Origin of the sequence: Bradyrhizobium sp. SPXBL-04 (assembly GCF_051853035.1) — a bacterium.
Taxonomy (GTDB): domain Bacteria; phylum Pseudomonadota; class Alphaproteobacteria; order Rhizobiales; family Xanthobacteraceae; genus Bradyrhizobium; species Bradyrhizobium zhanjiangense.
Genome location: NZ_CP182472.1, coordinates 7,218,524 through 7,271,135, shown reverse-complemented (window position 1 = coordinate 7,271,135; position 52,612 = coordinate 7,218,524). Strand labels below are relative to the sequence as shown.

The following is a 52,612-nucleotide window of genomic DNA, read 5'->3' as shown; positions in this document are numbered from 1 at the left end:
CATAGTTAGTCCGGCTCGATCGGCGACGGGACTGCGCTCCCTCCCCCGCTTGCGGGGGAGGGCTGGGGAGAGGGTCTCTCCACGAGCGAGGCTTCCCCAAGAGGAGAGAGCCCTCACCCGCCGCGCTCGGGGACGATGCTTCGCATCGCCCGGGGCGCGTCGACCTCTCCCGCAAGCGGGAGAGGTGACCTCCACCTCCGGCAGATCGCTTGGGGTGACGACGTAACAAGAGGGAGAACCATATGCCCCAGACCATCACCCGCGGCATCAAGGCGCTGATCGACGAGGCCAATGCCGAGATCGAGACGCTCAGCGCCAAGGACGCCATCGAGATCTCCAAGAACGGCGACGTCGTCATCGTCGACATCCGCGACCCCCGCGAGATCGAGCGCGAGGGCCGCATCCCGGGCGCGTTCGCCTGCACCCGCGGCATGCTCGAATTCTGGATCGATCCGCAGAGCCCCTACGCGAAACCGATCTTCCAGGAGGACAAGAAGTTCGTCTTCCACTGCGCCGGCGGCCTGCGCTCCGCGCTCGCCGCCAAGACCGCGCAGGACATGGGCCTCAAGCCCGTCGCCCACATCGCCGGCGGCTACGCCGCCTGGCGCGATGCCGGCGGGCCGACCGAGCAGTGGGAGCCGAAGAAGAAGGGGTGAGGGCGCACATCACTCTCTCATCCGTCATTTCCGGGGCGCGACGAAGTCGCGAGCCCGGAATCCATTCATCCACCAACGCTGTCGCACGATGGATTCTCTGATGCGCAATTGCACATCAAAGCTCGTGCTGCGCACGCCCCGGAATGACAAGGAAGACATCGCATGACCACCCCCACCGACCCCCTCGTCTCTACCGAATGGCTCGCAGCGCATATTGGCGAGGCCAACGTCAAGGTGCTCGACGCCAGCTTCAAGCTCCCCGGCGTGCTGCCGCTGCCGAAGGACGACTATCTCGCCGCGCATCTGCCCGGCGCCGTGTTCTTCGACGTCGATGCGGTGTCGGATCATTCCAATCCGTTGCCGCACATGTTTCCGAGCGCCGAGCAGTTCGGCCGCGACATTGGCAATCTCGGCATTTCCAATGCCGACACGGTCGTGATCTACGATGCCGGCGGCTGGGTCGCGGCGCCGCGTGCATGGTGGATGTTCCTGTCCTATGGTCACGGCAACGTGCGCATCCTCAATGGCGGCCTGAAGAAGTGGCGCGCTGAGGGCCGCCCCGTCGAGAGCGGCGAGGTGAAGCCGAAGCCCGCGACGTTCAAGGCGAGCTACGATTCAAAACGCGTGCGCAGCATGCAGCAGCTGATCGCCAACGTCGCAAGCCACGCCGAGCAGGTAATCGACGCACGCGCCGCCGATCGTTTCGAGGGCCGCGCGCCGGAGCCGCGGCCGGGCATCCGCTCCGGCCACATCCCCGGCGCCCGCAACGTGCCCTACAATCTCCTGTTCGATGCCGCGACCGGCACGATGAAGCCGCTCGACGATCTCCGCGCCGCCTTCACCGGCGCCGGCGTCAAGTTAGACGTGCCGATCGTGACGAGTTGCGGCTCGGGCGTCTCGGCCGGCGTGCTGACGCTCGCGCTCTATCGCCTCGGCATCACCGACACCGCGCTCTATGACGGCTCGTGGTCGGAATGGGGCCAGGCCGGCGGCCCGCCGATCGCAACCGGGCCGGCGTAACCTCGTCGCCGCAGCGACGGTTCACTCCCTCGCCCCGCTTGCGGGGAGAGGCGAAGAAGGAGCGTCAGCGCGTGCGTGCGGTCGTTGTGGCGAAGGCCGGCTGCTGCTGTCCGAACGGATTGAGCTGTTGCTGCAATTGCTGAGGCGGCGGACGCTGCACCACGCGGTGCCGTTTCTTGGCCTTCGCCTTGCGCTTGGTCGCCTTGCTGTCCGCCTTGATGTCCGCCTTGGCTTTCGTCGGTGTGTCCTTCGTCGCCGCCGGATCGTTCAGCGCGGCCAGCTTCGCCGAAGCGGCATCGAGCGCCGAGGAGGCCAGGGCAACACTGGAATCAGGGGCAACACTGGAATCAGCCGGCGCCGGTTCGCTGGCGGTCGCGGCAGCAGTAGGCTGCGTCTCGGGAATCGATGCCGTGGTGTCGGCCGGGGTGAGCGTGTCGGTGGCCGTTGGCGCTGCGGCTTCCGTCGTCGGCTCGGGTGTGGCCGGTTCGGTGGTCGGAGCCTGGGCTTCAGGCACGGCTTCAGTGACCTGAGGCTGAACGTCGGTCTCGGTCGTCGGCGTGGCGGCTTGCTCGGGCCCGTTCGCCGGCAAGCCGATGGTCGGTATCTGGTCACGCAGCGACGGCGTGGGCTCGGCGGTCACTTCCGGCTCCGGCTGTAATACCGCGAGCACCGGCTGAGCCGGCTCGGGAGCCTGCGCAAACACCTGCTCCTGCGGGCCGTTCCGCCAGGCGGGGTTGCTGACATACTGCTCGTGGCTCGCCCGGAGCAGCGCGGCGGCGCCTAGGCCGAACACCAGGATGGAGGTTGACAGCAGGATCGCGGCAAACAGGAAGCGAAAGCCGGGAAGCATCGGTCGGGTTACGAATTTCCGCCCCGGGTTGGGGCCAGGGCCCATGAGCCATCTGAACGCGGTGACGGTACTGATTGCCGCGTTCGCCACGCCGGGATCGGAGCTCAAAGCGGTGACGAATCAGGCTGATTCGACCATATCGCAACGCCTCTCCGCCGTTCCCTAAAATTCGGGCCCGAGGACTCCGGCAATTGACGGCGCGATGCGATTTCTGCCCCGTGATGCAATGGGGCAACGGTAGTCTTGCGGATCACAAATCGGCAAATCCGGCGCAAATAGGCCTGATATGTCTTGAATGTGCCGCTATCTTCGGTCATCTGGCCGTTAACGGTCCGGTCGGGCTTGGGGACTATACAAGAGCGATGATGATCAAACATTTTCTGACGATATGCGCTGCCGCGACAGTCGCTGCGGCGGGAACCTCGCTCGCGCAGGCTCAGAGCTATCCGGTCCAGCAGGCGCCGAGCTATGGCGCCCCGGCTGAATATCGCCCAGGCGACCGCACGCCGAATTTCGATGCGCTGGACGAAGACGACGACGCGATGCCCCAGACCTCGCTGCCGGCGCCCGGCCCGGCGGATGATCCGCGCTACGGCCGCCCGGCCGGCGCGCCTCCGGTCTATTCGGCGGCCCCGCCGCAGGGGCCGGTGATGTCACCGGATGATCCGCGTTATGGCCGTCCGGCTGGCGCTCCGGCCTATTCGGCCGCGGCGCCGCAAGGCCCCGTGATGTCGCCCGACGATCCCCGCTACGGCCGGCCCGCCGGTCCGCCCCCGGTGATCTATGCCGATCGTCCGGCTCAGGGCCAGGCACCGGCCAATGACGGCCTGCGTCCGCCGGAGGCCGTCGGTGGTCCCGCCGCGACCGGTACGGTCCAGGCCGGGCAGCCGCCCGTCGGCGCAGACGGCCGGCCGATGACGGTCGCGTCGCTGCCGCCAGAGGAGCAGCCTGATGCTGCGCCGGCGCAGTTGCCGCCGAACCTGCGCCGCCAGGAAGTCGCGTTCCAGACCAAGGAGCCGGCCGGCACGCTCGTGGTCGATACGCCCAATACCTACCTCTATTACGTGCTCGGCAACGGCCGTGCGATCCGCTACGGCGTCCGCGTCGGCCGCGACGGCTTCACCTGGACCGGCGTACAGAAGATCACCCGCAAGGCCGAGTGGCCGGACTGGCATCCGCCGACCGAGATGATCGAGCGTCAGCCCTATCTGCCGCGCTTCATGGCCGGCGGCCCCGGCAATCCGCTCGGCGCTCGCGCGATGTATCTCGGCTCGACCGTCTACCGCATCCACGGCACCAACCAGCCCTCGACGATCGGCAAGTTCGTCTCCTCCGGCTGTATCGGCATGTTGAACGAGGACGTCTCCGACCTGTTCGACCGCGTCAAGGTCGGCACCCGCGTGGTAGTGCTGCCGGGCGGCCCGCAGCCGGGAACGGCGACCGCCTCCGCCGCGCCGACACCGGGAGCTGCTGCGCCCGGTGCTGCTGGTCCAGCCCCGATGGCCGCCCAGGCTGGCCCGGTCCCGGGCACGCAGCCGACGGTGGTGCCGCCGTTGCCCGCGCCGGTCACCGTGCGCTAAGCGCTTCGCGAGCATTCGAATTGCAATGGGCGTGCCTTGGCACGCCCATTGTCGTTTCAGGCCATTGTCGTTTCAGGCCAGTGTCGTTTCAGGCCAGCTTCCGCGGCAGCTCGCTGCCTTTGGTAAAGGCGTCAATTGCCTCGACCATCTGGCCGTAATGGATGCGCAAGCCGTCCGCGGTGGCGTAGCCGAGATGCGGCGTCAGCACGAGATTGTCGAGCTTGCGGAAAGGATGATCGACCGGCAGCGGCTCGATCGAGAACACATCCAGGCCTGCACCTGCGATCCTCCTCTGCTGCAACGTTTCGAGCAGCGCCTGCTCGTCCACGATCGGTCCGCGCGCGGTGTTGACGAGGAAGGCGGTCGGCTTCATCCGCGCGAGATCGGCGCGGCCGACCAGCCCGCGCGAGCGCTCGCTCAGCACCACATGGATGGTGACGATGTCGGCCTTGGCGAACAGCTCCTCCTTGCTGGCGTAGCCGACGCCGACCTCCTTGCACTTCTCCGGCGTGAGGTTCGGGCTCCAGGCGATCACGTTCATGCCGAATGCCTTGGCAATCCCCGCCATCTTGCTGCCGAGCTTGCCGAGCCCGATGATGCCGAGCGTCAGTCCCTCGATCTCGACGCCGGCAAAGGTCTGCCAGGGCTCGCCGGCATGCATGCGCGCATTCTCGCGGCCGATGCCGCGGGTCAGCTCCAGGATCAGGCCCATGGTGAGCGACGCGGTGGGATCGCGCGAATATTGCGTGCCGCCGATGGCGACGCCACGCGCCTTCGCAGCGTCCATGTCGATGGAGGCGTTGCGCATGCCAGACGTAAGCAGCAGCTTCAGCTTCGGCAGCTTGTCGAACAGGCCCTTGGGGAATGCCGTGCGCTCGCGCATCGCGCAGATGATCTCGAAATCGGCCAGCGCGCTCGCCGCGGCCTGCTCGGAAGCAAATGGGTGGCTGAACACGGTGACGTCGATGCGGTCGGAGAGCTTTGGCCAGTCGGCGACGTCGAGGGCGAGGTTGAAATAGTCGTCGAGAATTGCACAGCGCAGGCGCGTCATCAGCGTTCATCCATGGCGAGAGGTGATGGCGCGAGCGGGGGCGCCCTCGTCGGAACCGGGCCATGGTTGCGCGCAATCAGCCTCGCGCGCAAGCAGCCTGCGTCTTCAAAAATCCGATAGGGGCGGGCTCAGAGGTCGCGGGGCTTCAGGCGGAACGGTGCATCCATGCCGTGCTTGGCGCGCCAGGCCGGGCCGGGGCCGCGCATGTAGTGCAATTCGGGCCGGTACGGGTTGAAGGCGGTGGCGAAGAAGCGTTTCCAGAAGCTCTGGATCTCGGAGACGAATCCGGAGACGCGGCCGGCTTCTGCCGGAACATGAAAAGAGTTGGTCTCGATCAGAGCCATGATGTGGCCTCGCTGTGCTCCCGTTCGTTCTGAGCGGGTGGCGCTGTTTCCGCGCGAAACCGAGCTTTGGCCTGATTTATTAAAAGATGGTTTCAATTGTCGGGATCTGAGTCCGGATGGTGTCCGAACCGTATTCATCCGTGGTGAACGGACGGAAAACATTGCCCTTTGGGGGCGGGATCGCTACATCGGCGGCAAGCAAATTTCCTCAAATCGAAGGTTTCACGGGACCGATGGCGCGCCAGTTCATCTATTTCATGCAGGGCCTGACCAAGAGCTACCCGACCCGGAAGGTGCTCGATAACATCCATTTGAGCTTCTATCCGGACGCCAAGATCGGCGTGCTCGGCGTCAACGGCTCGGGCAAGTCGACCCTGCTCAAGATCATGGCCGGCCTCGACAAGGAATACACCGGAGAGGCCTGGGTCGCCGAAGGCGCCCGCGTCGGTTATCTCGAGCAGGAGCCGCATCTCGATCCCAAGCTTTCCGTGCGCGAGAACGTCATGCAGGGCGTCGCCAAGCAGAAGGCGATCCTCGACCGCTACAACGAGCTCGCCGTCAACTACTCGGACGAGACTGCCGACGAGATGACCAAGCTGCAGGACGAGATCGAGGCGCAGGGCCTCTGGGATCTCGACAGCAAGGTCGACCAGGCCATGGACGCACTGCGCTGCCCGCCCGACGATGCCGACGTGACGAAACTCTCGGGCGGTGAGCGCCGCCGCGTCGCGCTGTGCCGCCTGCTGCTTGACCAGCCCGAGCTCTTGCTGCTGGACGAGCCGACCAACCATCTCGACGCAGAATCGGTATCCTGGCTCGAAGGCCATTTGCGCAACTATCCCGGTGCGATCCTGATCGTCACCCACGACCGCTACTTCCTCGACAATGTCACGGGCTGGATCCTCGAGCTCGATCGCGGCCGCGGCATTCCCTACGAGGGCAACTATTCGTCCTGGCTGGTGCAGAAGCAGAAGCGCCTGGAGCAGGAAGGCCGCGAAGAAGCCGCGCACCAGAAAACGCTGGCCCGCGAGCAGGAATGGGTGGCGTCCTCGCCAAAGGCACGCCAGGCCAAATCAAAGGCGCGCTACCAGCGCTATGAGGAGCTGCTCAAGCAGGCGAACGAGAAGCAGACCCAGACCGCGCAGATCATCATCCCGGTCGCCGAGCGCCTCGGCGCCAACGTGGTCGATTTCGAAGGCCTCAGCAAAGGCTATGGCGATCGCCTCTTGATCGACGATCTCACCTTCAAGCTGCCGCCCGGCGGCATCGTCGGCGTGATCGGTGCCAACGGCGCCGGCAAGACCACGCTGTTCAAGATGATCACCGAGCAGGAAACGCCGGACAAGGGCACGATCACGGTCGGTGAGACCGTGCATCTCGGCTATGTCGACCAATCGCGCGACGCGCTCGACGGCAAGAAGACCGTCTGGGAGGAGATCTCCGGCGGCAACGAGCTGATCCTGCTCGGCAAGAAGGAAGTCAATTCGCGCGGCTATTGCTCCTCGTTCAACTTCAAGGGCGCCGACCAGCAGAAGAAGGTCGGTGCGCTCTCCGGTGGTGAACGCAACCGCGTCCATCTCGCCAAGATGCTGAAGTCCGGCGCCAATGTGCTGCTGCTCGACGAACCGACCAACGACCTCGACGTCGACACGCTGCGTGCTCTGGAAGAGGCGCTGGAGGATTTTGCCGGCTGCGCCGTCATCATCAGCCACGATCGCTGGTTCCTCGACCGCATCGCGACCCACATTCTGGCCTTCGAAGGCGACAGCCACGTCGAATGGTTCGAGGGCAACTTCCAGGATTACGAGAAGGACAAGATGCGCCGTCTCGGCCAGGACAGCATCATTCCGCACCGCGTGAAGTACAAGAAGCTGACGCGGTGATTTCGGCATGATGTGGCGGGCGCTCATCGCCGCGGTGATCGCGATCACCTGTGCCCTATCGCCCGCCCGCGCCGCTGACGCCGCGTTCACGCAGTTCATCGCCTCGCTCTGGCCGGAGGCGCAGGCCGAAGGCGTGTCGCGCGCGACGTTCGACGAACAGACGCGCGGGCTCGAGCCGGACTACAAGCTGCCCGATCTGATCCTGCCGGGGCGGCCCGCGACCGGCGCACCGTCGCAGGCCGAGTTCGTGCAGGTGCCCGCCGACTACGTCAAGGAAGGCTCGATCGCGCGGCTTGCAGGCGAGGGGCAGCGACTGCTGCAAAAATATCGCATCGCGCTGACCGAGATCGAGAGGCGCTCAGGTGTACCTGCGACCGTCATGCTCGCGATCTGGGGCCGCGAGACAGACTATGGCCGCTACACGCTGCCTTACGATCTCGTCCGCGTGTTGGCGACGCAGGCCTATGTCGGACGCCGCAAGGATCAGTACCGCAACGAGTTCATCCTCGCGCTCAAGATCCTCGGCGAGGGTGTGGTCACGCGCAAGGACATGCGCTCGTCCTGGGCCGGCGCGACTGGTCTCACGCAATTCCTGCCTTCCGAATATTACAAGCACGGCGTCGACTTCGACGGCGACGGTCGCATTGACATCTGGCATTCGGTGCCGGATGCGCTGGCGTCCGCTGCGCAGCAGCTCGTCAACAAGGGCTGGCAAAGCGGCGTGCGCTGGGCCTACGAGGTGCAGGCACCGGCCAGGGTCGATTGCACCGCCGGTGTGCCCGAGGTGACGAAGCCAATCGGCCAGTGGCTGCGCGAGGGTTTTGTGCCGGTGCGTGGGCAGAAGCTCAGCGCCGCCGAACAGGCGCAGCCCGCTTCGCTGCTGCAGCCGGAGGGCATCTACGGGCCGTCGTTCCTGACCACGAAGAACTACTTCGTCATCAAGGAGTACAATTTCTCCGATCTTTACGTGCTGTTCGTCGGCCATCTCAGCGACCGCATGATGAGTCCGCTGCCGTTCGCAACGCCCTGGTCGGCTTCGAAGCAGTTGCGCACGAAAGACGTCGAGACCATGCAGCGTGGGCTCACGCGCGTCGGACTTTACAAGGACAAGATCGACGGCAAGGCGGGCATGCAGACCCGCGCCGCGCTCGGTGCCTATCAGAAGTCGGCGGGCCTCAAGGTTGATTGCTGGCCGAGTGAAGAGGTGCTGCGCTCGATCCAGGCTGCGCGATAACTGTTCTCGACTTCGGCCAAAAGAAAAAGCCCGGCCGAGATGCTCGGCCGGGCTTCGATCGCGGCGCGCATGCGCGCGTAACGATCAGATCAGTAGCAGACGCGAACCGGCCGGCTGACCCAGCCGTAGCCGTCCCAATACCGCTCACGACGCCAGTAGCAGGGCGCCGGCGGCGGGGGCTCGGCCACGTAAACGGGGCCGCCATAGGCGGGGCGGCTCGACGCGATGGCGCCGCCGACGATCGCGCCGCCGATCAGGCCGGCTGCGATGCCGGCGCCGACGCCGTCACCGGCTTTGGCGGGCGGAGTGGCGGTCACCAGCGAACCGGCGACCGTCGCAACCGTGAGGGCGGCAACTAAAGTCTTTTTCATGCTCAGGGCTCTCCTGGGAGATGGGCTCCCCTTGTTAGAGGTGCCCGGGTTTCAAAGGTTCACGCACACTCTGATGGAATTGGCCGTTGGGCTAGCAAGCGCGCAAATGGTCAATCCACGGTAAACGCACACGGAGCTGTGACGAGAAAAAGCGGTCTTTTTCAGGCCCAGAGATGAACGGCGCATCCGTAGTGAACCGGTTTCAGGGGCGACTCAGCCGCAGACTCTGACGCGGCGGACGCGCCAGGCGTAGCCGTCCCAGAAGCGCTGCTTCTGCCAGACGCAGCCGCCGCCGTAATAGTCGTCGACAACATAGCCCGGGCCAGGGGCGTAATAGCGGGGCGGATAGTAGCCGGGTTCGTAATAGCCGGGGCCGGGTCCGTAATAATACGGAGAAGCCAGCGCGCCACCGACAATGGCGCCGCCGATGATCCCGGCCGCCACGCCTGCAGCGACGCCGCGCTGCGCATGGGCCGGTGTTCCGGCCGTCAGGGCCAGAGTGACGATGGCAGCAATTGCCAGGAGCGACTTCTTCATTGTTGACCTTTCACGCAATCACGCGGGAACTCTTTGGCAGCAGAGTTCCATACTTCGCTTGAATGATCAATGAACGGCACCCTTGCCGAGTACGACAGATTGGTACGGACCGCAGCTGCACTCGGGAGACGATGATGGGCAACGCGATGGTCAATGCATTGATTGCTGCCGGGATCGTTTTCGCGATTGGCTACGGCTGGATCACACACCTCCAGAACCGCGGTCGGCGCTCCCGCGCCGCGGCCGGCAACGACGGAGGGAGTAGCGGCGGCGACAGCTATTCGGGGACGAGCGATGGCTTCTCGCTGGGAAGCTGGTTTTCCAGTGACAGTTCGGGGAGTTCGACTGATGGCGGCAGCTGTTCCAGCAGCGATAGCGGCAGCAGCGGCGGGGATTGCGGTGGCGGCGGTGATGGCGGGGGAGGCGGTGGTGGCGACTAGGTCCGCCGCAATCTTGATCCAGCGCAACGCTCTATTTTAGAGTCGTTCTAGGTTGTTTGCGGGCCAGTTTGGAATAGCTTCAAATACCGGTTTTTCCTTTTGCATCCGGCCGGCCCCTTAAATATCGATGATGGTGCATCACCGAAGGGCCTGCCGCTTCCATGATCGTTTGTTCCTGTAACGTGCTGAGCGATGACGACATCCGCGCCGCCGTCGCCGAGTCCGACGACGCCGTGCGCCATGCCAAGCAGGTTTATGGATGTCTCGGTTGTAGCGCCGAATGCGGCCGCTGTGCCCGGACCATCAAGACCATCATCGACGAAGCGCTTGGCCCCTGCGCCCAATCCTGCTGTGCCGGCTGTCCGCACAGCCACGCCGTGGCCGCCAACGACGAGACGGCCGAACCGGCCCAGTTCGCGCTCGCGGCCTGCTGAAAACTTCCTCAACGCTGGCTGAGCTTTCCCCCGGCTGCGTCCCCCCAGCCGGTTGCCGTCGTCCGCAAATTCATTTAGAAGCATTCTAAATTCGGTTTGGGGCCGATTTTGATTGCAAGAGCTGGAGTGAACCATGCAGGCCGACCCAAAAGTCATCGACTATCTCAACAAGGCGCTGCGTCACGAGCTGACTGCGATCAACCAGTACTGGCTGCACTACCGTTTCCTCGATAACTGGGGCCTCCTGGACATGGCCAAGGTCTGGCGCAAGGAGTCCATTGAGGAGATGGAGCACGCCGACAAGCTCACCGCGCGCATCCTGTTCCTCGATGGCTTCCCGAACATGCAGGTGCTCGATCCCCTGCGCATCGGCCAGAACGTCAAAGAGATCATCGAATGCGACCTCGCCGCCGAGATGAGCGCGCGGGCGCTCTACCAGGAAGCGGCGACCTACTGCCATGGCGCCAAGGACTACGTCACGCGTGACCTGTTCGAGAAGCTGATGAGCGACGAGGAGCACCACATCGACTTCCTCGAAACCCAGCTTGACCTGATCGGCCGTATCGGCCTCGAGCTCTACACCCAGAAGCACGTCGGCGGTCTCGAAGGCGAGGGACACTGAGCCCTGGCACTGGCCGCATACTCCCTTGTCGTCCCGGCGAACGCCGGGACCCATAACCACAAGAAGTGGTCGTAGGCGCAACTGGTAACTCCGAGTCTTCGCCAAACCACTCCCTGTGGCTATGGATTCCGGATCTGCGCTGCGCTTGTCCGGGACGACACTGTGGTTGTCGCACCGCCTACAACTGCGTCTTGTAGAGTTCTTCCACGCTCTCCTGGCTCTGCGGTTCACCCAAGCCCGTCTGGTCGTGAATAACCTCGATGATGCTCGGCATCACCGAGCGCTGCACCTTCTCCGACGACCATAGCCTTGAGCGCATCAGCGCCTTGCCGCAATGGAAATAGACCTCGCTGACGGCGACATTCAGCATCGCGCGCGGCGGCTTGCTGAATTCCACCATCGCGGCGAGCAGATCCGGATCGGCCGACAGCGTGCCGCGTCCGCCGACGCGCAGTGTCTCGTCGATCCCTGGCACGAAGAACAGCAGATGCACGAAGCCCGAGCCTTCGACGACGTTGCGAAAACTGTCGATCCGGTTGTTGCCGGAGCGGTCAGGCATCAATAGCTGGTTGGGACCGGCCACGTGGACGAAGCCGATGCCGCCGCCGCGCGGCGATGCGTCGACGCTGCCGTCCACTCCCGATGTCGCGAGCACGCAGAACGGCGACATCTCGATGAATTTCTTCGCATGGGCATCGATCGCCGGGCGCGCTTTCGCAATGACGCGCGGCGACGGTTTGGCATAGATGGTGGCGAGGTCTTCGGCGCTAAGATCGGTCAACGGCGTGCCTCCGCTTTCGGCTTGGCCTCAAGCTAACCGATCGGGCGCCTGCAGCCAACGAAATCCAGCGCGCTACACCGCATCGGCCGGCACGAAGCAGCTGATGATGATGGCGCCGCGGTGGTGGACGTACCACACCACGGCCTGACCGACCGGATTGCCGCGGTCGCGGATGATGGCGCGCTCGGGCACCTCCATCCATTGTCCTTCGATCGGCACCCAATAGGCGCCGCCGCGTACGTCGTATTCGGTGCGATGGCCATCGGAAATGTCGCAGCAGGGCACGCCGTTCGGCGCGATCACGCTCTTGAACCAGGCGCGGATGTCGGGCGAGACGTGGTCATATTGCCCGTTATCGAACGCGAGCGCGGCGCTCGTCAGCGCGGCCAGCCAAACGCACAGTGCGAGCCTGTGCATGCGATCCTCCTCATCGCGTGTGTACCAATGGCGCGCGATTGTCCCGCGCATCGATTCGTTTCGTTGGCGCGATTAAGCCCGAGCCGTCAGCGCAATGCATGCTCAAATAATATGCGGCGTCGAGCGCTGCATATGATGCGTTGCGAGATGGCGCGCGTGGTGCTCCTACATGGTCCGCTGCGGCGCGGTCTTCAGCAATTGCCGAATCTGCTCGCTGTAGAATTTCGCATTGCCGGTGGTGCCGTGGCCGCGCGTCTCGGCGCTTGCGGGGATCAGGAAGAGGCGGCCGTTCTTGACCCGCTTCATTGCAGCGTCCGTGATGCCGGTCTCGGGCGGATTGCGCTCGTCATCGGCGGAATTGATCAGCAACAGCGACGCTTCGATCTGCTCCAGCTTCTCGCCGGCATTGTAGTCGTGCGAGGATTCCCACTGATAGACGAAGTCGTTGGCATCGGCCGTGATCGGCGTCGCGAGCCGATCGTCGACGATCTTGTCGGCCTTCGCTGCCGTCGGCGCCTGCGATTGATAGGCCAGCGTGCCGCCGATGCTGGCGATGCCATAGGCCGTGATGGCGTATTTCATCATGCGCGGCTGGCTGGTGTAATTGCCGCCATTGTAGTCGGGATCGTTGCGGATGGTGTCGAGCATGATCCGCCGCAGCATCCAGTTGCGCGAGGCCATCTCGGTTGGCTGCGAGGCCATCGGGATCAGCGCGTCCATTGCTTTCGGATATTTCTCGCCCCACAGCCAAGTGTGCATGCCGCCCATCGAATTGCCGATGACGAGCCGCAGATGCTTGACGCCGAGGCCTTCCGTCACCAGGCGATATTGCGCCTCGACCATGTCGTCGTAGTCGTATTTCGGGAAGCTCGTCTTCATGCCGTCGGACGGTTTTGACGATTTGCCATGGCCGATACTGTCGGGAATGATGATGTAATATTTGGAGGCGTCGAGTGGTTGCCCGGCGCCGAACAGCTCGCCGGCAAAAGCAGGCGACAGCATGCTCGCGCCCGAGCCGCCTGTTCCGTGCAGCACCAGCACAGCCTGGCCGCTCGGCTCGCCGACGGTGGTGTAGTGCAGCCGCAGTTCGGGCATGGTCTCGCCGGTGTGGAACTTGAAATCCTTAGCGATCCAGTCGCCCTGCTTTGGCGCCGGATAGTCGGCTGCCCATATCGACGTCGAGATGGATAGCAGAACGGCCGATAAGGCCGCGCAAGAAGTTCTCATGTTCCTCTCCCCGTGCGGCTCGTATTCGGCGGCCGCGTTGCCGCGGAACTTAACAGAAGTGCGGGGAAGGATGTAGGATTTCGTCGCCGCCGATCGTCCTTGGACATATCCGGAGAGACTGCATGTGCCGTAACATCAAGACGCTGTTCAACTTCGAACCACCGGCGACGGAGGACGAGATCCACGCCAGCGCGCTCCAGTTCGTGCGAAAGCTGTCCGGCTTCAACAAGCCGTCACAGGCCAATGAGGAGGTGTTCGAGCGCGCAGTGGCGGAGGTGTCGGAGGCCGCACGCCGGCTGTTGAGCTCGCTGCACACCCATGCGCCGGCGCGCGACCGCGAGGTTGAGGCGGAAAAGGCCAAGGAGCGCTCGCGGCTGCGGTTCGGTTAGCGATCCCAGAGAGCCCACTCCGTGATCTGGCTCACGGAAGAGGGCCCACTTACTGCGCGATGATGTCCGCCGGGGTTTTGATAACCCGGAGCATGATCATGAGCCGCCCCCTTCTTCCCTTGAAAGCAGGTGCCGTCACCCTCACGGTACTGTGGACCGCTTGGATGATGTGGTGGAGCGGCTCCTTCTCGAGCGTGAACACGATCATCCTCGCCCTGTGCGGCGCCGCGGTCGGCTATCTCTGGTATCGGGCCATGCGTTGGCAGTTCGAGCGCATGGGCATGCTCCCGCGACGCGAAAACGAGGAATAGGCTCGTCTGCTAGCTAGCCCTTGTTGCCGCGCTTCTTCTTTTTCTTCTTCTTCCTGAGATCGTCGCCTTCGTCGCTCCCATCATCGGCGATCGGTTGGTCAGTCTCCTGCACGGCGGCCTCCAGCGCCTCGCGCTCGGCGGCTTCACGCTCGCGCTGGCGGCGCCGTTCATCCCAGGCGTCGAACAGCTGCTCGAGCCATGGCAGCACCTGTTCGATCGACGGCAATTGACCGGGCGGCCCGGCCTCGCCACGCGGGCCTTGCGGCCCTGCGGGCCCCTGCGGTCCGACAGGCCCCTGCGCGCCGGCCGGTCCGCGCGGACCGGCTTCGCCTTGCTTACCTTGCGGACCGGGCTTGCCTGGCGGTCCGGCCTTTCCGATCGGTCCCGGCTTGCCTTGTGGACCCGGCTTGCCGCGCGCGCCATCGGGGCCGCGCCGGCCCGGATGACCCTGCGGTCCCGGCCGTCCCGGTTCGCCCTGCCGCCCGCGCGGTCCCTGAGGTCCCTGCCGTCGTCCCTGATCGTCCGCCACGCCACTGCTCCCCTTTCACGGAAGCAAGCTACTTAGCGGCGTTTGACGACAGCAGCAATTCCGCCCGCCCATCGCACGGGATCGCTCAACATCGATCGGCACCGCGCGCTAATCCTGATAGGCGGGCACTTCGATTCCGGAGGCGGCATAGAGCCGGATCTTGTTGCGCAGCGTGCGCACCGACAGGCCGAGCACGCGCGAGGCGCGCGTGCGGTTACCGTCGCAGCGCGCCAGCGTCTGAAGCACGAGCTCGCGCTCGACCTCGTCGACGGTGGCGCCGATCAGCAGCGGAACGATCTGGTTCGGTGCAAGGAATTGTGCGCCCGGCTCGGACGTAGCGACGTGAACAGTGGTCATCAATACACTCCCCGATCAACGCCCGCTTCCACCGTTGGAAGCGGATCGAGAACAAACGACCCCCAAGCCGTGAATCTACGGTGGTCCGGTTTGGTTAATGAAAAGTTAACCGCGGGCGATCGCACCAATTGACCTCAGGAATGCCGCGAAGCCGCCGCGATTGGCGCGCCCCTGGGATACTGGATCGTCCGCCTGCGCGGACGATGACACTGAGCCAGTGGTAAGAGCTTCCGCGCCCGCTCACACCGTCCGATATCCGCCGTCCACCATCACGATTGTTCCGGTGACATAGGCCGACAGATCCGAGGCCAGGAAGATCGCGGGGCCGACGATGTCCTCGGGCTTGCCGGTGCGCGCCAGCGGAGTGTGATCGACGAAGGCCTGCACCAGCGCCGGATTGGTCGCGCGCACATTGGCGTTGATGTTGGTCTCGATGAAGCCGGGCCCGATCGCATTGACGCGTACGCCTTCCTTGCCGAGCTCGACCGCGAGCGCCTTGGTGAAGCCGAGCACGCCGTGCTTCGAGGTCGTATAGGCCGCCGAGCTCGGCGTGCGCAGATGCACGAAGGACTGGATCGAGCCGATATTGACGATGCGCCCCTTGCTTGCGCGCAGGGGCGTGAGGAACGCCTGCGTCATGTTGAAGACGCCGTTGAGGTTGAGCGAGATGATGTCGTTCCAGTCCTTCGCCACCGTCTCGGTCTCGGCGGTGAAGGCGTTGCGGCGGGTGATGCCGGCATTGTTGACGAGGATCGAGACCTGCCCGACCTTGTCCGCGACTTGCTTTGCCAGTGCGAAGCAATCGTCACGCCTGGTCACGTCCAGCGCAAAGCTCTCGGCCTTGCCGCCAGCCTTGCGGATCTCCTGGGCGGCCTCCGCCACCGTGTCGGCATTGACGTCGAGCAGCACCACTCGCGCGCCTTCCCGCGCATAGCCGGCTGCGATCGCCCGGCCGATGCCGGAACCGGCGCCGGTGACGACGGCGATGTGGTTTGCGAGCAATGCCATGACAGTTTCCTCCCGTTTTCGTTTCGAAGTTTCACGAAAAGCTAACTCGAAATTAAGGGGTCGGAAACGGCGGCCTTGGCATACTGATCTTCATTGCTAAACGTTGCGCGCATGATGGAACGGCTTGAATCCTGGAAACTCGCACTCGAACGCCTGCGGTCGGCGCAATCTGCCGATTGGGCCGAGGCCGGCCGGCTCGTGGCCGAGATCGCGCGGATGAGCACTGACGTCACGCTGCGCCAGGCGGCGGAGCAGGCGCTACCGGTGCTGCGCCAGGCCGTCGACAATGACGATCACAGCGTCGCGCTGGCAGCCCAGCGCCGCATCAGCGTGGTGCTCGAGGTCATTCATGATCTGACCGCGCCGCGCTTCGGTCGCCGCAATGCCATGCCGAAGAAGCTGTCGAGCGAGGATCGCGCCCGCAAGGTGCTCGGCCTGCCGCTCGCTGTGCAGCTCACGTGCGAGGATATCAATCAGGCCTATCGCCGCGCCGCCAAGGGCATGCATCCCGACCATGGCGGCAGCGCGCAAGCCTTCATCGACCTCGCCGCCGCGCGCGACATCCTGATCCATCCCGGCGCGCACAAGGACGCGTGAGAGCGCCTGGCGATATCTCGTAGGGGTGGGCAAAAGGCGCAAAGCGCCGTGCCCACCATTTTCTTCACGGATGGAATCGGTGGGCACGCTTCCGCTTTGCCCGCCCTACGATCTCTGTTCACGCAGCTCGAAAAAAAGCGCGGGCAAGGACGCGAGGTCCTTGCCCGGCTCTTCGTCCGCCGATCGAATTGTTACCAGGTGCAGTGGCCGTTCATGAGCGCCTGATCCTTCAACATCAGCGCATCGCCGAAGGTCGGCACGGTCGCACTGACGCGGGAGTAGTCGGATGGCCACGGCGTGGTCGGGATGCTCTCGTCCCAGATCTGGCAGAAGCCGGTGTCCTGCCAGCGGATCAGGTGATAGCTGGCTTCGGCAGGGCTCGCAGCGACGAACGCGGTGACGGCAAGACCGACGGCAGCGCAGAGCACGGAAATACGACGCATGATCAGCTCCTCAAAATGAAAGGTGGGATGCGCCTCCCGACAATGATGGGAAGGCCGGCGCGGGACGCTTTTGGGCCTGCGCCCCGGACAAGATGTGAGTAGTTCCGCCGGCCGGTCAGGTTCAAAGCGGGCGCGCGGGAAAATGCGCGTGCAAAACGAAAAGGGCGGATCGCTCGCGCGACCCGCCCTTCAAATTCGATCCGTTGCGTCAGCTCAGAGCGTGCAGCGGCGCTCCGACCGCATCTTGATCTGGAGGTCCGACGCCTCCTGGAAAGTCGGGAGCGGCTTGCTGACGACCTTGTAGGTCGACACCCCCCACTGGAACGGCTTGTACTGCAGATCCTCGTTCCAGACCTGGCAGATGCCGGTGTTGTCCCAGCGGATCACGTAATAGCCGACCTTCGCCGAGGCGGGCACGGCGAACACGGACGAAGCGATGCCGGCAACGGCACAGAGCGCGAGCGCGCGACGCATGAAATATCTCCTTGTGGGGAAGTGGGATCCGAAAATTCGTGCGGGAAAAGCAGGGTCTTTGCAAGCCGGGGAGCGGCCGTTCACGGACATGTCAGTTGCTGCCGCGCATTTGGTTTGGCCGCGTGCCCGACAAGTCACACGTGCTTAAGCGTTGCTCACTTCGAAAGCGACGCCACCGCCTCGATCTCGATCAGCATCTTCGGATCGGGCAGCGCATGCACCACGCAAGTCGTGCGCGCGGGGTAGGGCGGCGGGCCGAAGGCGCCGGCATAGAGCGCGTTCATGGCGGCCACGTCCGAGGCGCGGGTCAGGAGCACGTTGACCTTGACGAGGTCGTGCATGCTTGCGCCCGCATCGACCAGCACCCGCTTGATGTTGACGACGACGTTGGCGAACTGCGCCTCGAACCCATCGGGCAGCGCGCCATTGGCGTCGAAGCCGGGAATGCCGGAGACGAACAGGAGATCGCCAACGCGGGTGGCAAAAGACAGCGGCGGCGCCTTGACATGCGGCGGGGGCGCGAAATGCTGGATCGGCATGGGATCACCTCGGGGACGGTCGATAGACGCATGAGCGTAGCGGCAGGCGAGGGGCGCTCAAAACAAAAAATGCGAAAACAACCCCATGCACAGTAGAAAAGGCCAAGCTTATCAGCGTTTTCGAAAAGTCCGAAATAAAAGTTGACTCGTCGGGCAAAACACTGGCAGAATTGCATCATGGCGCAGTGCCGGCTTGCTGCTCCAAACTCCGTCGTCATGCCCCGCGCAGGCGGGGCATCCAGTACGCCGCGGCCTCTCGGTTCAGCCACAACCGTCTCGGAATACTGGATCGCCCGCCTGCGCGGGCGATGACAGTTGAATGCGTTGCCGCATTTCACGCCTCACGCCTGGTGCCTTACGCCTCACGCGCCGCAATCATGTTGCCGCCGCGATCGATCGGATAGATTTGTCGCGTCTGATTCGATTCCTGCCTTGAAAAATAGCCCCCGGAGATCCCCATGAAGCTCGCATCCACCTTCCGCGCCGCGCTGGTCGCCATCGCCGCTCTGGCCGGCCTCTCGACGGCGGCACGGGCCGACAGCGGTTTCGTGACGCTGACGATCTACAAGGCGGGCTGGATCATCGGCGGCTCGGGCGGGAGCGGCGTGCTCAATTTCCGCGGCCGCACCTATGGGCTCTCCACGGGCGGGCTCGACTACGGCCTCGTGTTCGGCGGCTCGAAAACCGTGCTGCGCGGCCGCGTCTCCAACATCAATCGCCCCTCGGATGTCGCCGGCGTCTACGGCGCCGCCGGTGCCGGCCTTGCCGTCGGCGCCGGCGCCCGCGCCATCGTGCTGACCAACCAGAAGGGCGCCGTGCTGGAATTGACCGGCCGGCAGGTCGGGTTGATGGCGAATGCGGATCTCAGCGGGCTTGCGATCACGATGCGGTAGGGCACGCCGCTTCAACGCCGTCATTGCGAGCGAAGCGAAGCAATCCAGTCCGTCCCCGCGGCCAGATTCTGGATTGCTTCGCTGCGCTCGCAATGACGGAATAGACTACGTCCTGCTCACCGCCGCATGAATCCGCTCGCAATGCGCGACGAGGTTTGCGTGCGCATCGACGAAGGCCTTCAGCGGCGTCGGGATCGGAAAGTAGTGGATGTTGGCGATGAAGCCGTAGATGCCGGCATCGATGCTGGTGGGCGCCGCGCCATGCATGTAGCCGGCAGCCGGCACGATCTCGGCCAGCACCTTGAGATCGGCAAGCCCCCGCGCGTAAGCCTGCTCGGGCGTGTAGCGGCCGATGCCCTGGAAATGATAGCGCTGCGCGTTGTAGGCCTTGGCCTTCTCGAAGCCGGCCGCGTCGATCTGCGGATGCTGCGCGATGAAGGCATCGCGGAACGCCGGATAGAATCGCTCGTCTTTCCAGCGCGAATACGACATCACCCAGTAGAGATCGTCCAGCATGCGCGTGACGAGATGATTGGTGCGCCGCTGTTCCGGTGAGAGCAAGGCATCGATGGTGAGGAGATATTTCGCGATCGCATGCGCGATGATGGTCTCGCTGTCGCCGATGGTCTCGCCGTCGTCGACGATGTAAGGCAGCTGCCCGCGCGGCGCGGCGGAGGCATCGAAGACGTGCTCGTGCACGAACGGCACGCCCGCGAGCTTAAGGAAGGCATAGACCTTGAGGCCGTAGCCGTTGTTGTCGGCGACGCCGAACAGCTCTGGGTAGGAGTAGAGGGTCAGCATGGGCGGCGGCTCCTCTGTGTTGGCGGAGGCCAGCATGCAGGGGCGCCGTGGTGGACGCAATGGGTGGACGGGATTTGTCAAACCCGCGCTGTCGTCCTGGCGAAAGCCAGGACCCATACCGCGGAATCTATCGGTTGCGAACAGTCGCAGTACCGGACCACCAGTCTCCGCCAACTTTGCGCTGGGGTAATGGGTCGTGGCTTTCGCCAGGACGACGGCTGAACGCGGAGCGGCGCCCCCTACGAACGCGACGCCGCGTTGAACACTGCCAGCTGCGCATCGAACGCCCGCTTGAAAGCCGGCCGCGCCTCACCGCGGGCGACATAGGCGGCGATTTCAGGATATTCACCCAGCAGGCCCGACGTGTTCAACCTCCGCAGCACCGTCACCATCATGAGATCGCCGGCGCTGAACGCGCCATCGAGCCAGTCGGCCTCGCCGAGGTGGCGGGACAGTTCGCCGAGCCTGATACGGACGCGATCTTGAATCATGGGCAGGCGCTCCGCGTACCAGCTCTTGTCGCGCTCGAACAGCATCGCCATCGCGAGCTCGATGATCGGCGGCTCCAGCGTGCTGAGCGCGGCGAACATCCACGCGATCGCGCGGCTCCTCGCATTCGGCTCGACTGGCAGCAGTCCGGCATGATGTTCGGCGATATGGAGCACGATCGCGCCGGACTCGAACAAGGCGAGATCGCCGTCCTCAAAGGTCGGGATCTGCCCGAACGGATGCAGTGCGCGGTGCGCCGGCTGCTTCATCTGCTCGAACGAGAGGAGGCGGACGTCGTAGGGCTGGCCGACTTCCTCCAGCGCCCAGCGGACCCGCATGTCTCGGGCCTGCCCGCGGCCGCGGTCGGGCGAGTTTTCGAAGGCGGTGATGGTGGGCATCGGGGCGCTCCGGGCGTGATGTATCCAGAGGACGAACGGGTGGGGCGGATTCCGACAGGGTACTTCATAGAACCTGTAGCCCGCATGAGCGAAGCGACATGCGGGTCAACCGCCGACCCCGGATATCGCTTCGCTCATCCGGGCTACGAGTTGCCAGCCAATCCACCGGCGTCGTCGTCCTGGCGAAGGCCAGGACCCATACCGCGGAATCTATCGATTGCGCACGATCGCAGTACCGGACCACGAGTCTTCGCCAAACTTTTCCCTGGGGTAATGGGTCCTGGCTTTCGCCAGGAGGACGATTGGGCGTGCGGGGTGAGCTGCCCGCCTCGCAAACGGTCTCGTAGCAACCATTAAACGCCGAGGAGTTTTTCAGTCCACGGCGTTCCGCGTTGCACGACGGTGTTGGCATAGATGAGCAGCTTGCGCGCGCATGCGATGAGAGCGGCATTGTGAGCCTTTCCGGCCGCAGTCAGGCGGGCATAGAGGGCCATGACGGCCTTATTCCAGCGGAAGGCCGCAGGCAGGGCTGCCGCAAACAGAGAGCGACGCAGGCGAGCGCGGCCGCCGGCGATACGGCGTTGGCCCTTGTACTGCCCGCTATCGTTGTCGAAGGGAGCCAGCCCGGCAAGGGCTGCGACTTCCTCCCGGCTGACACGGCCGAGTTCAGGCATGCGGACCAGGAGGGCCAGTGCCGTGCGCTCACCGATCCCGGGAATGCTCATCACGAGGGCAAGGCGGACAGCGAGATCGTGGTGAGCGCGTAGTTGCTTGGCGATGTGACGGATTTGGGAGAGCCGCCTTGCCTTCAACCGGGCAATGTCATCCAGCACGATGCGGCGTAGCCCAGGCTTATCGAGATGCTCGAGCCGGGTCTTGAAGCGCTTGATGTCGTCCTCGATCTGCTCGAGGAAGGTGAGCTGCTCGGCGAGCTCCGCCAAGCGCGGATCCGGCGCACTCCTCACCTCTTCGAGCGATGCCGCGCAGGCCGCAATCAGCGCGGCATCCAGCGTATCGTTCTTGGCGCGACGCAATCGGGAGCGGCCGAACGCCTTGACCTGGATCGGCTGCAGCACCAGCACGATGACGCCGGCCGCACGCAAATGCTCCACTACCCCACGCTCGTAACCGCCGGTCGCTTCGATCCCGACTCGCTTGACGCCAGCTTTGGTCAGCAGTTGCACCAGCTTCCGCCAACCGGGAAGGTCGTTGGCGACCTCCCAACCCTCGTCTCGACCATGAACTACAATGTCGAGCTTCGCCTTGGACGTATCGATTCCCGCTGTCGTCGTGCTAGTCTGTGCCATCTTCGTCGACCCTGCCTTGTGAAGCGAACCTGATTGTTCCGGCAACCATCCGGGTCCGATGAAGGTGCTGGCGCGATCCTGCTACGGGGCAGCCACAAACTGCTCAGGGTGGGCGCGATCCGATCGCCAGCGGCCTGCCGCGGGTTGCAGCCGCGGCAGGCCATTCCTCACGGAACACGCCGACAATATCTGATTGCGCTATTACAAGGGTGGGCAAAGGCGCGTTCCTCGCGCGCCGTGCCCACCGCTCTACCGTAGGGCTATCGCATATGGCGTGAATAATGCTTCGGCATCGGCAGTGGGCTCCCTCTCCCGCTTGCGGGGGAGGGCTGGGGTGGGGGTGCCTCCGCGTCGGGATTGTCGAGAATTGCGGAGGCGATCCCAGTGCGGTGAGAGCCTTCACCCGCCGCGCTCGGGACGATGCTTCGCATCGCCCGGGACGCGTCGGCCTCTCCCGCAAGCGGGAGAGGCGGAGCAAACTCGCGGGTGGTCCCCGCGAAATGCATATGCGATAGCCCTACGTTCTACCGGATTGCGTGGAGAGATGGTGGGTACGGCGCAAGAGCGCCTTTGCTCACCCTACGACTTGATCCACGCCGCCAGCTCGCGCCACGGCTCCAGCGTCCAATGCCCGGACGCTGCTCCCGATGGTGACGGCAGCACGAACACCTCGGCCGGACATTCATCCCGCTTCTGCCGTCCCAGCGCAATCACGCGCGACGGCCGGCCATAAAACAAGCTCGCCGCCTTCTTGCTCGTGAACGCAATCGTCCGCGGCCGATATTTTTCGATCTTCGCCCTGAAGCCGGGCAGGTCGATCGTCTCCGTCGCGATCTGGTGATCCATGCCGGCGCCCGACTTGGAGAGATCGGTGAAGCCGATCCCGAGCGCGATCAGCGATGCAAACTCGCCCGGCTGATAGCATCGCGGCGTGATGCCGGCCTCGTGGATCGCGCGCCAGAAGCGGTTGCCGGGATGGGCGTAGTAGTATCCGAGCTCGGCCGAGCGCGTAGAGGCAGCGGTGCCGACGAAGACGAGGCGGAGGTTGGGGCGGAGCTGGTCGGGGAGGCGGTGGAGCTTGCTATCGGACAAATCATTTATCCGCGGAATTGTAGGCCGCATGAACGTCAGCGATATGCGGGGCGACAAAGACCCCGGATGTCGCTACGCTCATCCGGGCTACGCTTGTTTCATCTGGGGTGAAAATGCAAGATCAGTTCGAGTGGCCCGAGCCCGAGCACGACGCCGACAAGGTCATTTTGCGTAACGTCCGCAACCACGGCTGCCATATTGTCGGCATCCCCGGAGCCAATCCGCCGTTTGCATTTTCAATCGGCCTGTTTTTGAACTATGGCCACCCCGAGCTCGTCATCTTCGGCCAGAACTCCGAAAACGCGCAGGCCATCATCAACCTTATCCGCGACCGCGTGGCATCCGGCCATAAATTCGTCGACGGCGATATCTCCGACGATTTGTTGGCGAACGGCTACAAGCTCGGCTTCTGGCAGGTGCCGTTCGGGGCCTATCCCGAGTATCTTGGCACGGCAATCTGGTTCTACTGGAAATCGCGGCTTGCGTTCCCCTGTCTGCAGATCATCTGGCAGGACGTCAATCGGCGGTTCCCTTGGGAAGCGGAATGCTCGCCCGCCTTCAAAGAGGATCAGCCGTTGTTGAAGAAGATGATTTCTTAAAGCGATGTTTCGAAGAAAAGCCGGGCTGTCTGCCCGGCCTCTCTTTTCGGATGGATGCCCGGGTCAAGCCCGGGCATGACGAGGAGAACTCTCTCACAACACCCGATTGCTCTCCTTCACCTTCTCCGCATCCAGATAGACGCTGCTCCCCATCTCCTTGAACTTCGCGCTCATCTTCGCCATGCCGTCCTCGACGGTGCCCTGCATCGACATGCCCACGCTGTTCGGATCGTTCAGCGTCGCCGCATAGTCCCGCACGTCCTGGGTGATCTTCATCGAGCAGAATTTTGGGCCGCACATCGAGCAGAAATGGGCGACCTTGTGGGCTTCCTTCGGCAGGGTCTCGTCGTGGAAGTTCTTGGCGGTATCCGGATCGAGGCCGAGGTTGAACTGGTCGGTCCAGCGGAATTCGAACCGCGCACGGGAGAGGGCGTCGTCGCGCAGTTGCGCGGCGGGGTGGCCCTTGGCGAGGTCGGCGGCGTGGGCGGCGATCTTGTATGTGATGACGCCGGTCTTGACGTCGTTGCGATCGGGCAGGCCGAGATGCTCCTTCGGCGTGACGTAGCAGAGCATGGCGCAGCCGAACCAGCCGATCATGGCGGCGCCAATGCCCGAGGTGATGTGGTCGTAGCCCGGCGCGATGTCGGTGGTCAGCGGTCCAAGCGTGTAGAACGGCGCTTCGCCGCACTCCTTGAGCTGCTTGTCCATGTTGATCTTGATCTTGTGCATCGGCACGTGGCCGGGGCCTTCGATCATGACCTGGCAGCCCTTGTCCCAAGCAATCTTGGTCAATTCGCCGAGGGTCTCCAACTCGGCGAACTGCGCGCGGTCGTTGGCGTCGGCGATCGAGCCCGGACGCAGGCCGTCGCCGAGCGAGAACGAGACGTCATACTTGCGCATGAGGTCGCAGATCTCGTCGAAATGCGTATAGAGGAAGCTTTCCTTGTGATGCGCCAGGCACCACTTCGCCATGATCGAGCCGCCGCGGCTGACGATGCCGGTGACGCGGTTGGCGGTGAGGTGGATGTATTGCAGGCGCACGCCGGCGTGGATGGTGAAGTAGTCGACGCCCTGCTCGCACTGCTCGATCAAGGTGTCCTTGTAGAGCTCCCAGGTCAGCGCCACCGGATCGCCGTTGCACTTCTCCAGCGCCTGGTAGATCGGCACGGTGCCGATCGGCACCGGCGAGTTGCGCAAGATCCATTCGCGGGTGGTGTGGATGTTGCGCCCCGTGGAGAGGTCCATCACGGTGTCGGCGCCCCAGCGGATCGCCCACACCATCTTCTCGACCTCTTCCTCGACCGACGAGGTCACCGCCGAGTTGCCGATATTGGCGTTGATCTTGGTCAGGAAGTTGCGGCCGATGATCATCGGCTCGAGTTCGCTGTGGTTGATGTTGGAGGGGATGATGGCGCGGCCGCGCGCGATCTCGTCGCGCACGAATTCCGGCGTGATGAAGGCGGGCACGGAGGCGCCAAAGCTTTCGCCGTCGGCGAGGGCGGCTTCGGCACGCTCGAGCTGTGCCTTTCGACCGAGATTTTCGCGCGCGGCGACGTAGACCATCTCCTTGGTGATGATGCCGGCGCGGGCGAATTCGAGCTGCGTCACCTTGTGGCCGTCGAGGCCGCGTAAGGGCTTGTGATAGGCCGAGAAGGCGCGCGCGGCCTTGTCGGTGGAGACGCTGCCATTGTCCTCCGGCTTGATCTGCCGGCCCTCATATTCCTCGACGCCGCCGCGCTCCAGCACCCATTGCTTGCGATTGCGAGCAAGGCCAGCGTTGACGTCGATGGTGACGCTCGGGTCGGTGTAGGGGCCCGAGGTGTCATAGACCGGCAGGTTCGGCTCGCCCGCGCCCTCGGAGAGGATGATCTCGCGCAAGGGCACGCGCAGGTCGGGCGCGGCATCGGGCGATGCGAAGATCTTTCGCGAGGAGGGAAGCGGGCCGGTGGTGACGGCTGGGATGGTCTTTTCGGGGTTGGAGCGGATGTTCATGGGGGCCTCCGTTTAATTCTGTTGTGCGTGCGTCTGGGCGACGCTGGCGACGAAGTTCTCCGTCATTGCGAGCGCAGCGAAGCAATCCAGAAATGTTTCCGCGGAAGCAGTCTGGATTGCTTCGTCGCAAGGGCTCCTCGCAATGACGGGTGGAGAGAGCGGGACATGCATCACGCAGCCTCCACCGTTAGGCCGAGCCACTGCCGCACGCGGGCATCGGGGTCGGCGTTTTGGGTGACGTCGGACACGACGGCGATGGAATCCGCGCCCGCCGCAAAGATCTCCGCGCCGTGCTCGAACTTGATGCCGCCGATCGCGACCAGCGGAATGTTGCCGATGCGCTGCTTCCATTCCGTGATTTTTGGAATGCCCTGCGGCTCGAAGCGCATCGATTTCAGCGTGGTGAAGAAGATCGGGCCGAGCGCGACGTAATCGGGCTTGGCTTTGAGCGCCGTCGCAAGCTCGTCGTCGTCATGGGTGGAGATGCCGAGCGACAGCCCGGCCTCGCGGATCGCCTTGAGGTCGGCGGCGGCGAGATCCTCCTGGCCGAGATGCAGATATTTTGCGCCGGCGACGACCGCCGCACGCCAATAGTCGTTCACGACCAGCTTGGCCTGCGTGTCCTTGGTGATCGCCAGCGCATCCGTGACGATCTGCAGCGCGTCGGCGTCGTTCAGCTCTTTGGCGCGCAGCTGAATGGTGCCGACGCCGAGTTTCGTCAGGCGCTCGACCCATTTAAGGCTGTCGACGACGGGATAGAAACGATCAGGATACGCGTGGCGATCAGGATACGGCATGCCAGAACGGGGTCCCAACGACAGGGGTGGAAGGGGAGGCGAAGTCGCGGGCGTTCATCAGTCCGGCTTCGTAGGCGGTGCGGCCGGCCTCGACACCGAGGCGGAAGGCGTTGGCCATGGCGACGGGATCGGCGGCTTTGGCGATGGCGGTGTTGAGCAGCACGGCGTCGTAGCCGAGCTCGAGCGCGTGCGCGGCGTGGCTCGGCGCCCCTAAGCCGGCGTCGACCACCAGCGTGATGTCGGGCAGTCGCTCGCGCAGCAGCTTGAGCGCATCGCGATTGATGATCCCCTTGGCGCTGCCGATTGGCGCCGCCCACGGCATCACCACCTTGCAGCCGGCATCGATCAGGCGGTTGGCCACCGAGAGATCCTCGGTGCAATAGGGGAAGACCTCAAAGCCGTCCTTGATCAGGATGCTGGCGGCCTCGACCAAGCCGACGACGTCGGGCTGCAGCGTGTCGTTGTCGGCGATGACTTCCAGCTTGATCCAGCTCGTGCCGAACAATTCGCGCGCGAGTTTTGCGGTCGTCACCGCCTCGCGCACGCTGCGGCAGCCCGCGGTGTTCGGCAGCACGGTGACGTCGAGCTCGCGGATCAGCTTCCAGAACGCGTCCCCGGTCTTGCCGCCGGCGGATTCGCGCCGCAGCGACACCGTGACGATGTTGGAGCCGGAGGCGCGGATCGCCGCCTGCATGATCGCAGGCGAGGGATAGAGCGCACTGCCGATCAGGAGGCGCGAAGCGAAGGTCTTGCCGTAGAAGGTCACCATGAAGGCGTCTCCTCAAATGCAGTGCGCTCCCTCGCCCCGCTTGCGGGGAGAGGGTCGGGGTGAGGGGGAGCCTCCGCGGGGACGGTGAGAGCTGGACTCGCGGAGAGTCCCCCTCACCCGGAATTTGCTTTGCAAATTCCGGCCTCTCCCCGCAAGCGGTGAGAGGCGAAGGAAGGCGGCGACCGCATTCACCATCACCTCACCCTCCCTGCCGCGGCGTGATGATCTCGATCTCGTCGCCGGCTTTCAGCGCTGTCTCAGCCCAGCGGCTTTTCGGCACGACGTCGTAATTGAGCGCGATGGCGAAATGGGTGCCCTCGTAGTCGAGCTCGGTGAGCAGCGCGTCGACGCTGGCTGAGCTCACCTCGCGCTGCTCGCCATTGACGATCACCCGCACTGCATCACCTCGTTGTCGATCTGGCCGCGCTGGACGTAGGCAAGCGTCAGCTCGGCGAGCGCCGGCGCGAGCAGGAAGCCGTGACGGTAGAGCCCGTTGACGCCGATCTTGCCGTCGCGAATGCCGATGCGTGGCAAATTGTCGGGAAAAGCGGGACGCAGGCCGGAGCCGAATTCGACGATGCGGGCTTCGCCGAAGGCCGGATGCACCGCGTAGGCTGCCCCGAGCAGCTCCAGCGCCGAGCGCACGCTGACGCCGGTGTCCTCGGCCTCGATCGAGGTCGCGCCCAACATGAACAGATTGTCCTCGCGCGGGATCACGTAGAGCGGCCAGCGCGGATGGATCAGCCGCACCGGACGCGCAAGCTGCACCTCGTCGGTCTCGATCAGGATCATCTCGCCCTTGACGCCGCGCAAGTCAGTCTGCTCGTCGCGCGCGGAAAGGCCACGGCAGTCGATCACGATGCCGTCGAGGTCTTTGGCTGAAACGTCGCTGGAGAATTTGATGGTGCCGCCGGCGGCGCGGATGCGCTCATGCAGCTTGGGCAGCACGCGGCGCGGCTCGACATGACCCTCGCTCGGGAAGAACAGGGCCTCGCGGAAGCGGCCCTCCAGCGACGGCTCCAGCGCGGCGAGGCCGGCGGCATCGAGCCGCTCGTGGCCCTCGGTCATCCGGGCGAAGCGCTCGAAATCGTTGCGCTCGCGGGGATGGGCGACGACGAGCGAGCCGTTGAACGGCGTTTCCGGCAATTCGCGGCGCCAGATGTCGAGAGAGCGCAGGCCGAGGCGGCTGATGATGGGTTCGGCGACCTCCGCCTCGCAATAGGGCGCGAGCATGCCGCCGGCCCAATGGCTGGTGGCGTCGGTCATGGCGGCGTCACCACGCTCGTGTAACGTCACGGCATGGCCGGCCTGCGCGAACAGCAAGGCCTGCCAAGCCCCTGCGATGCCTGCGCCGATGATGGATACCGGTGAGTCCGGTCGCTTGGTGGTCTGGTACATCCCTGTCCCTTCGCCGGCATGACCCGGATCAGGTTCAAAGGGTCACCGCGGTCCTGGGCGGTATTGCCCATTTAGCGGTATCTCAGCTCCTCCTCGGAGCACCCCTCGGAACGGCTCTAATGTATGCCAGTGGGAGCTGGTGTCAACGCGTCAGGCGGGAACCGGGCCGTTCGTGGCGCTTCGAAGACGCGCGTGAACGCGCTCTTGGCACGCTGCAGCGCGTCCGGGACACGCGGAGTTACTTCAAGGCCTGCGCCCGGGCGTTGCGGACGCGCTGGGCGAGCTTCCTGTGCGGGGCGGTGCCAAACATCGGCTGCGGGTTGCCGTTCGGCTCGAGCCAGGTCGCGCCCATATTGGTCTCGCCCATAGTGGCGACCTGCACGGCCTCCTGGCGCTGCCGCTTTGCAACGTAGTAATAGCCGCCCGCGAAATAACGCACGGCTCGGGCGTGGTCGCCATTGGCGGCGCGATAGGCGCCGGCGAGATATTTGATCGCATAAGTGAGATTGGTGTTGGGATCGCGCAGGCCGGCGGCATCGCCGGTGTAGCCGACCCCGCGGGCGGTCGCGAGCTTGATCTGCATCAGTCCGATGGTGCCGCCGCGGCCGACGAGGCCGGGCTGATAGCGGCTCTCGCGCATGATCACGCGGTGCACCAGCGCCTCCGGCACGCCGTTGGCGCGGGCATGGGCCGCGACCATCTCGGCATATTCGGCTTCGCCGGCGAATGCGGCCTGCGGCAATGTCAATCCGGCCGCGAGCAGCGCGGCAACGCGTAAAATCTTCATCGAAATATTCCTTGGCAGAACGGACCTGCACCCGTGCGGGTTAGGCCGTGGGAACACGGCGATGATGTGGCGAAACGCCGCCTCCGGCGATTTTCGTCGGGCCGTCGCTTTTACGACTCAAACCTAGGTTAAGTTCGGAGTTGGCGGGGCGCCTTACGCGACAGCTGGTCTGTCCATTCGTGTCTCCGCCCAAAAATCGCTCGTCAAAACAGCATGCGGGAGGACGTCCATGACCCCGGCAGACATCGACGACATTCCCACACAGAACCCCTGTGCACAGTGCGGCACGCCAATTCCGTTCCCGGACTGGATCGAGCCGGGCGAAGGCCGCGTTTCCTATCTCTGGACCTGCCACGCCTGCGGCTACCGCTTCGAGGCGGTGGCGATCTTCGAGCGTGAGGCCGTGGTGCACCCGCCGCTCGCGGCTTGAGCTAAGCCGCCAGCCGCGGCTCCTGCCAGATCGGCAATTGCATCCGCACGATCAAGCCATGCGGCTCGCGGTCGTGCAGCGACAGCTCGCCACCATGGGCGAGCGCAATCGCGCGCGCGATCGACAGGCCGAGCCCGAAGCCGGTGGACTCGTCCATGGTGCGCGCATCGTTGCCGCGCACGAACGGCTCCAGCATCTCCTGCTTGCGCGCATCCGAGATGCCGGGGCCATCGTCCTCGACGTCGATGATCAGTGTCGTGCCCGAGACGCCGAGGCGGATCGTCACCTCGGCGCCGAAGCGCACCGCGTTCTCGACGAGGTTGGTGACGCCGCGATGCAGATCGTCGGGCCGCGCGGCGGCGGTCGCGGACGCCGGCCCGTCATAATGCACGACGTGGCCCATGTCACCGAACTGGTCGGCGACGAGCTGCAGCGTGCTGGCGATGTCGACCAGCGTCACCGCCTCGATCTTGCGGTCGTTGCGCAGCAGCGACAGCACGGATTCCAGCATCGAGCGCATCTGGTCGAGGTCGAGCAGCATGCGCTTGCGGTTGCCTTCGTCCTCGATGAACTCGGCGCGCAGCCTCAGGCGTGTGATCGGCGTGCGCAGATCGTGGCTGATCGCGGCCAGCATCCGCGTGCGATCCGACATCAGCCGCGCGATCCGCTCGTGCATGCGGTTGAGCGCGCGCGCGACCGAACGGATCTCCTCCGGGCCGCGCTCGGGCAGCGGCTCGGCGGTGCCGTCCAGGCTGAAATTCTCCGCGGCCTTGGCGAAGGACGACAGCGGCGCGGCCAGCGCACGCGCCGCCCACAGGCCGAGCACGGTGATACAGATGAAGGCGGTCATCAGCGTCACCAGCCATGGTGCGCCCCAGAACCACGGCCGCGGGCCGCCGTCGACGCGGCCGGCGATCACGGTGCCGTCGGGCAATTCGACGCCGACGCGGTGTGCGCGACCCTCGGCGGCGAGCTGCATCACCTTGTAGCCGCGCCTGAGATGACGGCGCATCCCGAACAGGTGGGCGCCGTCGCCTGACTCGATCACCGACCCGGAGGCGAGCATCTCGATGCCGAGCCTGGGGAAGGCGCGTGCAAGGTCGGCGACGAGGCGCGGTCGCTCGCTGGCATCGGCCGCGCCGAGCAGCAGCGCAGCATCGGTCAATTGATGGGCGCCGTCCGGCGGGGCGTCCGGGCGGTCCGGCCGGCTGATCAGGAAGGCGGTGGTGACGACGAGATGCAGCGCGACGGTCGAAGCCAGCACCAGCGCGGCGATCTGCCCGCCGATCCCCTTGAGGTGGAAGAATCCGAACGGCTTCATCGTCGGCGCGCCCTTCAGCTGCTCAGGGGCGCGGTCACCGCTTCCGTCCTCGGTGTGAACAGATAGCCGCCGGAGCGCACCGTCTTGATGATGGTGGGATCGGCCGGATTGGGCTCGATCTTGCGGCGGATGCGGCTGACCAGCACGTCGATGGAGCGTTCGAACGAGCCGGTGTTGCGGCCCTGCGTGAGGTCGAGCAAGCTGTCGCGCGACAGCACGCGGCCGGGCCGCTCGCAGAACGTCCTGAGCAGATCGAATTCGGCACTGGTCACCGCGACGCGCGCGCCTTCCGGATTGCGCAATTCGCGCAGGCGCAGGTCGATACGCCAGCCCTCGAATGCGAGCGTGGAGGCGCCCTCGATCGAGCTCGCCGCCTGCGCTGCGGCCTGGCGGCGCAGCACCGCGTTGATGCGAGCGAGCAGCTCGCGCGGGTTGAACGGTTTCGGCAGATAATCGTCCGCGCCCATCTCGAGGCCGACGATGCGGTCGACGTCCTCGCCGCGCGCGGTCAGCATGATGATCGGCGTCTGCGCCTCCGCGCGCACCTTGCGGCACAGGCTGAGGCCGTCCTCGCCCGGCAGCATGACGTCGAGAATGATCAGGTCGACGCGATGGTCGGCCATGGCGCGCGACATCTCGCGGCCGTCGCTCACGGCGGTGACGTTGCAGGCGTTGTTGCGCAGGTACTTCGCAATCAACGTCCGGGTTTCGCGGTCGTCCTCGACGACCAGGATGTTGGGATTGGGAATGGCCATGCGCTTTGTTTGTCCAAGATTCGGGCCAAATGGCGAAGATTTTTGTTTCGGAGTGTTTCCATCAGCCCCGTCGCAATGCCGGGACATGACCGGGCAGTGGAGCGGCAAGATCTCGTTAAGGCCGTTAACCATACCGTGGTGCCGTTCGCCACGAAACCCCGCAAGATCCACGGAGCCATCATGACCTCGATTTCGGCGGCCTCCGCCGGCAGCTATCAGTCGCCGCTGCAGCGGCTGCAGCAGGAATTGCAATCGCAAGTCTCTGCCGGCACGATCTCGTCGTCGGACCAGTCCGCGCTGTCGACGGCGCTCACCGACATCGACACCGCGCTCCAGCAGAGCCGGTCGAGCGACCAATCGAGCGGCACGCGTCCTTCCAAGGACGAGATGCAGTCGAAGATCGACGACCTCATCTCGAACGAGGTGTCGAGCGGGACGCTGACCTCGGATCAGGCCGAGGAGCTGAAGAGCGTGTTTCAGTCCGCCTTCGCCAATGGTCCGGGCGGGGCGGGTGGCCCCGGTGGGGCAGGCGGACCGCCGCCCGGCCCGCCGCCGTATGATGCTAATTCGGATTCGACGACGACCACGGATTCGACCAACGGCACGTCGGCTGACGCAACGACCGCGGAAATCCTCCAGCAATTCCTCCAGGCGCTGCAGCAATCGCAATCGTCGGCGTCGTCCTATGGTGCCAATGGCAGCGCGTCGAGCGGCTCGAGCTTCTCCGCGCTGCTGATCGACTACAAGAGCTGACCTGGCGACGCTGGGTCGGCGCGTTCCCCGCCGCGATCATGCTTCACCCAGGGCGCATGATCGTCGGCGGGGAACCGTGCGCCGCAACATGTTCCTGGGTGACGCAGGAACGTGCCTTGCCGTCATTTTCGGCTCGCGCATTGCGCGACGAAATTGCCGCCCGCACGGAACCGCGCGTGATCAGCGCTGTTTTCTCCGCACGAGGTTTCTGAAGGAGAGGACAACATGATGAAGACGATTGTTGCCGGCCTCGCCGGCACAGCACTGCTTGCGACCGTGGCGTTCGCGCAAGCGCCGACCGCCACCACCGACAAGGCGCCGACCGCGGCTACCGCCACGACGACGAGCGCGTCCGACCAGTGGCGCGTGTCGAAAATGTCGGGCGTCAAGGTCTATAACGAGGCCAACGAGAACATCGGCTCGATCAACGACCTCTTGATGGACAAGAACGGTAACATCAAGATCGCCGTGATCGGCGTCGGCGGCTTCCTCGGCATGGGCGAGCATCTGGTCGCGGTGCCCTACGAGAAGCTGAAGTTCACCAACGAGGCCATCGCCTACAGCGCCCCAGCCACCAGCCCGCCCGGCCGGCCGGCCTCGACCACGACGACTGGCGCAGCGACCGGAACCGACAAGACCGCGACGACCTCGTCCGCGTCGAAATGGTATCCGGATCATGCCGTGTTCAACGCCAGCAAGGACGAGCTGAAGAACATGCCCGAGTTCAAGTACTCGGAGTAATGCGGCTCGCGTAACTGCCTAGACGAAGCGCGCCCGGTTTTCACTGGGCGCGCTGTCGTGTCTTTCGTTCCGTCATTGCGAGGAGCTCGCGACAAAATTGCGTAGCTCGCAATGACGACGAGCGCAGTTCAATGCCCCGTCACCATCGGGCAGCCGCCCTTGTCGAGCGGACGGAACGCCTCGTCGCCGGGAACGGTGGCGATCAGCTTGTAGAGGTCCCACTCGCCCTTGGATTCCTCGGGTTTCTTGACCTCGAACAGATACATGTCGTGGACCATGCGGCCGTCGATGCGGATCTTGCCGTTCCTGGCGAAGAAGTCGTTGATCGGTGTCTTGCGCATCTCTTCCATCACCTTCGGCGCCTCGTCGGTCTTGATGGCGTCGATCGCCTTCAGATAGTGCATGGTCGCCGAATAAAGGCCGGCCTGGATCATGGTCGGCATATGCCCGACCTTCTCGTTGAAGCGCTTCGAAAAGGCCCGCGTCTCCTCGTTCATGTCCCAGTAGAAGGCGTCGGTGACGATCAGGCCTTGCGTCGCCTTGATGCCGAGCGAATGCGTGTCGGTGATCTCCTGCAGCAGCGCGATCATCTTCTGGCCGCCCTGGGTCAGGCCGAACTCGGAAGCCTGCTTCAACGCATTGGTGGTGTCGCCGCCGGCATTCGCCAGCGCGACCACCTTAGCCTTGGAGGCCTGGGCCTGGAGCAGGAAGGAGGAGAAGTCCGACGAGTTGAGCGGATGGCGAACCTCGCCGAGCACCTTGCCGCCGCTCTCCTTGACCACGTTGGCGGCGTCGCGCTGGAGCGCCATGCCGAAGGCGTAGTCGGCGGTGACGAAGAACCAGCTGTCCTCGCCGCGTTTGACCATCGCCATGCCGGCGACGTTCGACAGCGCATAGGTGTCGTAGGTCCAGTGCACCGTGTTGGGCGAGCAGGCGGTGCCGGTGATGTCGGACGAGCCTCCGCCGGAATTGATGTTGATTCTGTTCTTCTCGCGCGTCAGCGCCGAGACCGGCAGCGCCACCGAGGAGGTCGGAACGTCGAAGATCGCGTCGACCTTGTCGTTGTCGTACCAGTTGCGGGCGATGTTGACACCGACATCGGGCTTGTTCTGGTGATCGGCGGCGACGACCGCGACCGGCTTGCCCGCGACCTTGCCGCCGTAGTCGGCGACCGCCATCTCGACGGCGGCGAGCGAGCCCTTGCCGGTCGCATCCGCATAGAGGCTCGACATGTCCGTGAGCACGCCGATTTTGACGATGTCGTCGGAAATCTGCGCCTGCGCGGCGCCGGATGTTGCGGCCAGAGCTAGGCCAGCTGCGATCGCGACACTGAGTTTTTGCATGTTGTTTCTCCCTGTGTGTTGTTGTTTGGGTTTTGTTGCGGGAGGAGTTTTAACGGCTATCTGCAGGCGCAGCTAAGCGATCCGCGCCATAGCAGAATGCAAAAAAGAAAGGGCGGGTGGTGTTCCCGGGAGGAGGAATATCGCAACGTCACGATAGCGCATTGCTGTGCCCTCTCCCCTTGCGGGAGAGGGCAGCGACGCTCGCGGGAAAAGGAAGACGAACGTCGCCTAGGCGCTGCTGCCCTTGAGCCGTTCGTTCCGTCGGCGCAAGCCTTCCATGGTCGCAAGCAGGATGATCGATACCGTCGTCAGCATCACCGCCGCGGCCGTGATCGTCGGGCTGATGTTCTCGCGGATGCCGGCGAACATCTCGCGCGGCAGGGTGCGCTGCTCGGGACCTGCCATGAACAGCACGATCACCACCTCATCGAAGCTGGTCGCGAAGGCGAACAGCGCACCCGACGCGAGGCCGGGCAGGATCAGCGGCAGGATCACGCGGCGAAACGCGTAGAGCGGCGAGGCGCCGAGTGAGGCGGCGGCGCGCGCCAGATTGGTGTCGAAGCTTTGCAGCGTCGCGCCGACCGTGATCACCACAAAGGGCGTCGCCAGCGCGGTGTGGGCCAGGATCAAGCCGAGATAGCTGCCGGTCAGTCCGATCGGGGCGAAGAAGAAATACAGACCGACCGCGGTGATGACGCCGGGCACCACGACCGGCGACAGCACGAAGGCCAGCACGAGCGGTTTGAACCGGCTCTTCCACTGCGCCAGCCCCAGCGCGGCCAATGTGCCGAGCACCATGGACAGCAGGGTCGAGGCGACGCCTATGATCATGCTGTTCTTCAGCGAATTCATCCAGCGCGGCGAATTGATGAAATCATCGTACCAGCGCAAGGAGAGGCCGGGCAGCGGATAGGTCAAGTACGAGCCGGAGCTGAAGGACAGCGGCATGATCGCCAGGATTGGCGCGATCAGGAAGATGAACACCAGCGTGGAGATGACGATGGTTGCAGTCCACGCGGCACGCTGGCTGGGCGTGCGGAGGGAAGGATCATCGCTCAATTCTTCATTCCTCCCGTGACCTGCTGGCCCTGCACCAGTTTTCCGTAGAGGAGGGCGAGCAGTAGAGTGGCGAGCAGCAGCACCGCACCCAACGCCGAGGCGAGGCCCCAGTTGGCCGTCTCGGTCGTGTAGAGCGCGATGAAGTAGCTGATCATTTGATCGGCGGCGCCGCCGACGAGTGCCGGCGTGATGTAGTAGCCGAGCGCCAGGATGAAGACGAGCAGGCTTCCGGCACCGATACCGGGCAGCGTTTGCGGCAGGTAGATGCGCAGGAAGGCGGTGACCGGCGGCGCACCGAGCGAGGCTGCGGCACGCATGTAAGCTGGCGAGATCGCCTTCATGCTGCTGTAGAGCGGCAGGATCATGAACGGCAGGAGAACGTGGGTCATCGCCACGCAGACACCGAAGCGGTTGTAGATCAGGCGCAACGGCTCGTCGATGATGCCAAGCCAGTGCAGGCTGTCATTCACGACGCCCTTGCTCTGCAACAGTACGATCCAGGCGCAGGTGCGGACCAGAAGCGACGTCCAGAACGGCAGCAGGACGAAGATCATCAGCAGGTTCGACCGGCCGGGCGGCAGCGTCGCCAGCAGGTAGGCGACCGGGAAGCCGAGGATCAGGCAGAGTGCCGTGACGCTGAGACTGATCACGAAGGTACGGGTGAATACGTTGCGGTAAATGGCCTGATCCGGCGGGGCCGCGACGATCGCGCCGTCCATGTTCCGGGTGAGGTCGAGCGCCGCCAGCAGGTAGAAGCTGGTCAATGGGCCACTGGCGTCCTTGATCGTCGTCCAGGTGGCGCGTTCGCGCCAGGCCGGATTGATCTTGCCCAGCGTCTCCTTGGCCGTCCCTCGCTCCGGCACCGCCTTCAGATTGCGTGCCGTGCTGGTCAGGATGGTGCGGAAGCCGTTCAGTGCGTAGTTCAGCCGCTTGGCCGCAATGGCCATGGTGCCGGAGGCGCGCGCCGCCAGGATATCGCTTGCCAGCGCAGCAAAGGCCCTTTCGTCCGGCAGGTCCTTGCCATCCCAGTCGGCGAGAGCAGCTACGGTTTGGGGCAGGATCTGGCGTACCTCCCGATCGTCGACCGAGCGCCACAGCATGCCGGCGATCGGGCCTGCGAAGGTGAAGAGCAGAAACAGCAGAAGCGGCAGAACCAGTGCCAATGCCCTGACCTGGCGCGCCCGCTCTGCACGTCTCAATCGGCGCTTGAGCGGCACCTCGGTCTGGGCATCTGCGCCGATCGCGGGTGTTGCTGTCATGCTGCGAGCCTCTTTGACTGCACATCCTTCGCCACTTCAGGCCGGGCAATCGCATGTGGCCTTGTCGATCGGCCTGAGAAGCGCCTCGTCCTTCGAGACGACCGCTTCGCGGTCTCCTCAGGAGGATGAGGCTCATCGACATCGGCGCCTGCTGTGACACTGCTGCCGCACACTCCGTCCTCATCCTGAGGGCCCGCCGTAGGCGGGCGTCTCGAAGGATACCTCACGGGCGCGTTGTCCGCGACGCACCCTCTACCTGCGCCGCACGCCGGTTCGACGGCACGCTATTTTGCTGCCCATTTGTTGAAGCGCTCGGTCAAGCGGTCGATGTTCTCGAGCCAGAAGCCAACGTTGATCTCGACCGCGTTCTTGATGTTATCAGGTGCCGTCGGCAGGTCCTTCAGAACGGCGGGCTGCAGCCGGGCGGCTGCGTCCTTGTTCGAGGTGCCATAAGCGATGTTCTCCGATAGCTTGGACTGGTTCTCCGCCTTGCCGACGAAGTCCAGGAACTTGTAGGCCGCGTCCTTGTTCGGGCTCCCCTTCAGGATGACCCAACTGTCGAGGGTGAACAGCGCTCCATCCCACACCATGCCAAAGTTCTTCTTCTCGTTCTTGTTCGCGGTGTCGATGCGGCCGTTGTAGACCGAGGTCATCGCCACCTCGCCGGAAGCGAGCAATTGCGGCGGCTGGGCGCCGGCCTTCCACCAGACGATGTCGCCCTTGATGGTGTCCAGCTTCTTGAAGGCGCGATCGATGCCCTCGTCGGTCGCTAGCACTTTGTAGACGTCCTTCGGTGCGACGCCGTCAGCCATGAGAGCGATCTCCAGCGTGGTCTTCGGGCCCTGACGCAGGCCGCGCTTGCCCGGAATCTTCTTGGTGTCGAAGAAGTCGGCCCAGCCGCCCGGGGCCTGCTTCAGCTTGTCCTTGTCGTAGCCGAGAACGAAATCGTAGAGGATGGCGCCGACACCGCAGGGATTGACTGACGGCGGGATATAGGCGGCCTCGCCGCCGATTTTGGAATAGTCCATCTTCTCGAACAGGCCCTCCTCGCAGCCGACCGCGAGTTCGTCGCTCTCGACCTGGACGACGTCCCAGGTTGCGGCGCCACCCTGCACCTTGGCGCGCAGCACCCCGACGCCGCCGTCCCAGGACTCGTCGTTCATCGGAACTCCGGCCGCCTTCTTGAACGGCTCGAAATAGACCTTCTTCTGGGCATCCTGATACGCCCCGCCCCACGACACGACGGTGAGGTCACGCGCCTGCGCGACCGTGGCCAGCGCAGCGCTGGCGGTGAACGCCGCGGCGAAACCCAGAGCAATCTTGCCAATGTTGCGCTTCAGCATGGTCCTTGTTCCTTCTTCATGTGCGTTGCGTTGAGGTTGATCGATGCCGGTCTGCTTGCGCCAAAGACATGCTGCAGGATTGGATCACACGGGATCAAGCGCCAGGCAGTCCTCGGGGCGGAAGGTGATGAACACGCTGTCGCCATGTCTCAGGCTGTCATATGCCCCCGGCTGAAGCTTGACCATGAACTCCCCGTTGCCGGCGACGTCGAGCACGGCAAGCGCGTGGTCGCCGAGATAGATGGTGTTCTGCACCTTGGCCGGCAGGCGGTTCGGTCCCTCGCTGGAGGTACCATCCGGGACAATGGCGATCCGCTCCGGCCGCACCGACAGGGAGGTCGATGCGCCGCCGCCTGATACGTTGACCGCCCGCGCGGTCACGGCACCGCCACCAGCCAGCGCGACGCGGCAATAATCGTTGTCGACCGTTTCGACGGTGCCGGCCAGCACATTGTTCTCGCCGATGAAGTGGGCGACGAAGCTGTTCACCGGATGCTCATACAGCGCGTCGGGTTTGTCGATCTGCTGCACGATGCCGTCATTGAACACGGCGATGCGGTCCGACATGGTGAGCGCTTCACTCTGATCGTGGGTGACGTAGACGACGGTGATGCCCATCGTCTCGTGCAGTTGCTTGATCTCCAGTTGCATCTGCTCCCGCAGGCGCTTGTCCAGGGCGCCCAAGGGCTCGTCCATCAGCACGAGTTGCGGGTTGAAGACCAGCGCGCGGGCCAGCGCGACGCGCTGCTGCTGACCGCCGGACAGCTGCCCGGGCCGCCGGTGCGCCAGGGTTTCCATCTTGATCATGCGCAACGCCGCCCTCACGCGCTCCTGCGCTTCCGCCTTGTTGATTTTGCGAACGGATAGCGGGAAGGCGATATTCTCGGCGATCGTCAGATGCGGAAACAAGGCATAGTTCTGGAACACCATGCCAATGTCGCGCCTATGTGGCGGCACGTTCTTGATCGGCCGGCCACCGAGGTAGATCTCGCCATGGGTCGGAACCTCGAAGCCAGCCAGCATCATCAGCGTGGTCGTCTTGCCCGAGCCCGACGGGCCGAGCAGGGTGATGAACTCGCCCTTCCTGATTTCGAGGTCGAGGTTCTTCACCACGAGGTGCTCACCATCGTAGGTCTTCTGAATGCCGGAAAAGCGCACCAGTGCCGGCGCAGGTGTGACCATGCCGGCTTCCATGTCGTCCTCGCGTTGTCCCCTACAGTGGTGCGAGATTAGCATCCTCCGGCGAGAATGCCAGCGGCGCAAGCGACGAAGGCGCGCACGAAGCCGGTGAGTGAAAGCGCGCTACATCCCCGACAGCTTCGTCACATAGACGTTCAGCGAGCCGCCGGCTTCGGCGACCACGCGCAGGGTCTTGGAATCGAAGGCGATGTCGGCAAGCGTCAGGCTGTCGATCTTGGCTTCGACCTTGAGGCCGTCCTCGCTCTTCTGGTAGTCGGCGATCGCGGCGGCAATCTTCTCGCGGGCATTGGCGGCGATCGGCTTCAGGTCGAGCGTTGCCTTCTGCAGCAGGGCCTGCTGCATCTGCGGCACCACGGCGCGCGCCGCTGCGCCTAACAGGCCGAACGCGGCCTCGGATTCCACAGCAAGCTGGATGTCGGCGAGCCGCAGCGTCTGCTGCACCTGGTCGAGCATCGGCCGGCCCCAGATGTGCACGGTCGCCTCGGCGCCGAGGCCGAACCAGCTTTTCTTCTCCTTGGCGCGCACCAGCAGCGAGATCAGCAGGCGGTCACCCGAGGGTATCACGTTGACGGTCTTGACGGTGACGTCGACCGGACCGGAGCCGTCCTCGGGATAGGTATGGCCGACCATCTGCGCCGCGATCAGCTTGTTGATCTCGGTGAAGGGCACGTCAATCGGCACGCCGATGTTCACGCCGGTGCCGGTCGGCGGCACGATCGAGATCTTGTCGGGAAACGGACACTCCGGCTTGGTCGGGGCCGAGGTCACGCGTGTCTCGGCCTCGAGGCCGAGGAGCAGCGTCACCGCTTGCGCATCGACCCGCGGTTGCGCCGCGATCGCACGCACCGGCTTCATCTCGAGCCAGAGCGGCGGCAGTGTGGCCGATGAACTCGAGCCTTGCAGCGGGATCGAGCGGCAGGCCTTGGCCCATTGCACCCTGGCGTTCTCCCGCAGCGAGGGATCGTTGCGGATGCGCTCGGAGACGATGTTGATCTGCTCGCCGACATTCTTGTCGATCAGCGGCTTCACCTGCGCCGGCACGTTGACCTTGGCGCCGGAGACGTTGAGGTTGGTATCGCCAAGATTGACCTGAGCGCCGAGATTGGGCTCGAGATGCCAGTTCGCCGCGAGCTTCGGCCGCGAGGTGACGACGACGTTGCCCTTGATCTCGGCGCTGGCATTCAGGTTCTTGATGTTGACCGCGCCGATCCGTTTCGCTGCGTCACCGCCGAGCACGCTGCCGAGTGCGTCACCAAGGGCGCCTGTGGCCTTCGAGGACAGCGAGCCCGTCACGTTGAGCTTGCCGGTGAGCGGCGTCGACAGCGTCAGCACGTCCTTGTCGCCGTTCGCCGCCATCGGACCGCGGGCTGCGGACCAGCCGATGTCGGCGTTCTCCAGGATCTGCGAGATCGGGTTGTCGGCCTTCCCTGCGAAATTGCGCGGCGAGGCCCTTTCGGCCTGCTCGCGGATCGCCGACAGCGCGATCGCGACCGGCGCGATCACGATCGAGCTCTTCGAGGCCGGCGGCAGCGGCGGCAGTTGCGCGACCGGCGGCGCCGAATTGGTCGGCTGCGGCGACAGCAAGTCCATCGCCTTCAGGCTGATGAAGAACGACGCCGCGAGCACCACGACGGCGATCAGGATAGTCTTCAAGTTCAGCGTCAGTCCCATCAATCCCCCAGGCCGCCCCGGGCAGAAGTCTATAGGGCAGGCGAGGAGGGCGCTAGAGCGCACCGGTGAGGTGGAATTGGGGCGAACAGGTTAACGGCTGCGAAACCGTCGTTGCCGCGCATTCAAACCGTGATCGCGAGGCTAGCTGCGCCGAGGACGACGGACCGCTCTCACATTGCCGCGACCACCGCCGCCGCAGAAGAAGCGATCGCCGCCATCGGACTCCAAACCCGAAACCATCGTCCCGGCGGGCAGGTCGAGCTGCTCGAGCACCTTGCCCGTATCTGGGTCGATCCGCCGCACGTCGCTCTCTTCGTTCTCCCAGGTGCCATGCCAGAGCTCGCCATCGACCCAGGTCACGCCGGTGACGAAGCGCTTGCTCTCGATGGTGCGGAGGACCTTGCCTGTTTCGGGATCGACCTGATGGATCTTGCGCTCGCGATATTGCCCGACCCAGAGCGAGCCTTCGGCCCAGGCCAATCCGGAATCGCCGCCAGCGCCGGGTGAAGGGATCGTGCTGAGCACCTTGCCGGTGGCGGCGTCGATCTTCTGGATGCGATCCTCGGCGATCTGGAACAGGTGCCGGCCGTCGAACGCCGTGCCCGCATGCGCAGCGACATCGATGGAGCGCGCGATCTTGCCGTCGGCCGGATCGACCGCGTTCAGCTTGTCGCCGGATGCGAACCAGACATGGGTGCCGTCATAGGTGACGCCATGCACGGCTTCGACGCCCGCGAAAGGCCCATACTCCTTGATGATCTCGGCGGCTGAACGCTTCATGTGCTCGATCCCTGTGATGTGACCTCACCTTACGTCTTCAGGAGCGGCGTGGGGAGTAACAAGCCTGTCGGGAAACCCGGGACGGGCGGGGTCATCCAGCGCCGCGCCCTTCCGTGTCCGAAGGATTGCACCTTGTGCGATCGCGCGAGCTCTTCGAGCGCGCGCTGCACGGTGCGCGCGCTCGTTCCAAGCGCCAGCGCGAGCGCCGAGCTCGACCAGGGTTCGCCGTCGGAAAGGAAGGCGAGCACCGCGGCGTGCTTCTCCTCGACCGGCCGCGCCAGCACAAGAACCTGTCGCGTCTTGCGCGGTGTCAGCGCAAAGCCGTGCTTGGTCGCGCTCACATCGGCAAGAGGCTTGAGCTTCGCGCGGAGCCGGCCAATCTCGACCCGCAGCCGGGCGCGATGCGATTCATCGACGTGCTTCGCCTGAAATGCCGCGGTCATCAGTGCCTCTCGGGACACGTCCGCGGGCCACGCCTGTGCCAGGGGGCGGGCGAGCGCGAACAGCACCGGCCGGGTCCCGAGTGACACGACGATCCCTCCCTTGCGAATGGTGTGATGGAACGTGTCCACGACGAGCGCTTGGGATGCCGCCAGCGCTTCGATCTGTCCAAGCAACAGCGGATGCTCCTTGCCGCGCGCGATCAGGCGCGCCGCGGGCGTATCGAGGACGAGCTTCGCACTTTCGACTTCGGCCGTGAGCGCTGGAATCCCTGCTGACCGCGCCGCGTCGGCGGCGCGGTCGAGCGCCGCGCGCGCATCCTTGGTCTTGAGCCGCCTGATTGCGATGCCGGCGACCACGAGTTCGCGAATGACCAGAGATGCAGGCGGGAGTGGTGATGCGCCGAGCTCCGCCAGCGTGCGCTCGGCCTCGTCGAGGCGCCCGACCAGAAGAAGGCGACGGGCCTCGATGTGACCGGCATGGGCGGCATTGCCGAGATCGCCATGCTTTGCGAGTGTCGCCCGCGCGGCTGCGAGCGTTTTCACCGGCCAATTCAGCTCGCGCGAGACGAGCGCGATCTCGGCCTCGGCCACGATGCACCTTGCGCGCGCCACCGCCTCTCTCGGACCGAAGGCACGTGCGGCGCTCCGCAGCAGCATCTTGGCCTTGGCGAGATCGCCGAGCTGCGCCATCGCGATGCCGCGCAGCGCCAGCGACGGTGCATCGTTGCGCAAGGCGACGCGGTTCAGCGCACCGAGCGGATCGCCCGCTTCGAGCGCGCGCGCCGCGGCCGTGATCAGCGACTCCATGCAAATCCCGCCACACTTGTTACTCCCACCGCGCAACCGTCCGGTGCCAGAAACAGTTTACGACCGACGATGTGCGGTGAGGGGCGAACTGTTCCGCGTCTGTCATAACGCGACGCGGAATGACCGCCCAGGCAAGAGGTTTGGAGAGCCATGATGACATCAGTTGAAAACGCAGGGAATAACGGACATTCCGCCATGCAAACACCGCCGGTGGTGTCGCCGCAGGACTGGGAGGCAGCCCGTCTGCAACTGCTCGTGAAGGAAAAGGCGCATACCCGTGCCCGCGATGCCCTGGCCGCCGAGCGGCGGCGCATGCCGTGGATGGCAGTGGACAAAACCTATGCGTTCGAGGGCCCCGGCGGCAAGGTCAGTCTGGTCGACCTATTCCAGGGCCGGCGGCAATTGATCGTTTACCGGGCCTTCTTCGAGCCGGGGGTGTTCGGCTGGCCCGATCATGCGTGCCGGGGCTGCTCCATGGTCGCCGACCAGGTCGCCCATGTCGCGCACCTCAATGCCCGCGACACCACCCTCGTCTTCGCCTCGCGCGCGCCGCAGGCCGATATCGCGCGGCTCAAGAAGCGGATGGGCTGGACCATGCCCTGGGTCACCATCACCGACAGCTTCGATGCCGATTTCGGCGTCGACGAATGGCACGGGACCAACGTGTTCTACCGTGACGGCGACCGTGTCTTCCGCACCTATTTCGTCAAGAGCCGGGGCGACGAGCAGATGGGCGGTACCTGGAACTATCTCGACATCACGCCGCTCGGCCGGCAGGAGGTCTGGGAGGATTCGCCGAAGGGCTATCCGCAGACGCCGACCTACAAATGGTGGAATTGGCATGACAGCTACACGGAGGGCGCTGCGCCCGACAAGAAATGGGTCGAGATCTCGGACGCCGGCGAGAAAGCATTTCGCGAGGAGGCCGCGGGAGAAAGGAAATGACCTCTCCCGTCAGCGCGGCCGCCAGCGTCAACCGCGACAGCGTCGCGGCCGCGCGTCACCTCGCCAGATGGCTGGGGCTGGCGGCCACGCCGACCTTCGCGATCATGGCCCTGCTGACCGCCGTGCCCGGCGGCGGTCCGGCGGACATGCTCTGCTCCGCCGGACATGGATCCGTGCTCGCCGGCATGGTGCCGATGTATCTGTTGATGAGCGCGTTTCATTCCGCGGCGTGGCTGCGGTTGATTGCGGAGCGAAGGCGCGGGGGCGAGCCATCCTGAAGGAGCCAGCCAACGGCGAGCGTCTCGAAGGATGCGCCACACCAAAATGGCGCGGTGTGTCCGGCCTCTTATTGCGAGCCGCCCGCCGCCTGCAGATAGGCAACCACCTTGGCCGCTTCCTCCGCCGAGATGCCGCCATAGGGCTGCATCTTGTGGCCGGACACGACCTCGTCCGGCTTGACCATGAAGCGGGTGAGCTTGTCCTGGTCCCAGACGAAGCCGGCTTCCTTCATTGACGACGAGTAATTGTAGTTCGGCAGCGAGCCGGCCTTGCGTCCGACGATCTTGTTGAGGTTGGGACCGAGGCGATTGTCGCCTTCTTTCACGGAGTGGCAGGTGCGGCAGGAATTGTTGAAGGCCTGCTGGGCTTCGTCGCTCGCCGGCTGCTGCGCGAACGAGAGGAGTGGTGACAGGAGCAGCGCCAGCGCCACGGTGCTGATCGCGCGCAGCCAGGCGCTTGACGAACGTTGCAGGCGTGCTCGCATCTGCGCCTCCATCGTGGATCCCGCCGCAGCAAGCGCGCTTCGGGATGTCGAGGGCAAACGAAAACGGCCCCGGTGGGTTCCGGGGCCGTTTGCGTCACAATGTCCTGTCGCTCAGCGCGTCGCGGCTCCGAGTTCCGCTCGCCGCTCCGTCATTGGCAGCACGATCACCTTGGTGCCGACGTTGACGCGGGCGTAGAGGTCGGTGACGTCGTCGTTGGTCATCCGGATGCAGCCGGAGGAGACGTGCTTGCCGATGGTCTCGGGCGCGTTGGTGCCGTGGATGCGGTAGATGGTGCTGCCGAGATACATGGCGCGGGCCCCTAACGGGTTGCCGGGGCCGCCGGCCATGTGGCGCGGCAGATAGGGCTGGCGGGCGATCATTTCCGCCGGCGGAGTCCAGGCCGGCCATTCGGCCTTCCGGCTCACCGACTGGATGCCGGACCAGGTGAAGCCGTCGCGGCCGACGCCGATGCCGTAGCGCAGCGCCTGTCCGTTGCCGAGCACGTAATAGAGATAGGTGTTGGGCGTATCGATGATGATGGTGCCCGGCGCCTCGCGCGTTGCATAGGAAACGGTCTGGCGGCGGAAGCGGGCCGGCATCTCGACCGCGTCCTGATCCTCGGACGGCGCGGCCTGGTAAGGCGTCGTCTGGTAGGGCTGATAGGGCTGAAGCGGCTGCGGCGCGGTCATCGGCGGCAGCGGCTGGAAGAACGGGAAGTGCTGCACGGGCGCGGCGTTGGCTGCACCTGCGAATGCGATAGCGGAGATCGCCACTGCGCCAAAAGCAACGGCGCGCGAATAATTCTTGAACGTGTCCAGATTGAACATTGATCGCCCCTGTTTGCTCGGTGTTTTTTCTCACCGCGGCACCGTTTCGGTGCTCCGTTGGGTAGATCACTTAACGACAAAACGTTTCGGGACATTTGCGCGGAAAACCGAAAACGGTTTCACGGCGGCAAGGATTGTTTCATGACAGTTTCGTGGCCGCGCGGACCCGTTAACGAACAAAACAGTGGGCCGACACTTCTGTGACGTCATACGCCTGAAATATCCTTCGTTGATGGTCGGAAACCGAGAATCATCAAACTCTCGGGATTTCCCCATGCGGGTATTAATCGCGACCGACGCCTGGCATCCGCAGGTCAACGGTGTGGTACGGACGCTGACCTCGCTGGCGAACGCGGCCAAGGCTCTCGATGTCGAGATCGACTTCCTGACCCCGGACGGCTTTCCGTCATGGCCGCTGCCGACCTATCCAGGCCTGCGCATCGCGCTGCCTACGGGTAAGGAGATCGCGCGGCGGATCGAGAAGGCCGCTCCCGAGGCGCTGCACATTGCGACCGAAGGCCCGATCGGCTGGGCCGCACGGGCCTATTGCCGGCGCAACCGGCTCGCCTTCACCACCTCCTATACGACGCGCTTTCCCGAATATGTCTCGGTGCGGACCGGCATCCCCGCGAGCATCGGTTATGCCGTGCTGCGCCACTTCCACGATGCCGCCGCCATGACCATGGTGGCGACGCCCTCGCTGCGGCAGGAGCTGTCCGAACGCGGCTTCAAGCGGCTCGGCTTCTGGACGCGCGGCGTCAACACCGAGCTGTTCCATCCCGACATCCCGGCAGCTCTCGACCTGCCGCGCCCGATCTTCATGACGATGGGGCGCCTGGCGGTGGAGAAGAATCTCGAAGCCTTCCTTTCGCTCGATCTGCCCGGCACCAAGGTCGTCGTCGGCGACGGCCCGCAGAAGGCCGCGCTCGAAAAGAAATATCCCGGCGCCGTCTTCCTCGGCGAGAAGAAGGGGGCGGATCTCACCGCGCATCTCGCCGCTGCCGACGTCTTCGTGTTTCCGAGCCTGACTGACACTTTCGGCGTGGTGCAACTGGAGGCGCTCGCCTGCGGCACGCCGGTTGCGGCCTTTCCGGTGACGGGCCCGAAGGACGTCATCGCCGATCATCCGATCGGTGCGATCGACGACGATCTGCGCTCTGCGTGCCTGCGCGCGCTCACCATGTCGCGCGAGACCTGCCGCAACTTCGCGCTGGAGCGCTCCTGGGAGAACAGCGCTCGGCAGTTCGTCGGCAATCTCACCTCACTTCAGCCCAGTCGCGTCTTGCGCGCCTCGCCTCGCATGGCGCGGCGACCGGTGCGCGGTTGATCGTCCATTTGAACCACAGCGAGAACCTCACCGATGGCTAAGATCATGAACCTTGACGGCACCCAGCAACTCGACCTCACCCGCGGCACGGTCGAGCAGGCCTATGACCGTTGGGCGCCGGTCTACGACCTCGTGTTCGGCGGCGTGTTCGCCAAGGGGCGGCAGGCCGCGATTGCGGCCACCAACAAGATCGGCGGCCGGGTGCTCGAGGTCGGCGTCGGCACCGGCATCTCGCTGCCGCTCTACGCGCCCAACTTGCGCATCTTCGGCACCGACATCTCGGAAGCGATGCTCGACAAGGCGCGGCGCCGCGTGAAAGAGCAGAAGCTGAAGAACGTCGAGGGCCTCGCGGTGATGGACGCCGAGAAGCTCGAATTCCCCGACAATTCCTTCGACGTGGTGATGGCGCAATATGTCGTCACCGCCGTGCCGAATCCGGAGAAGGCGCTCGACGAATTCGCTCGCGTGCTGCGCCCGGGCGGCGAGCTGATCATCCTCACCCGCGTCAGCGCCGACACCGGCATGCGTCGCTTCATCGAGCAGAAGCTCCAGCCGGTGGTGCGTCCGCTCGGCTTCCGCACCGCCGAGTTCGCCTGGTCGCGCTATGCGAAGTGGCTGGCCGGCGCCCACGGCATCGAGCTCGCCGAACGCCGTCTGATCCCGCCGCTCGGGCACTTCTCGCTGGTGCGCTTCCGCAAGGTCGAGGTCGCCAAGGCGGCGTGAGCTTACGCGACCGCGTGCGTCATCGCGCCGCTGCACATCGTCACATGACAAAATGATGATGTCACACGGCGTACATCGAATCCCTTTAAATCCCGTACCCGAAAGCATTTTGGGGAAGAGCATGATCAAGAATTATCTCGAGCAACTGCGCATCCAGCGCTGGGACGACCATCGCTACTATCACCACAGCCGCATCAATCAGAGCCTGCACTTCGTCAGCGCGCTGAGCTTTCTCTTTGCCTATGTCTGGCTGTTCATCGATCCCGTGGTCTCCGGGCTGGTCGGCTGGCTGGTCTCGATGACCTCGCGCCAGGCTGGTCACTTCTTCTTCGAGCCGCATGATTACGACCACATCAACCAGGCGACGCACGAGTACAAGGAAGAGATCAAGGTCGGCTACAACCTTCAGCGCAAGGTGGTGCTGATGGCGATCTGGGCGCTCTCGCCGCTGGTGCTGGTCGCCGATCCCACGCTGTTCGGCCTGTTCACACCTTGGGCGAGCGCGACCGATTTCATGCGGCAGGTCGCCAAGATCTGGCTCGTGGTCGGCGGCGGCGGCCTCTTGTTCCGCACCGTGCACCTGTTCTTCATCCGCGACGTCGAGACCGGCCTCGTCTGGATGACCAAGATCCTGACCGACCCCTTCCACGATCTGATGCTCTATCACAAGGCCCCGCTGGCGCTGATGCGCGGCGAGCTGATGGACCCCGGCCTGCACCTCAACCCCGAGCACACGCTAGGCCTCATCGGCGAGCCCACGCTCGAAGAGCAGCACGCCTGAGCGCGCTGCGCATATCCAATACTGCGATGTCGATTGGTTGCGTCATGCCCGGGCTCGTCCCGGGCATCCATGTCTTGGGGGCTTCTACGCCTCTCCCCGCGCGCAGGGAGAGGCCGGAGCGCATCGTAGATGTGATCCGGGTGAGGGGGAGTCTCCGCGGGGACGCTGCCAGAGGTTTATCCGCCAACTTTCACCGCACTCGCGGAAAGCCCCCCTCACCCCAACCCTCTCCCCGCAAGCGGGGAGAGGGGGAGGAGAGAGCTCGCCCTGGAATGACGGAGAATGTGCTTGGAGTGTTGGCCTCAGCGCCCGAAGCGCTTCGCCAGCATCTCTTTCAGGATCTGCCGTTTGATGTTCTTGTTGGTGAGCACGCCGTCGTGCCACCAGAAGCCGTCGGCCTTCATTTTTTCGGCCGCGCGGACGAAGCGCTCGGCGACCTCGGTGAAGTCGGCGTCGGTGTAGTTCAGGCTGAAGATCAGCCGGCCGGTGCCGACCCAGCTCAGCGCCAGGCCCTCGGCACGCAGGTAGTATTGCAGCATCCAGTTGTAGCGGGACGGCGTGGTGTATTTCACCGTCCAGATCGACGAGAAGTTGGCGAACCGCACCGGCAGGTCGGCATCGGTCATCATCCGGTTGAGCTTCTGAACGCGGCCGTTCCAGGTTTCCTCCAGCCCGTCATAGATGGCGCGGAAGTTGGGGCTGGCGAGGCGGCTCAAGAACTCGTCCATCGCCGTCATCACGTAGGGATGCGAGTTGAAGGTGCCACGGGCAAAGCAGATATCGGCGGGACGATCGTCGCGGAAGCGGCGCATCAACTCGCGTTTGCCGCAGACGACGCCCACCGGCAGGCCGCCGGCGAGGCTCTTGCCATAGGTCACCATGTCAGCGCGCACGCCGAAATATTCCTGGGCGCCGCCGGCGGCGAGGCGGAAGCCGACGAATACCTCGTCGAAGATCAGCACGATGCCGCGCTCGCTGCAGACCTCGCGCAACTTCTTCAGCCACTCCGTATACGCTGCGCGGCTAAAGTTGCTGCCGCGGGAGGAATCGACCAGGGAGGAATCGCCGGGCGCATTCGCGTTCGGATGCAGGCCCTGGAGCGGATTGACCAGCACGCAGGCGATGTCCTTGCGGGTGCGCAGCACGTGCAAGGTCTTCTCCGACAACTCGGCGAGGGTGTAGGTCTCGTGCGCGGGAATCGGATTGCCGACGCCGGGCTGCACGTCGCCCCACCAGCCGTGATACGCGCCGGCGAAGCGAACGAGATGCGTGCGCTTGGTGTGGTAGCGCGCGAGCCGCACCGCCTGCATCACGGCTTCTGTGCCGGACATGTGGAACGAGACCTCGTCGAGGCCGGATATCTGGCAGAGCCGCTGCACGTTCTCGAGGATGACAGGGTGGTAGGGGCCGAGCACCGGTCCGAGCGCATGCGCCCGCTTCTCGGCGCCCTCGATGCACTCCTTGTAGAAGTCATTGCCAAAAATGTTGACGCCGTAGGACCCCGTGAGGTCGTAGGACGTGTTGCCGTCGACATCGGTGACAGTGACGCCCCGCGAGGATTCCATGAAGGTCGAGGTACCCAGGTGCTCGCGGACGAGGCGCGAGAACTGGAACGGCACGCGATAGCTCTCGGTGAAGTTCAAGTCGGAGATGGTCTCCGCCGCTTCCTTCGTCATCGCGCGGCCCTTGGGGTAGCGCTCGGCGTAAAGCCTGGCGAGGCGGAAGAAGGCGTCCTGGCGCTGGGCCACGATGTTCGCGGGCGCGCCGTCGCAGCCGAAGTACTTGTCGCCCTCGAACTCGTAGAACGGGAGCAGCCGCGCCACGCGGCGCGACATCTTGGAATGCCCCGCGAGCGAGCGGTGCTTGGCGCGGGAGAGTTCGACCCGCGCCTTGATCTTCGGGAGGACGGCGGCAGCAGAAGCTGCGGCGGCCACGGACATCGAGAGAATCGGGAGTGTCGTTTCCATGACAACAAGCGCTAATACTGCGAGCTGACAGATTCATGACAGTCAAAGCCCTCATCGCCTCTTTCACCCAGCAGGAAGACCTCAACTTCCTGTTGACCAACCGTATCCCCCGGGCAGCGCTGACCCGCTTCATGGGCTGGTTCTCCAAGGTCGAGAACCCGCTGGTGCGGGACGTCTCGATCGCGCTGTGGAAGCTGTTCTCCGATCTCGATCTGTCGGAGGCGCGCAAGACGCATTTCCAAAGCTTGCACGACTGCTTCACCCGGGAGCTCAAGCCGGGCCTGCGGCCGTTCGATCCGGACCCGGCGATCGTTGCCAGCCCCTCGGACGGCATTGTCGGCGCCCATGGACGGATCGCCGACACCGAACTGTTTCAGGTCAAGGGTGCACCATATTCGCTGCTCGACCTCGTCGGTGATTCCGCTCTGGTCGACCAGCACCGCAACGGAAGTTTCGTCACGCTGCGGCTGACCTCGACCATGTATCACCGCTTCCACGCGCCTTATGATGCGCATATCGAACGCGTCACGCTGATCCATGGCGATGTCTGGAACGTCAACCCGATCGCGCTGAAGCGGGTCGAGCGTCTGTTCTGCAAGAACGAGCGCGCGGTGATCCGCACGCATTTGTCGACCGGCGAAGCCGTGACGCTGGTGCCGGTCGCCGCCATCCTGGTCGCGAGCATCCGCCTGCACTTCCTCGACATGGTGCTGAACGCGCAGACACGCGGGCCAGTCAATTTCCCCTGCGATGTCAACGTGACCAAGGGCGAGGAGCTTGGTTGGTTCGAGCATGGCTCGACCATCATCATCCTGGCGCCAGGCGATTTCACGTTCTGCGACGGTATCACCGAGGGCACGCGCATTCGCGCAGGCCAGGCGCTGCTGAACAGAAAGTAGCCTTCAATCCGCCGCGCCCGCCGCCTATATCGTCCGCGGGGATAACGATACTGGATACGAGCGATGGCGCGGGCGCCGGTGATGGCGGCGGGTGGTATCGTGCTGCGGCGTGGTTCGACACCGCTGATTGCAGTCGTGCGCCAGCGCAAGCGCAATGAATGGGTCTTGCCCAAGGGCAAGCTCGATGACGGCGAGACGCCCAAGGAAGCCGCGCACCGCGAGGTGCTGGAGGAGACCGGCCACGATGTCGCCGTGCGCGAATTTCTGGGCACGCTCGTTTATCAGTCCGGCGGGCGCTCCAAGGTCGTGCATTTCTGGCGGATGGAGGCTGACGGCGGCCCGGTCCGCAAGCTGATGAACGACATCAAGGCGGTCGACTGGCTGACGCTGGACGATGCGATCGCCCGCCTCTCGCGCGAGTATGAGCGCGCGTTCCTGACACACGTTGGTCCGATCGCGCTCGCGACTGCGGGGCTGGCGAGCGCTCCCGAGCCGACGCCGCCTGTGCCCGACGGTATCGATGCGGCCCCGCAGAAGCTGACACCTGTCGAGGCCGCGTCGGTTGATGAATTGCGGCATGGTTTGTTGCAGAAGGTGAAGGCGTGGCTCCGCGGCGACGCATGAGCGCGCGCCGCGTGCTGGGCAAATGGCACCTGCAAGTTAGTGCGGTTGCGGTAACGCCAGCTCGTTCCAAGTCGTCATTGCGAGCGCAGCGAAGCAATCCAGAATCTCTCCGCGGAAAGATTCTGGATTGCTTCGTCGCAAGGGCTCCTCGCAATGACGGGGAGGCGGCGGAGCGGGCTTCTTTCGCACGATTTCCTCGGAACCGCCGCCGCGCTGACGATGCAGCTTCGCGCACACGAAGGGGAGAAGGAAGAGTCACCGTCGCTCCTTCTCCTTCGGCGCCGGTTTGCGCGGCGCTGCGGGGCGTTGTGCGCCAGGGAGGCGCTGCTGGAAGCCGCCTTGACGTTGGATGCCGCCTGGCTGTTGGGCCGCAGGTAGCTGTGCTGGCTGACCGGGCCGCAATCCCGTGCGCGGTGCTTGCGGCTGCGGCTGCT

General features: G+C 64.7%; 62 protein-coding genes and 1 riboswitch (1 of these 63 only partly in view). Of the genes, 24 read left to right on the top strand and 38 right to left on the bottom strand.

Translation table 11 applies throughout. The features are described from left to right. The first annotated feature begins 242 nt into the window (after positions 1-242). A complete protein-coding gene (locus ACNJX8_RS34750) occupies positions 243-656 on the top strand; it encodes a rhodanese-like domain-containing protein (protein WP_091879449.1) in 414 nt (137 codons plus the stop codon). 162 nt (positions 657-818) lie between these two features. After that, complete coding sequence (gene sseA / locus ACNJX8_RS34745; protein ID WP_439358363.1) at positions 819-1,676, top strand: 3-mercaptopyruvate sulfurtransferase; 858 nt, start codon at positions 819-821, stop codon at positions 1,674-1,676. A gap of 64 nt (positions 1,677-1,740) precedes the next feature. On the opposite strand, the gene ACNJX8_RS34740 is transcribed toward sseA, so the two are convergent. Then, on the bottom strand, positions 1,741-2,526 hold the full coding sequence (locus ACNJX8_RS34740; RefSeq protein ID WP_439358362.1) for a hypothetical protein: 786 nt from the start codon (positions 2,524-2,526) through the stop codon (positions 1,741-1,743). A 43-nt stretch (positions 2,527-2,569) separates the two neighbouring features. On the opposite strand from ACNJX8_RS34740, the gene ACNJX8_RS34735 reads away from it, so the two are divergent. Next, a complete protein-coding gene (locus tag ACNJX8_RS34735; protein ID WP_256477639.1) occupies positions 2,570-2,692 on the top strand; it encodes a hypothetical protein in 123 nt (40 codons plus the stop codon). 199 nt (positions 2,693-2,891) lie between these two features. Further along, positions 2,892-4,106, top strand: coding sequence for a L,D-transpeptidase family protein (locus ACNJX8_RS34730; RefSeq protein WP_249761907.1), 1,215 nt, complete (start codon positions 2,892-2,894; stop codon positions 4,104-4,106). Positions 4,107-4,194: 88 nt separating this feature from the next. Here the strand turns inward: ACNJX8_RS34730 and ACNJX8_RS34725 are convergent, their stop codons facing one another. Together ACNJX8_RS34725 and ACNJX8_RS34720 are read right to left on the bottom strand one after the other, a co-directional pair. After that, entirely contained in the window at positions 4,195-5,157 is a 963-nt protein-coding gene (locus ACNJX8_RS34725) for a D-2-hydroxyacid dehydrogenase family protein (RefSeq protein ID WP_439358361.1), read from the bottom strand. A gap of 128 nt (positions 5,158-5,285) precedes the next feature. After that, entirely contained in the window at positions 5,286-5,501 is a 216-nt protein-coding gene (locus tag ACNJX8_RS34720; RefSeq protein ID WP_128936099.1) for a hypothetical protein, read from the bottom strand. Positions 5,502-5,734: 233 nt separating this feature from the next. Between ACNJX8_RS34720 and ettA the strand changes: the two genes are divergently transcribed. Beyond that, a complete protein-coding gene (gene ettA, locus ACNJX8_RS34715; protein ID WP_439358360.1) occupies positions 5,735-7,384 on the top strand; it encodes an energy-dependent translational throttle protein EttA in 1,650 nt (549 codons plus the stop codon). Positions 7,385-7,391: 7 nt separating this feature from the next. Further along, positions 7,392-8,618, top strand: a complete 1,227-nt coding sequence (locus ACNJX8_RS34710) for a lytic murein transglycosylase (RefSeq protein ID WP_439358359.1) — start codon at positions 7,392-7,394, stop codon at positions 8,616-8,618. Positions 8,619-8,707: 89 nt separating this feature from the next. Here ACNJX8_RS34710 and ACNJX8_RS34705 read toward each other — a convergent pair whose 3' ends face one another. Continuing rightward, complete coding sequence (locus tag ACNJX8_RS34705) at positions 8,708-8,989, bottom strand: hypothetical protein (RefSeq protein WP_091879425.1); 282 nt, start codon at positions 8,987-8,989, stop codon at positions 8,708-8,710. 213 nt (positions 8,990-9,202) lie between these two features. Beyond that, on the bottom strand, positions 9,203-9,526 hold the full coding sequence (locus ACNJX8_RS34700) for a hypothetical protein (protein ID WP_128945790.1): 324 nt from the start codon (positions 9,524-9,526) through the stop codon (positions 9,203-9,205). 131 nt (positions 9,527-9,657) lie between these two features. Between ACNJX8_RS34700 and ACNJX8_RS34695 the strand changes: the two genes are divergently transcribed. The 3 genes from ACNJX8_RS34695 (at position 9,658) to bfr (ending at position 11,022) form a co-directional block, all read left to right on the top strand. Further along, positions 9,658-9,966, top strand: a complete 309-nt coding sequence (locus ACNJX8_RS34695) for a hypothetical protein (protein WP_439358358.1) — start codon at positions 9,658-9,660, stop codon at positions 9,964-9,966. Positions 9,967-10,127: 161 nt separating this feature from the next. Then, positions 10,128-10,400, top strand: coding sequence for a (2Fe-2S)-binding protein (locus tag ACNJX8_RS34690; RefSeq protein ID WP_128937826.1), 273 nt, complete (start codon positions 10,128-10,130; stop codon positions 10,398-10,400). A gap of 133 nt (positions 10,401-10,533) precedes the next feature. Continuing rightward, complete coding sequence (gene bfr, locus ACNJX8_RS34685) at positions 10,534-11,022, top strand: bacterioferritin (RefSeq protein WP_091879416.1); 489 nt, start codon at positions 10,534-10,536, stop codon at positions 11,020-11,022. 178 nt (positions 11,023-11,200) lie between these two features. Here the strand turns inward: bfr and ACNJX8_RS34680 are convergent, their stop codons facing one another. The 3 genes from ACNJX8_RS34680 to ACNJX8_RS34670 form a co-directional block, all read right to left on the bottom strand. Continuing rightward, positions 11,201-11,803: an MSMEG_1061 family FMN-dependent PPOX-type flavoprotein gene (locus tag ACNJX8_RS34680; protein WP_439358357.1), complete on the bottom strand. Its 603-nt coding sequence runs from the start codon at positions 11,801-11,803 to the stop codon at positions 11,201-11,203. 72 nt (positions 11,804-11,875) lie between these two features. After that, positions 11,876-12,220: a hypothetical protein gene (locus tag ACNJX8_RS34675; protein ID WP_128936094.1), complete on the bottom strand. Its 345-nt coding sequence runs from the start codon at positions 12,218-12,220 to the stop codon at positions 11,876-11,878. Positions 12,221-12,385: 165 nt separating this feature from the next. Further along, positions 12,386-13,447: an alpha/beta fold hydrolase gene (locus ACNJX8_RS34670; RefSeq protein WP_439358356.1), complete on the bottom strand. Its 1,062-nt coding sequence runs from the start codon at positions 13,445-13,447 to the stop codon at positions 12,386-12,388. 122 nt (positions 13,448-13,569) lie between these two features. Here ACNJX8_RS34670 and ACNJX8_RS34665 point away from each other — a divergent pair, with 122 nt between their 5' ends. Together ACNJX8_RS34665 and ACNJX8_RS34660 are read left to right on the top strand one after the other, a co-directional pair. Then, positions 13,570-13,836, top strand: coding sequence for a DUF2277 domain-containing protein (locus ACNJX8_RS34665; RefSeq protein WP_091879404.1), 267 nt, complete (start codon positions 13,570-13,572; stop codon positions 13,834-13,836). A gap of 98 nt (positions 13,837-13,934) precedes the next feature. After that, positions 13,935-14,147 carry a hypothetical protein gene (locus ACNJX8_RS34660; protein ID WP_091880329.1) on the top strand — a complete coding sequence of 71 codons (213 nt, stop codon included), beginning with the start codon at positions 13,935-13,937 and terminating at the stop codon, positions 14,145-14,147. Between the two features lie 13 nt (positions 14,148-14,160). Here ACNJX8_RS34660 and ACNJX8_RS34655 read toward each other — a convergent pair whose 3' ends face one another. From ACNJX8_RS34655 to ACNJX8_RS34645, 3 genes are all read right to left on the bottom strand, one after another. Then, on the bottom strand, positions 14,161-14,676 hold the full coding sequence (locus ACNJX8_RS34655) for a collagen-like protein (RefSeq protein WP_439358355.1): 516 nt from the start codon (positions 14,674-14,676) through the stop codon (positions 14,161-14,163). 108 nt (positions 14,677-14,784) lie between these two features. Then, complete coding sequence (locus ACNJX8_RS34650; protein ID WP_439358354.1) at positions 14,785-15,033, bottom strand: helix-turn-helix domain-containing protein; 249 nt, start codon at positions 15,031-15,033, stop codon at positions 14,785-14,787. Positions 15,034-15,273: 240 nt separating this feature from the next. Beyond that, the gene (locus ACNJX8_RS34645) at positions 15,274-16,041 is read right to left on the bottom strand and encodes an SDR family NAD(P)-dependent oxidoreductase (RefSeq protein ID WP_439358353.1); all 768 of its coding nucleotides are present in this window, start codon (positions 16,039-16,041) and stop codon (positions 15,274-15,276) included. A 111-nt stretch (positions 16,042-16,152) separates the two neighbouring features. Here ACNJX8_RS34645 and ACNJX8_RS34640 point away from each other — a divergent pair, with 111 nt between their 5' ends. Beyond that, on the top strand, positions 16,153-16,638 hold the full coding sequence (locus tag ACNJX8_RS34640; protein WP_128936089.1) for a J domain-containing protein: 486 nt from the start codon (positions 16,153-16,155) through the stop codon (positions 16,636-16,638). A 191-nt stretch (positions 16,639-16,829) separates the two neighbouring features. Here ACNJX8_RS34640 and ACNJX8_RS34635 read toward each other — a convergent pair whose 3' ends face one another. The 3 genes from ACNJX8_RS34635 to ACNJX8_RS34625 form a co-directional block, all read right to left on the bottom strand. Next, on the bottom strand, positions 16,830-17,081 hold the full coding sequence (locus ACNJX8_RS34635; protein ID WP_091879390.1) for a hypothetical protein: 252 nt from the start codon (positions 17,079-17,081) through the stop codon (positions 16,830-16,832). Between the two features lie 213 nt (positions 17,082-17,294). Beyond that, positions 17,295-17,555 (bottom strand): hypothetical protein, encoded by a 261-nt coding sequence (locus ACNJX8_RS34630; protein WP_439358352.1) that lies wholly within the window; start codon positions 17,553-17,555, stop codon positions 17,295-17,297. A gap of 155 nt (positions 17,556-17,710) precedes the next feature. Then, positions 17,711-18,094, bottom strand: coding sequence for a RidA family protein (locus ACNJX8_RS34625; protein WP_128945795.1), 384 nt, complete (start codon positions 18,092-18,094; stop codon positions 17,711-17,713). Positions 18,095-18,552: 458 nt separating this feature from the next. On the opposite strand from ACNJX8_RS34625, the gene ACNJX8_RS34620 reads away from it, so the two are divergent. After that, complete coding sequence (locus tag ACNJX8_RS34620; protein WP_091879378.1) at positions 18,553-18,987, top strand: hypothetical protein; 435 nt, start codon at positions 18,553-18,555, stop codon at positions 18,985-18,987. A gap of 105 nt (positions 18,988-19,092) precedes the next feature. On the opposite strand, the gene ACNJX8_RS34615 is transcribed toward ACNJX8_RS34620, so the two are convergent. The 4 genes from ACNJX8_RS34615 to ACNJX8_RS34600 all read right to left on the bottom strand — a co-directional run bounded on the left by ACNJX8_RS34615 (position 19,093) and on the right by ACNJX8_RS34600 (position 23,104). Continuing rightward, the gene (locus tag ACNJX8_RS34615) at positions 19,093-19,788 is read right to left on the bottom strand and encodes a glutathione S-transferase family protein (RefSeq protein ID WP_439358351.1); all 696 of its coding nucleotides are present in this window, start codon (positions 19,786-19,788) and stop codon (positions 19,093-19,095) included. A gap of 239 nt (positions 19,789-20,027) precedes the next feature. Continuing rightward, positions 20,028-20,675 (bottom strand): glutathione S-transferase family protein, encoded by a 648-nt coding sequence (locus tag ACNJX8_RS34610; protein ID WP_439358350.1) that lies wholly within the window; start codon positions 20,673-20,675, stop codon positions 20,028-20,030. Between the two features lie 353 nt (positions 20,676-21,028). Next, positions 21,029-21,982 (bottom strand): IS110 family transposase, encoded by a 954-nt coding sequence (locus tag ACNJX8_RS34605; RefSeq protein WP_439358349.1) that lies wholly within the window; start codon positions 21,980-21,982, stop codon positions 21,029-21,031. Positions 21,983-22,561: 579 nt separating this feature from the next. Next, the gene (locus ACNJX8_RS34600) at positions 22,562-23,104 is read right to left on the bottom strand and encodes a mismatch-specific DNA-glycosylase (RefSeq protein WP_439358348.1); all 543 of its coding nucleotides are present in this window, start codon (positions 23,102-23,104) and stop codon (positions 22,562-22,564) included. A gap of 83 nt (positions 23,105-23,187) precedes the next feature. Between ACNJX8_RS34600 and ACNJX8_RS34595 the strand changes: the two genes are divergently transcribed. After that, positions 23,188-23,673: a DUF4262 domain-containing protein gene (locus ACNJX8_RS34595; RefSeq protein WP_439358347.1), complete on the top strand. Its 486-nt coding sequence runs from the start codon at positions 23,188-23,190 to the stop codon at positions 23,671-23,673. A 93-nt stretch (positions 23,674-23,766) separates the two neighbouring features. On the opposite strand, the gene thiC is transcribed toward ACNJX8_RS34595, so the two are convergent. The 6 genes from thiC to ACNJX8_RS34565 all read right to left on the bottom strand — a co-directional run bounded on the left by thiC (position 23,767) and on the right by ACNJX8_RS34565 (position 29,416). Next, positions 23,767-25,665, bottom strand: a complete 1,899-nt coding sequence (gene thiC, locus ACNJX8_RS34590; RefSeq protein WP_439358346.1) for a phosphomethylpyrimidine synthase ThiC — start codon at positions 25,663-25,665, stop codon at positions 23,767-23,769. 170 nt (positions 25,666-25,835) lie between these two features. Continuing rightward, positions 25,836-26,462: a thiamine phosphate synthase gene (locus tag ACNJX8_RS34585; RefSeq protein ID WP_439358345.1), complete on the bottom strand. Its 627-nt coding sequence runs from the start codon at positions 26,460-26,462 to the stop codon at positions 25,836-25,838. Next, a complete protein-coding gene (locus tag ACNJX8_RS34580; protein ID WP_439358344.1) occupies positions 26,449-27,231 on the bottom strand; it encodes a thiazole synthase in 783 nt (260 codons plus the stop codon). The genes ACNJX8_RS34585 and ACNJX8_RS34580 overlap by 14 nt, the downstream gene beginning before the upstream one ends. A 199-nt stretch (positions 27,232-27,430) precedes the next feature. Then, entirely contained in the window at positions 27,431-27,628 is a 198-nt protein-coding gene (gene thiS, locus ACNJX8_RS34575) for a sulfur carrier protein ThiS (RefSeq protein WP_128937813.1), read from the bottom strand. Then, positions 27,619-28,629 carry an FAD-dependent oxidoreductase gene (locus ACNJX8_RS34570; protein WP_439358343.1) on the bottom strand — a complete coding sequence of 337 codons (1,011 nt, stop codon included), beginning with the start codon at positions 28,627-28,629 and terminating at the stop codon, positions 27,619-27,621. Before ACNJX8_RS34570 ends, thiS begins: the two co-directional genes overlap by 10 nt. Next, positions 28,617-28,745: riboswitch (TPP riboswitch) on the bottom strand. (Overlaps the previous gene by 13 nt.) 122 nt (positions 28,746-28,867) lie before the next feature. Beyond that, a complete protein-coding gene (locus ACNJX8_RS34565; protein WP_439358342.1) occupies positions 28,868-29,416 on the bottom strand; it encodes a transglycosylase SLT domain-containing protein in 549 nt (182 codons plus the stop codon). 229 nt (positions 29,417-29,645) lie between these two features. On the opposite strand from ACNJX8_RS34565, the gene ACNJX8_RS34560 reads away from it, so the two are divergent. Beyond that, positions 29,646-29,846, top strand: coding sequence for a hypothetical protein (locus tag ACNJX8_RS34560; RefSeq protein ID WP_439358341.1), 201 nt, complete (start codon positions 29,646-29,648; stop codon positions 29,844-29,846). 1 nt (position 29,847) lies between these two features. On the opposite strand, the gene ACNJX8_RS34555 is transcribed toward ACNJX8_RS34560, so the two are convergent. Both ACNJX8_RS34555 and ACNJX8_RS34550 read right to left on the bottom strand, forming a co-directional pair. Then, positions 29,848-31,167 carry an ATP-binding protein gene (locus ACNJX8_RS34555; protein ID WP_439358340.1) on the bottom strand — a complete coding sequence of 440 codons (1,320 nt, stop codon included), beginning with the start codon at positions 31,165-31,167 and terminating at the stop codon, positions 29,848-29,850. 14 nt (positions 31,168-31,181) lie between these two features. Further along, a complete protein-coding gene (locus tag ACNJX8_RS34550) occupies positions 31,182-31,922 on the bottom strand; it encodes a response regulator (protein ID WP_128937809.1) in 741 nt (246 codons plus the stop codon). Between the two features lie 180 nt (positions 31,923-32,102). Here ACNJX8_RS34550 and ACNJX8_RS34545 point away from each other — a divergent pair, with 180 nt between their 5' ends. Both ACNJX8_RS34545 and ACNJX8_RS34540 read left to right on the top strand, forming a co-directional pair. Beyond that, a complete protein-coding gene (locus ACNJX8_RS34545) occupies positions 32,103-32,675 on the top strand; it encodes a hypothetical protein (protein WP_439358339.1) in 573 nt (190 codons plus the stop codon). Between the two features lie 225 nt (positions 32,676-32,900). After that, a complete protein-coding gene (locus tag ACNJX8_RS34540; protein WP_128936072.1) occupies positions 32,901-33,416 on the top strand; it encodes a PRC-barrel domain-containing protein in 516 nt (171 codons plus the stop codon). A 128-nt stretch (positions 33,417-33,544) separates the two neighbouring features. Here the strand turns inward: ACNJX8_RS34540 and ACNJX8_RS34535 are convergent, their stop codons facing one another. From ACNJX8_RS34535 to ACNJX8_RS34500, 8 genes are all read right to left on the bottom strand, one after another. Continuing rightward, the gene (locus ACNJX8_RS34535; RefSeq protein ID WP_439358338.1) at positions 33,545-34,759 is read right to left on the bottom strand and encodes an ABC transporter substrate-binding protein; all 1,215 of its coding nucleotides are present in this window, start codon (positions 34,757-34,759) and stop codon (positions 33,545-33,547) included. Positions 34,760-34,987: 228 nt separating this feature from the next. After that, positions 34,988-35,818, bottom strand: a complete 831-nt coding sequence (locus tag ACNJX8_RS34530; protein WP_439358337.1) for an ABC transporter permease — start codon at positions 35,816-35,818, stop codon at positions 34,988-34,990. Continuing rightward, positions 35,815-37,077 carry an ABC transporter permease gene (locus tag ACNJX8_RS34525; protein WP_439358336.1) on the bottom strand — a complete coding sequence of 421 codons (1,263 nt, stop codon included), beginning with the start codon at positions 37,075-37,077 and terminating at the stop codon, positions 35,815-35,817. The genes ACNJX8_RS34530 and ACNJX8_RS34525 overlap by 4 nt, the downstream gene beginning before the upstream one ends. 284 nt (positions 37,078-37,361) lie before the next feature. Next, entirely contained in the window at positions 37,362-38,420 is a 1,059-nt protein-coding gene (locus ACNJX8_RS34520) for an ABC transporter substrate-binding protein (RefSeq protein WP_128936069.1), read from the bottom strand. 84 nt (positions 38,421-38,504) lie between these two features. Further along, positions 38,505-39,614, bottom strand: coding sequence for an ABC transporter ATP-binding protein (locus tag ACNJX8_RS34515; RefSeq protein WP_128937803.1), 1,110 nt, complete (start codon positions 39,612-39,614; stop codon positions 38,505-38,507). Positions 39,615-39,722: 108 nt separating this feature from the next. Then, positions 39,723-41,291: a DUF4403 family protein gene (locus ACNJX8_RS34510; RefSeq protein ID WP_439358335.1), complete on the bottom strand. Its 1,569-nt coding sequence runs from the start codon at positions 41,289-41,291 to the stop codon at positions 39,723-39,725. Between the two features lie 141 nt (positions 41,292-41,432). Then, positions 41,433-42,071 carry a Vgb family protein gene (locus ACNJX8_RS34505; protein ID WP_128937801.1) on the bottom strand — a complete coding sequence of 213 codons (639 nt, stop codon included), beginning with the start codon at positions 42,069-42,071 and terminating at the stop codon, positions 41,433-41,435. 29 nt (positions 42,072-42,100) lie between these two features. Further along, positions 42,101-43,321, bottom strand: a complete 1,221-nt coding sequence (locus ACNJX8_RS34500) for a helix-turn-helix domain-containing protein (RefSeq protein ID WP_439358334.1) — start codon at positions 43,319-43,321, stop codon at positions 42,101-42,103. A 150-nt stretch (positions 43,322-43,471) separates the two neighbouring features. Here ACNJX8_RS34500 and ACNJX8_RS34495 point away from each other — a divergent pair, with 150 nt between their 5' ends. Then, the gene (locus tag ACNJX8_RS34495; protein WP_128936064.1) at positions 43,472-44,266 is read left to right on the top strand and encodes a DUF899 domain-containing protein; all 795 of its coding nucleotides are present in this window, start codon (positions 43,472-43,474) and stop codon (positions 44,264-44,266) included. After that, the gene (locus ACNJX8_RS34490; protein WP_439358333.1) at positions 44,263-44,544 is read left to right on the top strand and encodes a hypothetical protein; all 282 of its coding nucleotides are present in this window, start codon (positions 44,263-44,265) and stop codon (positions 44,542-44,544) included. The genes ACNJX8_RS34495 and ACNJX8_RS34490 overlap by 4 nt, the downstream gene beginning before the upstream one ends. Positions 44,545-44,612: 68 nt before the next feature. On the opposite strand, the gene ACNJX8_RS34485 is transcribed toward ACNJX8_RS34490, so the two are convergent. After that, complete coding sequence (locus tag ACNJX8_RS34485; protein ID WP_245508648.1) at positions 44,613-45,029, bottom strand: c-type cytochrome; 417 nt, start codon at positions 45,027-45,029, stop codon at positions 44,613-44,615. A 111-nt stretch (positions 45,030-45,140) separates the two neighbouring features. Beyond that, positions 45,141-45,857: a L,D-transpeptidase gene (locus ACNJX8_RS34480; protein ID WP_439358332.1), complete on the bottom strand. Its 717-nt coding sequence runs from the start codon at positions 45,855-45,857 to the stop codon at positions 45,141-45,143. Positions 45,858-46,131: 274 nt separating this feature from the next. On the opposite strand from ACNJX8_RS34480, the gene ACNJX8_RS34475 reads away from it, so the two are divergent. The 3 genes from ACNJX8_RS34475 to ACNJX8_RS34465 all read left to right on the top strand — a co-directional run bounded on the left by ACNJX8_RS34475 (position 46,132) and on the right by ACNJX8_RS34465 (position 48,688). Beyond that, positions 46,132-47,184 (top strand): glycosyltransferase family 4 protein, encoded by a 1,053-nt coding sequence (locus ACNJX8_RS34475; RefSeq protein ID WP_439358331.1) that lies wholly within the window; start codon positions 46,132-46,134, stop codon positions 47,182-47,184. A gap of 33 nt (positions 47,185-47,217) precedes the next feature. Next, positions 47,218-47,907, top strand: coding sequence for a class I SAM-dependent methyltransferase (locus ACNJX8_RS34470; RefSeq protein WP_128945812.1), 690 nt, complete (start codon positions 47,218-47,220; stop codon positions 47,905-47,907). 121 nt (positions 47,908-48,028) lie between these two features. Next, positions 48,029-48,688, top strand: a complete 660-nt coding sequence (locus tag ACNJX8_RS34465) for a hypothetical protein (protein ID WP_091879295.1) — start codon at positions 48,029-48,031, stop codon at positions 48,686-48,688. A gap of 302 nt (positions 48,689-48,990) precedes the next feature. Here ACNJX8_RS34465 and ACNJX8_RS34460 read toward each other — a convergent pair whose 3' ends face one another. Continuing rightward, positions 48,991-50,655, bottom strand: a complete 1,665-nt coding sequence (locus ACNJX8_RS34460; protein ID WP_439358330.1) for an aminotransferase class III-fold pyridoxal phosphate-dependent enzyme — start codon at positions 50,653-50,655, stop codon at positions 48,991-48,993. 35 nt (positions 50,656-50,690) lie between these two features. Here ACNJX8_RS34460 and asd point away from each other — a divergent pair, with 35 nt between their 5' ends. Both asd and ACNJX8_RS34450 read left to right on the top strand, forming a co-directional pair. Then, the gene (gene asd / locus ACNJX8_RS34455) at positions 50,691-51,554 is read left to right on the top strand and encodes an archaetidylserine decarboxylase (protein WP_439358329.1); all 864 of its coding nucleotides are present in this window, start codon (positions 50,691-50,693) and stop codon (positions 51,552-51,554) included. Positions 51,555-51,617: 63 nt separating this feature from the next. After that, a complete protein-coding gene (locus tag ACNJX8_RS34450; protein ID WP_128937792.1) occupies positions 51,618-52,178 on the top strand; it encodes an NUDIX hydrolase in 561 nt (186 codons plus the stop codon). A 255-nt stretch (positions 52,179-52,433) separates the two neighbouring features. Here ACNJX8_RS34450 and ACNJX8_RS34445 read toward each other — a convergent pair whose 3' ends face one another. Continuing rightward, positions 52,434-52,612, bottom strand: the end of a protein-coding gene (locus ACNJX8_RS34445) for a FecR domain-containing protein (RefSeq protein WP_439362019.1). Its footprint extends 1,210 nt past the window's final position; 179 of the gene's 1,389 nt are visible here — the last part of the coding sequence; its start codon lies beyond the right edge, outside the window; the stop codon is at positions 52,434-52,436.

What these genes read in the sequence shown, in the direction of transcription:
- ACNJX8_RS34750 (WP_091879449.1), top strand. Translation starts at nt 243, where the DNA reads ATGCCCCAGACCATCACCCGCGGCATCAAGGCGCTGATCGACGAGGCC.
- sseA (WP_439358363.1), top strand. Translation starts at nt 819, where the DNA reads ATGACCACCCCCACCGACCCCCTCGTCTCTACCGAATGGCTCGCAGCG.
- ACNJX8_RS34740 (WP_439358362.1), bottom strand. Translation starts at nt 2,526, where the DNA reads ATGCTTCCCGGCTTTCGCTTCCTGTTTGCCGCGATCCTGCTGTCAACC.
- ACNJX8_RS34735 (WP_256477639.1), top strand. Translation starts at nt 2,570, where the DNA reads ATGAGCCATCTGAACGCGGTGACGGTACTGATTGCCGCGTTCGCCACG.
- ACNJX8_RS34730 (WP_249761907.1), top strand. Translation starts at nt 2,892, where the DNA reads ATGATCAAACATTTTCTGACGATATGCGCTGCCGCGACAGTCGCTGCG.
- ACNJX8_RS34725 (WP_439358361.1), bottom strand. Translation starts at nt 5,157, where the DNA reads ATGACGCGCCTGCGCTGTGCAATTCTCGACGACTATTTCAACCTCGCC.
- ACNJX8_RS34720 (WP_128936099.1), bottom strand. Translation starts at nt 5,501, where the DNA reads ATGGCTCTGATCGAGACCAACTCTTTTCATGTTCCGGCAGAAGCCGGC.
- ettA (WP_439358360.1), top strand. Translation starts at nt 5,735, where the DNA reads ATGGCGCGCCAGTTCATCTATTTCATGCAGGGCCTGACCAAGAGCTAC.
- ACNJX8_RS34710 (WP_439358359.1), top strand. Translation starts at nt 7,392, where the DNA reads ATGATGTGGCGGGCGCTCATCGCCGCGGTGATCGCGATCACCTGTGCC.
- ACNJX8_RS34705 (WP_091879425.1), bottom strand. Translation starts at nt 8,989, where the DNA reads ATGAAAAAGACTTTAGTTGCCGCCCTCACGGTTGCGACGGTCGCCGGT.
- ACNJX8_RS34700 (WP_128945790.1), bottom strand. Translation starts at nt 9,526, where the DNA reads ATGAAGAAGTCGCTCCTGGCAATTGCTGCCATCGTCACTCTGGCCCTG.
- ACNJX8_RS34695 (WP_439358358.1), top strand. Translation starts at nt 9,658, where the DNA reads ATGATGGGCAACGCGATGGTCAATGCATTGATTGCTGCCGGGATCGTT.
- ACNJX8_RS34690 (WP_128937826.1), top strand. Translation starts at nt 10,128, where the DNA reads ATGATCGTTTGTTCCTGTAACGTGCTGAGCGATGACGACATCCGCGCC.
- bfr (WP_091879416.1), top strand. Translation starts at nt 10,534, where the DNA reads ATGCAGGCCGACCCAAAAGTCATCGACTATCTCAACAAGGCGCTGCGT.
- ACNJX8_RS34675 (WP_128936094.1), bottom strand. Translation starts at nt 12,220, where the DNA reads ATGCACAGGCTCGCACTGTGCGTTTGGCTGGCCGCGCTGACGAGCGCC.
- ACNJX8_RS34670 (WP_439358356.1), bottom strand. Translation starts at nt 13,447, where the DNA reads ATGAGAACTTCTTGCGCGGCCTTATCGGCCGTTCTGCTATCCATCTCG.
- ACNJX8_RS34665 (WP_091879404.1), top strand. Translation starts at nt 13,570, where the DNA reads ATGTGCCGTAACATCAAGACGCTGTTCAACTTCGAACCACCGGCGACG.
- ACNJX8_RS34660 (WP_091880329.1), top strand. Translation starts at nt 13,935, where the DNA reads ATGAGCCGCCCCCTTCTTCCCTTGAAAGCAGGTGCCGTCACCCTCACG.
- ACNJX8_RS34650 (WP_439358354.1), bottom strand. Translation starts at nt 15,033, where the DNA reads ATGACCACTGTTCACGTCGCTACGTCCGAGCCGGGCGCACAATTCCTT.
- ACNJX8_RS34645 (WP_439358353.1), bottom strand. Translation starts at nt 16,041, where the DNA reads ATGGCATTGCTCGCAAACCACATCGCCGTCGTCACCGGCGCCGGTTCC.
- ACNJX8_RS34640 (WP_128936089.1), top strand. Translation starts at nt 16,153, where the DNA reads ATGATGGAACGGCTTGAATCCTGGAAACTCGCACTCGAACGCCTGCGG.
- ACNJX8_RS34635 (WP_091879390.1), bottom strand. Translation starts at nt 17,081, where the DNA reads ATGCGTCGTATTTCCGTGCTCTGCGCTGCCGTCGGTCTTGCCGTCACC.
- ACNJX8_RS34630 (WP_439358352.1), bottom strand. Translation starts at nt 17,555, where the DNA reads ATGCGTCGCGCGCTCGCGCTCTGTGCCGTTGCCGGCATCGCTTCGTCC.
- ACNJX8_RS34625 (WP_128945795.1), bottom strand. Translation starts at nt 18,094, where the DNA reads ATGCCGATCCAGCATTTCGCGCCCCCGCCGCATGTCAAGGCGCCGCCG.
- ACNJX8_RS34620 (WP_091879378.1), top strand. Translation starts at nt 18,553, where the DNA reads ATGAAGCTCGCATCCACCTTCCGCGCCGCGCTGGTCGCCATCGCCGCT.
- ACNJX8_RS34615 (WP_439358351.1), bottom strand. Translation starts at nt 19,788, where the DNA reads ATGCTGACCCTCTACTCCTACCCAGAGCTGTTCGGCGTCGCCGACAAC.
- ACNJX8_RS34610 (WP_439358350.1), bottom strand. Translation starts at nt 20,675, where the DNA reads ATGCCCACCATCACCGCCTTCGAAAACTCGCCCGACCGCGGCCGCGGG.
- ACNJX8_RS34605 (WP_439358349.1), bottom strand. Translation starts at nt 21,982, where the DNA reads ATGGCACAGACTAGCACGACGACAGCGGGAATCGATACGTCCAAGGCG.
- ACNJX8_RS34600 (WP_439358348.1), bottom strand. Translation starts at nt 23,104, where the DNA reads ATGCGGCCTACAATTCCGCGGATAAATGATTTGTCCGATAGCAAGCTC.
- ACNJX8_RS34595 (WP_439358347.1), top strand. Translation starts at nt 23,188, where the DNA reads ATGCAAGATCAGTTCGAGTGGCCCGAGCCCGAGCACGACGCCGACAAG.
- thiC (WP_439358346.1), bottom strand. Translation starts at nt 25,665, where the DNA reads ATGAACATCCGCTCCAACCCCGAAAAGACCATCCCAGCCGTCACCACC.
- ACNJX8_RS34585 (WP_439358345.1), bottom strand. Translation starts at nt 26,462, where the DNA reads ATGCCGTATCCTGATCGCCACGCGTATCCTGATCGTTTCTATCCCGTC.
- ACNJX8_RS34580 (WP_439358344.1), bottom strand. Translation starts at nt 27,231, where the DNA reads ATGGTGACCTTCTACGGCAAGACCTTCGCTTCGCGCCTCCTGATCGGC.
- ACNJX8_RS34570 (WP_439358343.1), bottom strand. Translation starts at nt 28,629, where the DNA reads ATGTACCAGACCACCAAGCGACCGGACTCACCGGTATCCATCATCGGC.
- ACNJX8_RS34565 (WP_439358342.1), bottom strand. Translation starts at nt 29,416, where the DNA reads ATGAAGATTTTACGCGTTGCCGCGCTGCTCGCGGCCGGATTGACATTG.
- ACNJX8_RS34560 (WP_439358341.1), top strand. Translation starts at nt 29,646, where the DNA reads ATGACCCCGGCAGACATCGACGACATTCCCACACAGAACCCCTGTGCA.
- ACNJX8_RS34555 (WP_439358340.1), bottom strand. Translation starts at nt 31,167, where the DNA reads ATGAAGCCGTTCGGATTCTTCCACCTCAAGGGGATCGGCGGGCAGATC.
- ACNJX8_RS34550 (WP_128937809.1), bottom strand. Translation starts at nt 31,922, where the DNA reads ATGGCCATTCCCAATCCCAACATCCTGGTCGTCGAGGACGACCGCGAA.
- ACNJX8_RS34545 (WP_439358339.1), top strand. Translation starts at nt 32,103, where the DNA reads ATGACCTCGATTTCGGCGGCCTCCGCCGGCAGCTATCAGTCGCCGCTG.
- ACNJX8_RS34540 (WP_128936072.1), top strand. Translation starts at nt 32,901, where the DNA reads ATGATGAAGACGATTGTTGCCGGCCTCGCCGGCACAGCACTGCTTGCG.
- ACNJX8_RS34535 (WP_439358338.1), bottom strand. Translation starts at nt 34,759, where the DNA reads ATGCAAAAACTCAGTGTCGCGATCGCAGCTGGCCTAGCTCTGGCCGCA.
- ACNJX8_RS34525 (WP_439358336.1), bottom strand. Translation starts at nt 37,077, where the DNA reads ATGACAGCAACACCCGCGATCGGCGCAGATGCCCAGACCGAGGTGCCG.
- ACNJX8_RS34520 (WP_128936069.1), bottom strand. Translation starts at nt 38,420, where the DNA reads ATGCTGAAGCGCAACATTGGCAAGATTGCTCTGGGTTTCGCCGCGGCG.
- ACNJX8_RS34515 (WP_128937803.1), bottom strand. Translation starts at nt 39,614, where the DNA reads ATGGAAGCCGGCATGGTCACACCTGCGCCGGCACTGGTGCGCTTTTCC.
- ACNJX8_RS34510 (WP_439358335.1), bottom strand. Translation starts at nt 41,291, where the DNA reads ATGGGACTGACGCTGAACTTGAAGACTATCCTGATCGCCGTCGTGGTG.
- ACNJX8_RS34505 (WP_128937801.1), bottom strand. Translation starts at nt 42,071, where the DNA reads ATGAAGCGTTCAGCCGCCGAGATCATCAAGGAGTATGGGCCTTTCGCG.
- ACNJX8_RS34500 (WP_439358334.1), bottom strand. Translation starts at nt 43,321, where the DNA reads ATGGAGTCGCTGATCACGGCCGCGGCGCGCGCGCTCGAAGCGGGCGAT.
- ACNJX8_RS34495 (WP_128936064.1), top strand. Translation starts at nt 43,472, where the DNA reads ATGATGACATCAGTTGAAAACGCAGGGAATAACGGACATTCCGCCATG.
- ACNJX8_RS34490 (WP_439358333.1), top strand. Translation starts at nt 44,263, where the DNA reads ATGACCTCTCCCGTCAGCGCGGCCGCCAGCGTCAACCGCGACAGCGTC.
- ACNJX8_RS34485 (WP_245508648.1), bottom strand. Translation starts at nt 45,029, where the DNA reads ATGCGAGCACGCCTGCAACGTTCGTCAAGCGCCTGGCTGCGCGCGATC.
- ACNJX8_RS34480 (WP_439358332.1), bottom strand. Translation starts at nt 45,857, where the DNA reads ATGTTCAATCTGGACACGTTCAAGAATTATTCGCGCGCCGTTGCTTTT.
- ACNJX8_RS34475 (WP_439358331.1), top strand. Translation starts at nt 46,132, where the DNA reads ATGCGGGTATTAATCGCGACCGACGCCTGGCATCCGCAGGTCAACGGT.
- ACNJX8_RS34470 (WP_128945812.1), top strand. Translation starts at nt 47,218, where the DNA reads ATGGCTAAGATCATGAACCTTGACGGCACCCAGCAACTCGACCTCACC.
- ACNJX8_RS34465 (WP_091879295.1), top strand. Translation starts at nt 48,029, where the DNA reads ATGATCAAGAATTATCTCGAGCAACTGCGCATCCAGCGCTGGGACGAC.
- ACNJX8_RS34460 (WP_439358330.1), bottom strand. Translation starts at nt 50,655, where the DNA reads ATGGAAACGACACTCCCGATTCTCTCGATGTCCGTGGCCGCCGCAGCT.
- asd (WP_439358329.1), top strand. Translation starts at nt 50,691, where the DNA reads ATGACAGTCAAAGCCCTCATCGCCTCTTTCACCCAGCAGGAAGACCTC.
- ACNJX8_RS34450 (WP_128937792.1), top strand. Translation starts at nt 51,618, where the DNA reads ATGGCGCGGGCGCCGGTGATGGCGGCGGGTGGTATCGTGCTGCGGCGT.